The following is a 57,671-nucleotide window of genomic DNA, read 5'->3' as shown; positions in this document are numbered from 1 at the left end:
TCCTTACTAGTCACGTTCTCGTCCCCGCCATACGCTGTCAACACGGCGCGGTCTATATAATTGTAAAACTTGTCCACCGTATACACACAGATGTATATTCCTATTCCCGAATCTCCCATGGCCGTGACGCGCTTCGTTCCATTGCCCATTTCCCGGAATGATTTGGGGTAACCAGAAATAGGAAGCGGTTTTAAGGAATCATTTACGAACAGACGTTTCGTACCAAAAAAACTCAAATCCCCCTCGTGGTAGTGAATGTCATCCACAGAATATCTCCGAAGCTCGGGCTCTTTGAAGCTGGCTACAAACTCGGCCACCGTGATCGTGTCGATTTTGACAGGAACATCGGGGTTCGCAGGATTGTCCGGGAGAACCACGCTTGGCGGTGTTGAATCTTGGCTTGCTACCGGTTGATCCTCAAGGGGTACTGACTTTTCGGGAGACCTGCAGGAAGCTGCGCACAAGACAAAAAGCAGGAGTATCCTATACTTGATCATGGGCAGAGGGGATGAATTGGAAACTTAAGCAATATCCGTTCCCCAGGCCAGGCGCGCGACTAAAAAATAAAACGGGCAAATGATAATGACAATTCTATCTTTGCTGCTCGCCTATGCGAATGGTAGCTGTTTAAATGAACGTCACAACGGGAACGCTATGAGTTTCTTCCTATCGCTAAAAAATCGCTCTGTTCATCCTATTATTCTCCCCCTCGGCTGTTGCGCAAGATACATGCCGACGATCCGGAAGAGTCGGATTGTGCTCATGCTGGTGCCATTGATGATTTTGGCAGTCGCTACAGCCCAGGCACAAACCCAACGCGTTGCATTTTCTCCTGTCAGTCAATCCATTGCCGGTGCGTTGTATTGGACGTCCAGTCCGGTTAAGGTCGCCTATGTGCCGAGCTCTGATATGAGGAATAGGGGAGTGAGAATGGTGGCGTTTGGCGGAGCGCTGCAGGTTGCCGGAGTCATTTTAGTGGAGGTGGGCCGCAACGAGAGTAGGAACTATAACCAGCAAAACCCGGGAGTACGCCACCCCAACAACAATAGCGGTGATCTGAAGATGTTCGCGGGTGTCGCCCTGGTAGCCGCCGGAACCGGTGTCGCTATTCCTGGAATGGTCATTTGGATCAGGGGTGCCCAAAAAATGAAACGTGCTATGGAACTAGAGCAGAGCGTCCGACTCAACATCAGCCCGATGCCTTCATTGATCTATCGGTTTTAACGGGTTAACCGTCATCAAATTCCCGCTTTAACCCATTTTCTCGATCATTTTTTTGTTGCACGCATGCCTTCTTCGTTGGTTAGATATCCGGGGTTCCCATCATTGCATAATCCCGCCTTCATACTCGATGTCGACAACGCCTCTGAATTTTTGATTTTTTTTATGATGTCGACATTCGCACAAAGCTGATGGCCTTGGAGCTGCCAAAGAAGTTGGAGGAGAGAAGGAGCATTGGCCCGCGCAGCTCGCCGCATCGCTACAGTTTCGACAAACGAAAATAGGATAAAGCGTTGAAGGAAGGTCTGGCCTTGGGCTAAACCTTCCTCCTGCCAAAAATTATTCACTGCGCAACGAATTCACGGGATTCGATGCGGCGGCTTTTATGGATTGGTATCCCATGGTCAGCCAGGCAACCAGGAAAGCCGATACCCCCGCCAGCACATAAACCAACACACCCACCTCCGTTTTGTAAGTATAACTTTGCAGCCACCATTTCACGGCAAACCAGGAGATTGGTGCGGCAATAATAAAAGCGATGACAATGAGTTTGCCAAACTCCTTGGAGAGCAACAGCACGATGCTGGTCACGGTGGCGCCGAGAACTTTCCGGATGCCGATTTCTTTTGTGCGTTGCTCGGCCGTGAAAGCGCTCAACGCAAACAATCCCAGGCAGGCAATGATGATGGCGAGCCCGGCAAAGATGGCAAAGATCTTTCCAAGCCTTTGTTCCGTGGCATACATGCTGCTGAAGTCATCGTCCAGGAAAGTATATTCGAACGGTTGGGTCGGCGCCATCTGCTTCCATTTCTTTTCAAGGGCAGCGATCACGTCATTCACATTCTTCGACTCGAACCGGAAGGAGATAAGCCCGTTGCTCTTCGAGAGGAATATGCCCAGGGGTGTGATGTTGTCGCGCATGGATTCAAAATGAAAATCTTTGACAATGCCCACGACGGTGAAGACATCGCGCTTTTCTTTGTCGATCGAATTATTCTCCGTGGATTTGAACGTTTCTATTTTTTTGCCGATGGGATCGCCGTCGATGTTAAAGGCTTTGGCAGCTGCCTCATTGAGGATGATGCCGGTGGAATCCGAAACAAAGTCGTGCGAAAAGTCGCGGCCTTCCTTGATTTCCATCCCCAGGGTTTTGATATAGTCATAGTCGACATAGAACCCTTGCATACCGACCATATTGTCTTGGTCGGGTTGTTTTCCCTGTGGCCAGTAGGTGCTGTTGTTCCGGTCGGTTCCGGCCACGGGCAGTGACCCCGAAATGGTTGCACTCAGAATGTGGGTATTCTTCAACATTTCGTTCTTGAAGCTTTCCAGTTGATCGCCCATGGCATGCGCTTCCCGGATGACGATGACCTGGTCTTTGTTAAATCCGATTTTCTTCTCCTGGATGTAGGTGAGCTGCCGGTTGATGGTGATCGTGCCCACAATGAGGAATATGGAAATGGTGAACTGAAAAACCACCAGGCCGCTCCGGATCAAACCGCTTTTCATCCCCAACGCCAGCTTTCCCTTGAGCACATTGACAGGCTTGAAGGCCGATAAAAAAAAGGAAGGATAAACGCCGGCCAAAGCACCAACGAACAAGGACAGCCCCACAAACAGAACGAGAAAATTGGGATCGCCTACCGGAATATGCAAGCGCTTGCCCGAAAGCTCATTGAACGTGGGAAGGAACACGAAGGCCAACCCCAACGCCAGCAGAAACGCCATGACGCTGATGAGCACAGACTCCAGCAGGAATTGACGAACCAGGTGCGAGCGAAGCGATCCCAATACTTTTCTGACACCCACTTCCTTCGCACGATTGGCAGAACGGGCAGTAGACAAGTTCATGAAGTTGATACAGGCAATGACCAGTATAAAAAGAGCGATAGCTCCGAAAAGATAAATATAGACGATGTCACCGGCAGGCTCCACTTCGATCATGGTCTTGGCATGCAAATGCACGTCCGTTATCGGCATGAGCCAAAAGTCGAATTTACTGCCATCGGCGGCGAGTTTCTCGGGCGTGTTTTCCGCGCCCAGGAATTCCCGGATCTGGGGACCAACATATTTTTCTTTCATCCCGAGGAATTTCTTTTCCAGCGCTTTGGCATCGGTGCCTGGCTTCAGCAGGACATAGGTGTGAAAATTATTGTTTAGCCACACCGTGCCTTTGCTTTCCTCACTGTTCAGCATCGACACCAGTATTTCGAAGTGAAACTGACTGTTGTCGGGAAAATCTTCCATGACGCCGACGATCTTATTGTTCCAGTTGTTGAAGAACGTGAGCGTCTGCCCGATGGGATTTTCATTGGGGAAATATTTGTCGGCGATTTTGCGGCTAACGACGATGGTGTTGGGTTCGGTGAGCGCTTTGGAAGGATTGCCATGAAGAAACGGAATGGTGAAGACCTTGAAAAACGAGCTGTCGGCATAGGCGACATTCTTTTCCTTGAAATTTTCCTGGTCTCTTTTTACGAGATAATTTCCCTGGACACGGATCCGGGCGACGGCCTCCACTTCGGGGTAGTCCTGAAGCAAGGCCGGGGCAAGCGCGGGTGGTGTCACCGCCATGTCATAGTCCAGGTTGCCGAATTTGATGCGGAAATTCACCCGGTACAGGCGATCGCGGTTGACGTGCTGCGTGTCATAGCTCAACTCATTTAAAATAAAGAGCGAGATGATCAAACAGGAAGCAACACCCGTTGCCAGTCCCGCAATGTTGACCAGCGAGTAGAAACGATGTTTGGTGAGATTGCGCAAGGCAATCTTGAAATAATTCTTGAACATGAGCTTTGTGGTTTGAGTATCGGTGATGAGAACTTGTCGTTGTGTTTGTCGTAAACCGGTGGTATGGCCGAATCGCTTTAAGGCGTGGTGATAGGCATCGACGAATCTTTTGCCACCCTCCATTTCTTTTTCCACGAGAATGCAGAGGTGATCAAGAACTTCTTCCTGAAAACCCTCCAGGACAATGCCCCGGTGGCCAAGGTCCTTGACGATGTAATCCATATGTTCGCTCGTGAGCAATGACATACCTTAACCTACTTTTACCTGCAATACCGCAGACATGGTCCTAATAAAATCTACAAATTCGGCCACCCTGTCCTTGGCCAGGGCTTTCCCTTCCGAGGTCAACGTATAATATTTCCGGACGCGCTTGCCGATGTTTACGACCTCGGTTTTGACCAGCCCGTCGTTTTCCAGTTTATGCAGGGCCGGGTACAGTGCGCCTTCCGTGAGCAGGATCCGGTCTTGCGAAAGCTCACCCACCATTTGCGTGATCTCATAGCCATACATTTTGCCATTGTCTTTTAACACCTTTAAAATGATGGTTTGCAGGGTGCCTCTTAATAATTCGGTTGGATGCATAAACTGTTAATACATAGAGTTCTTATGCATTAGACGCTTATTTTGACGCGGGGTTACAATACGCCCGGAAATAATCTCAAATCCCTCCAATCCAAGCATTTTCGGCCTTTTTTCAAAAAAAGACGCTCGCTACGGCGCTGCCAGAATTGGAACAATACGGTATATTGAATAGCTTGACCGATTGTCTATTTTAATAAAGAAGCCCATGCTTAAATACTGTACGCTCACCTTATCTCTCCTGCTCGTTTCTATTTTTTGCGCTGGTCAGAATCCCCAGGCGGAAAAAGAATTGCAATCGGTGATCGACGACCTGGATGTGGTTGGCCTTTCCGTGGTGGTGGTCAACAAGGGTGATATCGTCTACAAACATCAATTCGGGATGCAGGATGTGGAAAAGAACATTCCGCTTAGCGACCGCACCCTTTTCCGGATCGCGTCCATATCCAAATCATTTTCCGCCGTCACCATCATGCAACTCATCGAAGCGGGGAAACTTAGCCTCGACGACGACGCCAGCAAGCTGGTGGGCTTCGCCGTAAGAAATCCAAAATTCCCCGACAAGGTCATCACGCTGAAAATGCTGCTCTCGCACACCTCCAGCATCAATGACAGCCAGGGCTATTTCTACCTGGACCTGATCGACCCGGCGAAGAATCCCAACTGGGCCAAGTGTTATGGCGACTATGCTCCCGGGGCAAAATACCTCTACTGTAATCTCAATTTTAATATGATCGGCGCCATCATCGAACGGCAAACCGGTGAGCGATTCGACCAGCGCATCAAGCATCGCATTCTCGACCCGCTGGGACTCTATGGAGGCTATTGTGTCGACTCACTGGATGCCTCGCGCTTTGCTACGTTGTATGATTATGATTCCCTGAACAAACGTTTTACCCCCATGCCACAAGCCTATGCACCCCGCACGGAAGATATCAGGAACTACACGATGGGATACTCCACGCCGGTATTTTCACCGACAGGAGGCATGAAGATCACCGCCGAAGACCTGGCGAAATACATGACCATGCACATGTATAACGGATCGTATAAAGGCGTGAAGATCATGTCGGCAAAAAGTGCTGAAAAGATGCGGGAAAAGATCTCCGAAGAAGAGGGCTATGGCATGGCCATGCGTACCGCCACGGAATTGATCCCTGGAAAAGTATTGAAGGGTCACACCGGCTCGGCCTACGGACTGTACAGCGCCATGTTTTTCGATCCCAAAGACAAATTCGGATTTGTAGTGATCACTAACGGATGCATTCCCGATAACCAAAGCGATATCCGGAATGTACTGAGCCGGTCCATTGCTATTCTATACAACAACATCATCAAAAAGTAATTCGGGAAAAGAATGAAATCGACATACAAAAAAGGCACCGATGCCGTATGGGCAGGCGAGGGCAACGTCAACACAAAAGGTGCGACGACAACACCGATCGTCAACAGCGTAACGTTCGCTTACGAGGACCTGGACGAATGGCACAAAGTGGCCACGGGGAAAGAACCCGGTTATATCTATAGCCGCAACACCAACCCAACGGTGGCGGCACTGGAGGAAAAGATCCGCGTGTTGGAAGGGGCGGAGGCAGCAACCTCGTTCTCCACAGGCATGGCCGCCATCAGCAACAGCCTGTTCACATTTTTAACCGCCGGCAAAAGAGTGGTCTCATTAAAAGATACCTATGGCGGCACCAGCAAAGTGTTTCTCGATTTTCTTCCCAACTATAAAGTAGATGTAAAACTTTGCGACACCACCGACCACGAGATGATCGAGGCCGAGGTGGCCAAAGGATGCGACCTGCTCTATCTCGAAACGCCGACCAACCCCACGCTGAAGATCGTTGACATCAAACGCCTGGCAGCAGCGGCAAAAAAAGTAGGAGCGATCACTATGGTGGACAACACTTTTGCCACCCCGATCAATCAGAATCCCCTGGAACTTGGCGCTGACCTGGTCGTGCACAGTGCGACAAAATTTTTGTGTGGCCATTCCGATGCTATGGGTGGATTGGTGGCAGGCAAAGAAGAATTCGTGAAGAAGATTTTTGGTTTCCGCGAGATCAACGGTGCGAGCCTGCAAGCCGATCCCGCCTACATGATTGCGCGTGGAATGAAAACGCTGGAGTTGAGAGTGGAGCGTCAAAATGCGTCGGCGTTGAAGATCGCAAAGTATCTCCACCAGCATCCCAAGATCAAAGACGTTTTCTACCCGGGCTTGGAAAGTCATCAAGGCCATGCCATCGCCAAATCACAGATGCGCGGCTTTGGAGGGATGATGAGTTTTTCATTGGATGGCGGCTGGGAGCTGGTCAAAAAATTTCTTCCGGCGTTAAAGCTTGTTCACCTGGGAGCAAGCCTGGGATCGGTCAGCACCCTGGCTGGCCCTCCGCGAACGACCAGTCACGTGGAGCTGACCGAGGAACAACGCCGGTTGCTCGGCATTCCGGAAAGTTTGGTGCGCTATTCTGTTGGCATCGAAAACGTAGACGATCTCCTGACAGATTTGGAGCACGCATTGAAGAAAATTTGATGGCTATGCGTTGATGAAAATTTTTTATGACGTAAGGTTATCGTCGAAAGCATCACATCGCGCAAGAAAAATTTAACAAGACGTTCTTTTGCTGACATCGGAGCGTTGTGTTATGAACTGGAAATGCAACTTGAACGTTAGCTAATAAAGGCGTAACCAGAGGGTAATATGGCCCTTTTCACTCCTTTTAGAGACAATAGGTTCGTAACTTAATTGGTCGTATCTTTACGCGTCAATTGCGGATTCTTTTAATTCACTGCCGAAATTTCGCCTCGGAATTGTAGTTTCTTAATCCTTTCCACAATTAATACGGAAACTTTTGTGTGAAAGCACATCTTTCACACGTGTGGTAGTGCCTGCAATGGGAGTGCATGGGTCCAATGGAGTCGTTCACCTCCGTTTTTAATTCTTATTTCATCCAGAATGCAACAACCGAAGTCATTAACTTTTGCGACGTCGAATCGCGATTTTTCAGTTACGCTCAATAAGCGCGTCAACGAGTACTTTAAAAATCATAACATCAATCGTCATGCAAACGGCGAAATGGTGGTGAAGACTGTCGTTATGTTTGCGGCTTACTTTGTTCCCTATAGTCTCATCCTGGCCAACGTCGTGACGGGTAACCTCGCCATGCTGGCATCGGTAATCGTGATGAGTCTGGGGTTAGCAGGGATCGGCCTGTCGGTCATGCACGATGCCAACCACGGCGCCTATGCCAAAGAGAAATGGATCAACGTGCTCATTGGATACTCCCTGAACCTGATTGGCGCCAACGCCTTCAACTGGAAGATGCAACACAACGTGCTGCACCACACCTACACCAACGTACACGAGGAAGACGAAGACATCAGCCCGCGGGGAGCGCTGCGCATGACGCCGCACACCGCCTGGAAAAAGGTACACAAGTACCAATTTATCTATGCATGGTTCCTGTATGGACTCATGACCATCGTTTGGCTTTTCTTCAAAGATTACGTCCGCATCGTTCGCTATCATCAAACCGGACTGGCCAAGAAACAAAATGCCAACATCACCACAGAGTGGATCATTCTGATTTTTAGCAAGCTTTTGTACATCACGTATATTTTTGTGTTGCCCGTGTTGTTCACCCCCTTGTTGTGGTGGCAGATCATCATCGGCATTGTGTTGATGCACTACATCGCCGGTTTTATCCTGGCCATCATCTTTCAGCCCGCACACGTCATTGAAGGCACCGAATTTCCGTTGCCCGACGACGCCAACATGCTGGAAAACAATTGGGCCGTACACCAACTCCTGACCACCACGAACTTTGGAAACAAAAGCCGTTGGTTCTCCTGGTATGTTGGCGGACTTAATTTTCAGATCGAACATCATTTGTTCCCCTCCATCTGTCACGTGCACTACCGGAAGATCTCCGGCATTGTAAAAGAAACCGCGACAGAGTTTGGATTGCCGTACAAAAGTACGCGCACCTTCTTCCAGGCGCTGGTTTTGCATGGACGGTTATTGAAGCAATTGGGCGCACGCCCGGTTTGAGGTTTGACGAAATCTTCAGGAAAATATTTTTTCGGTGTTTTGAGTAACAGGTTTAATCACCCGCAACATGAAGCAGCTTAAGATTACCAAGCAGATCACCAACCGCGAAATGCAATCGCTGGATAAGTATTTGCAGGAAATCGGCAAGGTGGATCTGATCTCAGCCGAAGCCGAAGTGGATTTGGCGCGACGGATCCGGCAGGGTGATGCGGCGGCGCTCGACAAAATGGTGAAAGCCAATTTGCGCTTCGTGGTTTCCGTGGCCAAGCAATATCAGAACAACGGTCTCGCCCTCGGCGACCTGATCAACGAAGGCAACCTGGGCCTGATCAAAGCCGCCATGCGTTTTGACGAGACGCGGGGTTTTAAATTTATTTCCTATGCCGTGTGGTGGATCCGCCAATCCGTGTTGCAGGCATTGGCCGAGCAGTCGCGCGTGGTGAGACTTCCGTTGAATCGCGTAGGGGCTCTCAACAAAATGCACAAGGAGTTCGCCGCGCTCGAACAAAAATTTCAGCGCGAACCTTCTCCGGCAGAGCTTGCCGAATCCATGAATGTTTCGTTGGAAGAAGTGGAATCCAGCATGCGCTTCACCGGGCGGCAGGTTTCAGTAGATGCACCTTTAAGCCAAGGCGAAGATGGCAGTTTGCTGGATGTATTGGCCAGCACCAGCACCGAAACACCGGACGCCAATCTCATGCTTCATTCCATGAAGGGCGAGATAAACCGCGTACTGGCAGCGTTGACGAACCGTGAGTCGGAGGTGATCTCCAGCTACTTTGGTCTCAACGGCAACCATCCCATGACACTCGATGAGATCGGCACCCGCTTCAACCTGACACGGGAGCGCGTGCGCCAAATAAAAGAAAAGGCCACCCGGCGTCTGCAAACCCTGAGCAAGGGCAGATCGCTGCGCGCCTACCTGGAATAAATCCCCTACAGCAAACCAATCCTTCAAATGGACATCTTGAATTCTATGACGCCAACCGTTTACCTTTCTTTGTGGAATAAGTATCGCCCCGTGATCGTGCACCTTATGCTGGCTGCCGGCGACGGCCCGCAGCAATACAAACTTTTTAGTCACGAGTTCAAAGCACTCGCGGCAAAGGAAAAAACGTTCTCTTTTGTGTTGCAAGCCTTCCGGGGCAAGTCGACCAATGGCATCCGGAAATCATTCGCCGCGCAAGACTTGCTGAGCATGCTCAACACGTCGCGCAAGGCCAGCGAGCAAATGGAGAAATATGGCTTCGAATTCAAGCTCGACAGTCAGTTTGTGCTGCATGTTACGCGCTTACAGCCTGCGGAGGAGCAAGCATAGCCTATTCGAACCCATTCCGACAACGGTGTAATTACCGGTTGCCGGAATAGGTTTACCCATAATAAAGGTTTACCTTTGTGACGTAGTTCAAGTGAATCGGAAACAAGACTGATACATCGTTGTCTTTTTTCCTTCTTTAATTTCCCAATCCCTCATTACACTTCGCCCTGTGAATTCCTCGGGCAAAATTTAATGTATCGTATCGGTGATTATCGGGCTGGCTGCAGCGTAAAACGATGCTTTTAATAAAACATTACAAAATGCAAGGAACAGTAAAATTTTTCAATGACGCCAAAGGTTTTGGTTTCATTAAGCCCTCGAACTCGAACGAACAAGACATCTTCGTTCACTCCTCCGGGCTGATCGACGAAATTCGTGAAAACGATGAAGTAGAATATGAAGTGGAAAAAGGCAAGAAAGGCTTGAACGCCGTGAAAGTGAAACTGGTTTAATTCCACTCTCTTCGATAAAAAGCAAAAGAGGCTGTCTCAAAAGGACGGCCTCTTTCTTTTTTAAGAGGTTTATTCGCGCTGGTACTAACGTTGCTAACGAGCAGAACAACTTTGACGATCCCTTCAGATACACATTTCGGATTTTAATAACCCCAGGCTTTAGCCTGGGGTTAGCATGACCGCTCGCAACTGCGCCACGCGCGCATTTTACTAGCAGCACGAACGTTCATGGCGCACCTTCACTACCTCTGGCTTCGAAGAGCAATCGGGCCACTCTGCCCAAAGGATACGTCCCGTTCGAAGAGAGTGGATCGGCGCGTTGCTCCCCGGGGCAGTGTGTACGGTCGGCGCCATGAAAAGTGAAGATCGATTCAGCTTTCCTATGGTGCCATTTTCAGTTCGTCCGCTAACCCCAGGCTAAACTTGGGGTTATAAATAAAAAGGCTGCCCTGTTTAGGCAGCCTTCTTTTGCGGTGAGGCAAAATCTATTTCAGTAATCTTACTTTTATAGCGTTCAATCCCTTGGGACCTTGTTCGGTCTCGAAAGTCACCATGTCGTTGTCTTTGATGGTGTTGAGCAACACGTTGCTGGAGACAAAAACGTTCCGGCCAGTTTCGTTGTCTTTGATAAAGCCAAATCCCTTGGCATAGTTAAAGAACATCACCTTTCCTTGCCGGGTCTTCACGTGAACGGTTTCGCCGGTGTTGCGCGATCCGGTAACAATGTCGGCAGTGTTGATAACGCTCTTCTTGGCGGTTACGTCGGGTGGTTTGTTGGTCAGGTTGCCGTTTTCGTCAACGTAGGCAACCATATTTTCCCAAGAGGTGTCTTTGGGGGCGGCTTTGCGTTCTTCTTTGCGCTGCTCTTTTTCTTTACGCTTCTGTAATTTTCTTTTTTCGAGGTCTTTTTTACTGAATGATTCTTGTGGTCGGGCCATGTAATGTGGGTTGGTGAAAACTTTGCGGAAAGGGGCCTTGGTGAATCGGGATGGCCTAGGAGGCTAAGTTTCTCTCAAAACAGGAAGGATGTGTAAAGATACGGTTTAAAATCCAAAACCGTGTGACCGGAATAAAAACTATTCTGCCTGTCAGGATTTTGCGCGTTTTGAAGTATTCTATGCGCAAAACCCCACGTCAATGCTAACGGATGCAGTCTACTTTTGAACTTCCTGGAAAGGCCGGCCGCAGCAAGAGCGATCTTTCTGCAAAACACACGGTGTTGGACGGCTTTGTCTGGGGTAGAAAATTTCTTAGTTTGGGTACAGGTAAGGGCCGGCTAGATGTTTGAAAAAGCATTCCGGCTCCTTCCTTTTTTGACAACGCTGATTATATGCGCTACATCTTCATCGCTTCCATTTTTATTTCTTCACTAACATCCTGTCACAAAACGCCACCCCAGTCCCAAGGTTCTGTGGCCGCCGTGATGGACACGGTGATCAGCCGGCTCTATGCCAACGTGCCGGAAGCGCAATTTGCCAAGATCGACGACGCCTTTATGCGTCAGTTTGTGACCGATGCGGAACGGCATGTGCTGGCGACGCGCTATCAGTATTTTACAGTGAACGTTCCGGTAACAGTCTCCATCATGCGCGACAAAGGTCAGCCCGTTGTTCCCTTTTGGCTGGAACCGGCAGGGTTCGCAAAAACAACGATGGAGGTGACGAACGAGGAGTATACCTACGAAGTATGGCAAAAAGATTTTCCGGCGGGCCAGGTCGAACTGGGGATCAATGGTTTTGACAAACACCGCCCGGTCTATTTTGTGAGCGTTGCACCACAGGACAAAACAGCGAAGCTTGTCCTTTCGGATGTCTATCCCGGCTACCCCGTTGACACATTGCGTGTGGGGGCGTTCACGTATCACGATTGGTCGGGCCTGGTGATCACAAAAGTTCCCGAAGCCTTGCAAGGCCAGGCGCTGTTCACCACCGTCCGGGGCCGGGCGCGCGAGGCACACGTCGTGGATGCCTTTCGGAAGACCCAGTTTCCTTCTCACGCCGAACCCGACCAGGTCCTGCTGACCTGGAGCGCCTCACCCCAAACCAGCATCGATGTGCAATGGCGGACCGCACCGGCTGTGACACAAGGTGAAGTGAAGTATTGGATCGAAGGCACCACCGACACGTTGACAACAAAAGCGTCGCGCAACCAAATCCAGGACCGCATGCTGTTCAATGACCGGTACGTCAACCGGTTCACCGCGCAGCTCACGAATTTGCGCGCCGGCACGCACTACGGCTACCGCGTGGGTGCAGGCTTGGGGTGGTCGACCGTGCGATCGTTCCAGACCGAGCCGGCGAAGACGAAGGATTTTACCTACGTATGGTTTGGCGACACGCATTGTTTTCCCGATTCGGGTAAGCTGGTGTCGTTGGCCGACAAGAACAATAAAGACGCAGCCTTCTACTCCATCGCTGGCGACATCGTGAGCACGGGCCTCAACCGCGACGACTGGGATCATTTGTTTGGCTATTCGCACGACGTGTTTTCATGCAAACCCCTGATGCCCGTACCCGGCAACCACGACCGGCAGGACGGTTTGGGCGCGCAACTCTACTACGACTTGTTTAGTTTACCCAAAAATGGGCCCCGCGGCGTTGACACGGAATCGAGCTATGCTTTCGAATATGGCAACGCGCTTTTTATCATGATCGACGCCACTTCCGAAGTCGATGCCCACACCCCCTGGATCGAAGAGAAACTGGCCAACACCAAGGCCACCTGGAAGTTTGTGATGTTTCATTTCCCGCCCTACAATTTTGAAGAACCTTATCTCGATATTCAACAGGCTTGGGTTCCTCTTTTCGACAAATATCATGTCGACATGGTTTTGGGTGGTCACATTCACTACTACATGCGCTCCAACCCGATGTTCGCCGGAAAAGTGGTGGACAACTTTGGCAAGGGCACGGTATATGCCATCTCGATCAGCATCCCCAGCCATCACGAGGCCATGACACCGGAGCCTTACGCCGTGAAGCAATACGACAGCGGATACTTTTATCAGCGCATGGAAATCCATGACAAATCGCTCACCTATACGGCGGTGGATAGCGAGGGCGCGGTAAAGGATACGTTCACCATTCGGAAATAGCGGACCTGAGCGCAAGGGTAGCCTCATGAACCAGTCGACGCCGGGTGGCCAGTAGCCGCAAAGATCCCGGATCGGTTCATCGTGCGTTAACATTCCAATGATATACGCAAAATCCTCCTTGAGCTTCGTTAAAAATTTGATATCCTTGCTTACGCGCAAAAGCTGTGCGACTCCCCTTTATGATGCAACGACTTTTTCTACTGTTGTCGTGCGCGCTCTGGTTTGCCTGCAAGCAGAACGCCCCGGCGCCTCCTAAACCCGCTGAGACGACCGTATTCCGTGACACCGTGTTTTGGCAGGAATATCACGAAGGTTATACCACTCCTGCGAGCATTGGCGAAGTGCGAAGTCTCGCGGTGGATGGCAAAGCCAACGTGTGGATCGCCACACCGGCGGGCGTCTTTGTGAAAAAGAACAGATCCATGACCTGGGAAGCCGCGCTGCCGACCGTTGAACAAGGCCCTGCATTTTCAGTAGTGATAGACAAGGACTCCGCGGTCTGGATGAGCACTTGGAGGGCCGTGTTTAGGATGAAGCATAACGTGGTGACCAAAATGGAAGGGGCCACGTCGCCGCTAAGCGTGTTGTGTGCCACAACAGAAGGAATGTATGCCGCAGGTCCCAGAGGCGTATGGCTCTTCAAAGAGGAAGGATGCGAGAAAAAGAACTACGTCGTTGCCCGTTCCATCCGCGACGTGATCTCTGATGGTGACGAAGGTTTGTGGCTCGCAACGGATGTAGGCTTATATCATGCCGGCCGCGACAGCACGCAACACCTCATGGATACGACCGATCTGTTGAGTGCCTACATTCGCGGGGTTGCCTTGGAGGATGGCGGGCAGGTTTGGGCTGGGGGACTTGGAGGGGTCACGGTATTGCAGAACGGGAAGAAAATGAGAACGCTTGGACCGGATGCAGGCATGCCGTCGATCCACGTGAACGCTGTACGCCGCTCGCCGGTCGGCGTGATGTGGATCGGCACCAATGTGGGTGTCGTGCGCTATGCAGGCGATCACTCACCTTCCCTGCGTTTCAGCCGGCGATGGTTGGTCGACGACAAAGTGAACGCCATTGCTTTTGATGCCGACGGAAATGCCTGGCTGGGCACACCCCAGGGTGTGAGCGCCATCAAACGAAAACGTATGACGCTGGCCTCCAAGGAACACTATTTTTATGATGTGCTGATGCGCCGTCACATGCGCGAACCGTGGATCGCCGGACAATGCAGGCTGCTGCAAGAAGGGGACACTACTCACTGGAAGGCGGAAGACGACGACAACGACGGCGAATTCACCAGCAACTACCTGGCGATGGAAAGCTTTCGCTATGCCACCACCAAAAGCGAAGACGCAAAAGAAAAAGCCCGTAAAGCTTTCCGGTTTTTGAAACTCCTGCAAGAGGTGACGGAAACCGATGGCTTCTTTGCCCGCACCATCGTGCCCACGGAATGGACGTTCTACCACGACGGCAATCGCTCCTACACCGACCGCGAACGGGCCGACGAAGAAGTGAAAGAACCCCGCTACAAACCCGTGGAGGTGCGCTGGCACAAATCGCGCGATGGCAAATGGTTGTGGAAAGGCGACACCAGCAGCGACGAGATCTGTGGACACATGTTCGGCTATTTTATTTACTACGATCTGGTAGCCGATGAAGCAGAGAAAAAGGAAATCCGCGCGCACGTCTCCAAGATCGTCAGCCACCTGATGGCCCATCAGTTCACGCTGACCGACATCGACGGACAACCCACGCGTTGGGGCGTTTGGTCACCCGACCGGCTGAACCGCGATCCCGAATGGACCCCCGACCGCAGCCTGAATTCGATGGAGGTGCTGTCGTTCCTCAAGTTTGCTCACTACATCACGGGCGAGGAAAAATTTCAGCAGGAATATCTCCGTCTCATCCAAACGGAACACTACCTCGACAACATGGCGAACGTCCCGCATCAAAATCCGGCGTGGTTTATCTATTTCGACGTGATCCTGGCGGCCTACCAATATCCCATCTTGTTGAAAACCGAAACCGACCCCAAGTTGAAGCAGTTTTACGAAAACCATATCGACCAATGGCTGGAGCGGCGCAAGGGCGATCACAACCCGTTGATCAATTTCATCTATGTGTATGCGCGGCAACAGAAAAAAGAACTGCAGCCCTCGGTAGAGTTTCTCACCGACACGCCGCTCGACCTGGTAGACTGGAGCATCGACCACACGAAACGGGAAGATGTGCACGTCGTGCATGCGCCCGTGTTAGACGACGTGCAAGTGGATGCGTTGCCACCGGCCAGCATCCGGTCGACGGTGCGTTGGGATAAAAATCCGTGGGGCATCAACCCTGGCGACCACTTTATGGAGCGCGAGCCGGTGTTTTGGTTGTTGCCGTATTGGATGGGACGATACCTGGGGATGATCGGGGAACCGGCGGAGTGACGATCGGTGAAGATAAACTGGCCGTTGCGCAAATGCATCCTTCATAAACGTAAAATCCCACAAGCGCCTGGTGATTTTTTGATATTCTTGTCCATCCTAAACCGAAACGCCCTTTCCATGAAATATGCGCCGTGGACCTTCGTCCTGCTCACGATCTTCTTTCAAGCCTGTAAACAAGATGGCCCTGCCAAATTACCGACCCAGCCGGTCCACACGGACGTTGCATTTGTCCAGGACTACAGTATCAAATATGGTCTTGCCGGGGAAGGGATCACGTTGAAGAATGTGGTGAGCGATCGCAATGGCGTGATCCAGGTTTTTTCGTCGGCAGGTTTGCTGAAGCCTTTCGCAGGAAGTTTTCTCTATCCCGGGACATTGGTGGTGGACCGTACCTATCGACCGCTGGCGGATAAAAAGATAAAGGCGTTGGAGGTCTGTGAACACCAATTTGTCTATGTCGACGACAAGGCCGTGCTCAGCAACGCCTGGGCTGGTGAATTGTACATGCCCCACACGCTCCCCACGGTGACGCGCTTCAAGGGGAACCGCGAAGGCTTTCTGCTTTCGGATGGACAGCAACTGGAATACGTGAAAAACGGAAAGTCTTTGTGGAAAGAAAAGCACGCCGAAAACATATTGGACATGGCCTTCGATGAGACCACCGCTACATTTTGGTTGCTGACCGCCAATTCCCTGCAATCATTCTCCACAAAAGACCAAACCCTGAAGACCGTTTTCTTAGGAAAGGATCTGACCAGCTTTGCCCTGACCGGAAAAGGAAAAGAGGCCGTGATCGGAACGCGCGAAGGCTATGTAGTGATCGACCTCACCTCGGCCACCCAAAAAGGCGAACGCCAGACCAAACTTCCCTGGACGGAGATCACCTGCGTGAGAACGATCGGCGACGACCTGTGGTTTGGGACCACACGCGGCGCTTTCAAAATACGTCACGACGGAAAGTTTGATCACTACGCCTCCAAACGCTGGCTCCCCAGCGACCTCGTGGTCGATATCGCCGAAGGTCCGGAGGGATCCATCCTGATCCTGACCGATCAGGGGCTGGGACAAATCGTATTAAAAAAAATGACTTTGCATGAGAAGGCCGACTATTTCGAGCGCCAGGTTCGCGCACGTCACATCCGGCACGGCTTCAATGCCACACTGGGTTATATGAAAGACGGCAGCCTGGCCACCGGCTCGTTGGAAGACTCTGACAACGACGGCTTGTGGACGTCCATGTACCTCGGCGCAGAAGTGTTTCGCTATGCGGTGACCAAGTCGGACGATGCGCTGCAAAATATTCGCGAGGCCACCGAGGCCATGGAGCGGTTGTATTCTATCAATGACTTGAAAGGATTCCCATCGCGCTCATTCGAGCGGAGGGGGTATAAGTATGACGACAAACCCTGGCGCCGTGCGGGCGATCCGGAGTGGGATTGGAAATCGACCACGAGCAGCGACGAAGCCATCGGTCACATCTTTGCCTTTGGCGTGATGGCCGAGTTGCTGGACGATCAGGACCTGAAACACCGTGCCGTCACCCTCATCGACTCGCTGATGCAACATGTGCTCGACAACAACCTCTACCTCGTGGATTGGGATGGCAAGCCCACGGTGTGGGGCAAATGGAATCCTGACTATGTGAACCAAAGACCGTTTGGTGTCGGCGACCGGAAGATCAATTCTTCCAACATCATCGCCATGTTGCAAACTGCCTATCATTTCACAAAGAAGGAAGCCTACAAAACAAAGGCCTTCGAACTCCTGGACAAACATGGCTACTTCAAGAACCTGATGTATCCCATGAGCAAGATCGGCATGGCCGCGCCGGATGCCGACGACTGGAGCAAGATGCTGTCGGAGGCGTGGAATCATTCGGATGATGAGATGTATTTTGTGGGCTATTGGGGTTTGTATCGCTATGCCTTCAACGACACACTGAAGACGCGTTACAAAGAATCGATCATCGACCACTGGCAGGCAGAGCGGCCCGAGAAAGAAGGGGCGTGGAATATTTTTACCGCACTCACGGGCACACCCGATTTCGATTTGAACGAAGCCGTTTGGTATCTGCAAGAATATCCGCTGGACCTGATCCACTGGAAAGTGTCGAACGAACACCGCCGCGACATCGAGCGCATCGAACCCAACTTCCGCAAGCAAACCATTCGCGATGTGCTGCCTCCTGACGAACTACCCATCAACCGCCACAACGCCAACCGCTTTGACCTGGATGGCGGCGATGACGGCGCATCGGAATACAGCGCGGGCGACATTTGGTTGTTGCCGTACTGGATGGGACGTTATCTGGGTGTGATCAGCGCACCCGTTGAAAAGTGATGTAGTGGAAGAAGATAGCTTTATCATCGGGACGCCCTGCGTCTCAACGGGAGCCCTGGGCAGACCGGATTTAAAAAAGCTGAAAACTGCGTAAACCGATACCTATGAACGAATCGCTCCCCTCCACCCCGGCCACGCGTCTCACCTCGCTGGACGCCATGCGCGGGTTTACCATCGCCGCAATGATCCTGGTGAACTATCCCGGTAACGGCGAATTTATTTTTGAACCGTTGGAACACGCCGCGTGGAACGGGCTGACACCAACCGATCTCATCTTTCCATTTTTTCTGTTTATCGTCGGCGTATCGATAGTGCTGGCGTTCACGCGGGCATTGGAGCAAGGGGTGGCGAAGGGGGTGTTGTACAACAAGGTCGCGTTGCGGGCGCTCAAGATTTTTGCTGTCGGAATTTTCCTGACCCTGTTGCCGTATTTTCATTTTTCAGAATTGCGCGTCACGGGTGTGTTGCAGCGCATCGCCATCGTGTTCCTGGTGTGTTCTTTTCTTTTTCTGAACGCCTCGTTTCGAACGTTGGTTTGGGTTGGGGTGGTGACGCTCGTGGCATATTGGCTGGCCATGGTACTCATTCCAACACCGGGACAGGGACGCGTTGTGCTGGACCCTGGCAACAACCTGGCGGCTTGGGTGGATAGTAAATTGTTGCCGGGCCGCATGTGGCAGGGCACGTGGGACCCCGAGGGGATACTCAGCACATTTCCCTCGATTGTCACCGGGATAGGAGGGATGCTGGCCGGCAGGTTGCTGCTGAGTTCGCGAACGCCACACGAAAAAACAATCCTATTATTGATCGCTGGCTTTTTAGCGGTCGTGTTGGGATACCTCTGGCACTTGACTTTCCCGGTAAATAAAAATCTGTGGACCAGTTCCTTTGTGTTGATCACCGGCGGACTGGCTGCCCTGGTGTTGGGTACGGCCTACTACGTTGTGGACATCTGCCACTACGTCAAGGGAACGCTGCCGGGAATTATTTTTGGGGCCAATGCGATTGCGGTTTATTTTATTTCTGAGGTGATCTCCTACCTGTTCTACCTTGTGCCCTTTGGAGGCGCACCACTCAACGAGCAATGGTTTGCGGCCCTGACGCACTTCGGAGTGGCGCCGAAAATAGCGAGTGTGCTCTATGCGATGCTCTTCGTGGGCATCAATTTTATTCCGGCGTATGTTTTGTATCGTAAGAAGATCTTCATAAAATTATAATAACCCGTCGCGGCCGGTTGTATGAACGCTACAAAGAGACACCACCTCATTTGCCTTGTCTTTCTCCTGCTGACGGGCATGGCCTGTCAGCAAAAAAAGAACCCGCTGGAAACCGCCGGCAAGATCGCCGTGCGATGGGAGTTGGTCACCAATTTCACCGATGAGAAGGACGTGTTCGATGCCCGCTTCCAACTGACCAATCACAGTGATCTGGAATTGGATGACAAAAATTGGGCGCTCTTTTTCAACCTGGCACCCCGGCGAATCCTCGAGAACAAGACCGAACAGTTCGCGCGCCTTCATCACATCAATGGCGACTGGTATGCGCTACGGCCAGACAAAGGCTTCACGCTGCTGCCGGGAAAGTCGGTAGATATTTCTTACCGCGGCGTGGAAGCAGTGATCAAGGAAACCGACCGCCCCCTGGGTTTATATTTTGTTTTTTATGATGACGAGGGCAAGGAAAAGAAAATTGTGAACGTCGTCGAATACACCTGGAAGCCTTTTGTCAGTCCGGACCAGGTTAACCGAAATGAAAAAGATGAGGAGCCAATCCCTACGGCAGCGCTGGCATACCAGAACAGCCTTGACTTAACGGATATTTCTCCAAGCGCCGTTACCCCCATTGTGCCTTCGCCGGTTTCGTTGGTGATGGATAAAGATTCCGTCGAGATGGATCATACATGGAGTATTTATTTCGAGAAGGGTTTGGCTGGAGAGTCGGCTTACCTGGCTGCGGCCTTGAAAGAGGCCACAGGACTGGATCTAAAAATACTGCCAGACCCTCCGCAGGGGAAAGCCATCCGACTCCGGCAAGCGCCGCTCACCGTGAACGGCGTCACGCATGAAGCTTACACGTTAAACATCGCCGGCAACGGCATTGATATTTCAGGAAGCGATGCCGCCGGCGTATTCTATGGCATTCAGAGTTTGCGCGCATGCATACCGTTAAAATCCTATGCAAACAAATCTGGTACGTTACGGTTGCCGAACCTGCGTGTGAAGGATGCCCCACGCTTTGCATTCCGGGGGTTGCACCTGGACGTGAGCCGGAATTTCCAGACCAAGGAAACCATCTTGCGGACCCTTGATCTTTTATCGTTCTACAAGATCAACCGCTTTCTTTTCTATACCACAGAGGACGAAGGATGGCGCCTGGAAATTAAAGACCTGCCCGAGTTGACCGAAGTGGGTGCACAACGACAACATACATCAGGCAAAGAAGCGCCGGCGCTGCACCCGGCCTATGGTTCGGGCCCTTTTTCAAAAGAGGAAGGTCGCTATGGGCATGGCTACTATTCACGGGAAGATTTTATCGGGATATTGAAATACGCCACGGCGCGTCACATCAAGGTCATTCCGGAGGTGAACTTTCCGGGTCATGCGCGGGCGGCCATCAAAGCCATGGAAGCGCGCTATGAGCGATTGATGGGGGAGGGCAAGGAAGTTGAAGCGAATGAATTCCGTCTCATCGATCCCGACGACCGATCGGTTTACGAATCGGCGCAAGGCTACCGGGACAATGTGGTGTGCGTGGCGCGCGAATCGGTCTTTCATTTTTATGAGAAAGTGACCGACGAAATTGCTGCGCTCTACAAGGAAGCAGGGTTGACCTTGGATGAGTTTCACACAGGCGGTGACGAAGTGCCCGAAGGCGCGTGGACAAAATCGCCCATGGCCCTGGAATTGATGCGCCTGCACCCCGAAATAAAGGATCCCAAAAATCTGCAAACCTATTTCCTGAGCGAGTTGGTGAAGCGGCTAAAGTCGCGGAACCTTCAACTCGATGGATGGGAGGAAGTGGCGCTGGCGAAAAAGGGCGATGGGAAATACGAACCCAACGCCGAGTTTGTCGACGCCAATGTAGTGCCCTTTATCTGGAACAACATTTTCGACTATCCCGACCTGGGCTATCGATTGGCCAACGCGGGCTACAAGGTGGTGTTGTGTAACGTGTCCAACTTCTATTTTGATTTGGCCTATAGCAAAGATCCCCAGGAGCCCGGTCTGTATTGGGCCGGATTTGTCGATACCCGGCACAGCTGGACCTTTGCCCCTTACGATATGTTCAAGACGACGAAGAAAAATTCATTGGGTCAAAAACTCGACCTGGAAGCGGTGAACGTATATGAAAAGAACAAGATCATCGTAGAACATCTGAAACCTCAAGCCCGCAAAAATATCCTCGGCCTGGAAGCCCAGGTGTGGTGCGAAACCGTGAAGGGCCGCGACATGCTGGAATACTACATGCTTCCCAAACTGGTGGGCTTTGCCGAAAGCGCCTGGGCAGCCGAACGCCCGTGGGAAACCGTAGCCGACAAAACGCAACGCGAAAAGCTGATCCGCGACGGATGGAATGTTTTTGCCAACCGCCTGGGCAAACGGGAACTGCCGCGTCTTCATTATTTGAATAGCGGCTACAACTATCGCGTTCCACCGCCGGGTGCCATCATTGACAATGGTGAGTTGAGGGCAAACGTAGAATATCCCGGACTGACCATACATTATACGACAGACGGAACCGAACCCACCCTAGCCTCACCCCACTACACAAAACCTGTTGTTGTAAAGGGGCCGGTGGCCTTGAAAAGCTTTGATGACGCTGGTAAAGCCAGTCACCGGGTGAACGTGTCGCTTGAATGATGAGATTTTGTACCTCCCTCGCCACATCCCGCCATCGCCTTTCCGGGCGCAGTGGCCTGATAGATCAACATCCGATTGAATGAACCGTTGGAGGCTGCTTTCAGCCCATCGCTGCACGGGACGAAGGAGCATTTTGCGTAATCGTTGAGGCTATTGTAAAGATTTGAAAATCATTATATTAAGAGCGTATTAAATATCGCACTCTTGCGCAAACCCCACCTCGGTTGACGCAAAATGCGAGCACACTGCACACAATTAATGACCAGCTTTAGATAAGCATCCTGCAGTTGCCGGAATTGGAGCAGAAAGGGAGGGTTGCCAAAACGGAAGATCAGTTGAAAAAAATTGCCCTTTTTTCAATGCCAACAAGAACAATACGATCTCGAAACGCAAAAACTAACTCTGAATATTAACCCCCATCTCCCCATGAATGAGAAATTTTACAGTCTACAGAAAAAATGCAGGAGCTACCTATTCTCCTGTTGCATGATGCTGCTGGCCGGCAGTGCCTTCGCCAGCGCACCCGTTGACGTGACGGTGACTGGCAAAGTCACTTCTGCCGACGATGGAAGCTCGCTCCCCGGCGTGAACATTTACCTGAAAGGAACGCAGGTGGGTACGATCACCGATGCGGATGGAAAATATTCCATCACCGCCTCCGACAACAACGCGGTGATCGTGTTTTCCTACATCGGCTATACCACCCAGGAAGTATCGATCGGCGATCGAACCACCATCGACGTCGTGTTGCAACCCAACACCGAGTCGCTCGATGAAGTGGTGGTGACGGCATTGGGTATCAAACGCGATGAACGCTCCCTGGGCTACTCGGTGGGTCGCGTGAATGGGAACGATCTGAACCGCATTCCGCAGGAAAACGTGCTCAACAGTTTGGCGGGCCGTGTTCCCGGCGTGACCATTTCTTCTACGGGCGGTCCTGGCTCGTCGGTGAACATGGTGATCCGTGGTGCCAAATCGCTCACCAACAACCAACCGTTGTTTGTCGTGGACGGCGTGCCACTGAACAACTCAATCCAAAACGTGAGCGCTATCGGTTCGGATAACCGCGTCGATTATGGCAACGCCATTGCCGACTTGAACCCCGACAACATCGAATCGGTCTCCGTGTTGAAAGGTGGTGCCGCCGCAGCGTTGTATGGTTCGCGCGCAGGAAACGGTGTGGTCATGATCACGACGAAGACGGGCGCGAAGGCCAAGAAACTAACGGTGAACGTTTCCACCAACAATACCTTCGATGTCCCTTACAAGTTCCTGGACTTCCACGATAAATATGCCGTGGGTGTGCGGCCCTATACGCCGGATGCCAATCCGTCGGGAACACTCACGATCGATGAAGGAACCGTGGCCGGTGTCGGTCCGCGACTCGACCAGGGCTACAAGGCCATTCAATGGAACAGCCCTGTGGACGCCGATGGAAACAAGATCCCAACCTTGCTGACCTCGCATCCAAACAACGTGAAGAATTTTGTGCGCACGGGCATCACTTCTACGAACACGGTGTCGGTGTCCAACAGCAGCGACCTGCTCACGTATCGCTTGTCCTACACCAACATGAGCAACCGCGGCATCGTGCCCAACTCGGATTTGTTTAGAAATACGCTGGACTTCAATACGGCGGTAAAGATCTCAAACAAAGTTCGCTTCAGCACCAACATCGACTTCACCCGGAGCAATTCCAACAACCGGCCCGCCGGGAACCGGGGGACCAATCCGATCCAATGGGCCTATTATGTTTCACCTCACATCGACATTCGCGACATGAAGAATTATTGGGTGAAAGGAAAAGAAGGTTTGCAACAACTCACTCAAGACGATGGTGCAGGAGAATACAACAACCCTTACTTTTTAGCGAACGAAGTGAACAACAGTTTTGTGCGCGACCGTGTTTACGGAAACGTGAAACTCGACTGGGAGATCACGAAGGACATCACGGTGTTTGGTCGTTATTCACTCGACACCTATAAAGAGCAACGTGAAACGAAGATCGCCAACAGCTACACCGGCGAACCGCGTGGCGCGTATGGTATCATCGACCTGGATCGCCTGGAACGCAACGCCGATTTCCTGGCGACTTATAAAAAAGACATCGGCCAGTTTCATCTCAGCGTGTCGGCAGGGGGTAATGCCATGCATCAAGACTACGGCGGCGTGTCCAATGCGAGCAAAGCAGGTACGGGCTTGGTCATACCGGGTTTGTACACTATTCAGAATATCGCTACAGACAATCTTGAGTATAGTAGCAATCGCAATAAGAAATCCATCTATAGTGTCTATGGTACCTCCACGCTCGGATACAAGGATATGATTTATTTGGATGTGACGGCGCGTAACGACTGGTCGAGCACCCTCCCGCCGGAAAGCCGCTCGTATTTTTATCCCTCTGCGTCTTTAAGTGCGTTGGTGAACGAGATGGTTCACATTTCCGACGAACTCAGCATGTTGAAGGTTCGGGCTGCAATTTCAAAGGTGGGTAACGATACTAATCCTTATCAACTGTATAACATACTGGATCCCTATACGGCGTGGAATGGCATCCCCCGGAGTGGTAAATCACCGAACCTACTGACTTCAAACTTGAAGCCTGAGATGCTCACCACGTCTGAATTTGGCCTGGAAGCCGGCCTTTTCAACAACCGACTACGCTTTGAGGGAACTTATTACAAAATGGACAGCCGCAACCAGATCTTCCCGACTGCGTTGGCGCCGTCCAGTGGATTTGAAACACGCAAGGTCAATTCAGGCCTTTTGGTCAGCAAAGGGATTGAGTTAAGCGTTGGTGCTACTGTTGTGGAGAATGGCAATTGGCGATGGGATGTCAACCTGAACTATAGCCGTAATCGCACCAAGCTGATGGAGCTGTCGGGTGGTGATAAATTTTACACTTTCTGGACGGACGGAAAAGGTGGGTCTTGGACGTATGTAGGTGAAACGATCGGCGACCTCTACGATTCAAAACTGGTAACTGTAGAAGACAAAAATTCGCCTTACTATGGCTACCCGTTGCTGGATGACGAAGGATCGTGGCAGAGTGTGAGTGCCGGCGACACCAAGAACAAGATTGGAAACTACAACCCAGACTTTTTGATGGGTATGCAATCGACGTTGTCGTACAAGGCGTTCACGCTAAACCTTTCGTTCGATTGGCGCCAAGGCGGTCAGTTCATTTCGCAAACCTATCGCTACGCCGAATCGGATCTTAAAACACAGCGCTGGCTCGACCAACTGATCAACCCGGGCAGCATGACAGGCGATGCGCTGCGCGACTATCTGGTGGCCAATGCTGACAAATACATCACCAATGGTTTTCACATCGTGGGCGGACCCGGCCCGGAATATGGTGGACATCCCCTGGGTGACCTTGGAGATAATGTGACTCTTAACGATGGCGTGTTCAATCCTGGCGTCATCGCGCAATACGATGCGAATGGAAACATCACGGGCTACACGGAGAACCTCGGTGGCCCAGACACCAAATACATTCCCTTTTCCGACAACTATCCTTGGGGCTTTATGAAACCCGCCACTTTCGATGCATCATTCATCAAACTGCGCGAAATATCCCTGGGATATCAATTGCCAAAGACTTTTGTAAATGCACTTGGACTTCAAAATGCCAGCTTCTCGCTGTATGCACGCAACCTAATGCTGTGGACCAAAGCCAAGATCGGCGTGGATCCGGAGCTGGCCTTTCAGCCGGAGGGAAATCAACAGGGAAATAACTCGCCGTTCAAGCAAGGCATCGAGCGCTACAACGTGAACCCCTGGACCGTTTCCACAGGATTTAAATTGAGTCTCACATTTTAAGGCATAACCACGAACGTATTATGAAAACAAGATTGATAGCATGCCTGGTTGTATTCGCACTCTTTTCCTGCGAAGATTTGACCGAAGTAAATAAGAACCCCAACGGTATCGAGGCCACCGACGTGAACCCCGACCTGATCCTGCCCACGGTGCTCACGGAAGGTGCCAAAGCTTATACCAACCTCGGCTTTGGCGACATCGCCGGTGTGATGCAACATACGCAGTACGACGCATGGGCCGACAGTCACAACGACTACAACTGGTACGATCAGAGCTGGTCGACCTATTATGGCGTGCTCAGAAACAACAAGCTGGTCTATGACCGTGGTGTGGAGCTGGAATCGAAATTTCACCAAGGCGTGGCATTGACGATGAAGTCGTTCATGTTTGGATTGATCACCGACCTGTGGGGCGACGCACCCTACTCGGCAGCGCTGAACGGCGAAACACCGGGCATCGAAAATTCACAAGCTAAGTTTGACAATCAGGAAGATATCTACAAAGGCATCATCGCCGACCTGAAAACGGCCAACCAACTCCTGGCCGACTTCGACGCTGCGAACCCCGGCTACAAAAATGACGTCGACGTGTACTTCGACGGCAATGCCTTAGCTTGGCGCAAGATGGCCAACTCCCTCATGTTGCGCTACTACCTGCGCATCTCCTCCAAGCTGCCGTCCGATGCTAAGACAGGCATTGATCAGATCGTTAGTGATCCTGCTCAATTTCCCATCATCACAGACCCTGGCGACGATGCAGTCATGGATTATGCGGGACACAATGCTGATGATTCGTGGCCTTCCAACTCGGTCTATGATGCCAGTGGCAGCAACTTCCGCCGGATAAAAATGTGCGCCACCTTCGTGGATAAGCTTCAATCCCTGAACGATCCCCGGCTTGACCTCTGGGCAAAGAAGGTCGAGATCCCGCTTTTTATCGATGACACGATGCTCCCTGGAGGAGACGAGATCATTGACGGAGTGCGTCACCTGGCGCCTGATGTAGTAGAAGATGTGATCATCGATACCGATCCCGACTATGTGGGCATACCTCCAAGTTTCTCGGCATTGCCTTCTGCCTACAACATGAACCCCACGCCAGGTCAACTGTCATACAATCCGCATGTGTCTTTCCTGAGCGATATGTACCAGGAAGCAAATGGCGACTTGTTAAAGGCTCGCCTGATCTCCGCCGCCGAAGTGCACTTCATTTTGGCCGAAGCCGCCCTGATGGATGGCGACAAAGACGAGGCCGCCGACCGCTACAATGCCGCGATTGCTGCGTCCCTCCAAACGTGGGGACTGGCCGATGCCTACGACGACTACATTGCACAACCTGCGGTGGAGTTCGATAAAACTGCGTCGCTCGAGAAATTGCAACAATTGATCATCGAACAAAAATGGATCGCCAGTTGGACCGTAGCCACCGAGTCATGGTTCGACTACCGCCGCACGGGCTTTCCCGATCTGGCAACCGGCATTTCCGCCAAGCGTGATAAAATGCCCCTACGTTTCTACTACATGCAAGCCGAGATCCGACTCAACGCCGACAACACGTCGAGCGCCATCGACAGGCTCGAAGTCACCGGCTTCTCTCAAGCCGACGGCAAGAATAGCGCATGGTCCAAACCTTGGCTAATTCAGGGCACCGGTAAACCCTGGAACTAAATAGCACCTGTAATTTTGAAAATAGCGGAGGAGCCATCTCCGCTATTTTTCTTTTACCTCTTTCGCGGGCTTCGCCCGCCGAAGCTTAGCGAAGGCGGGCAGCAGCCTCAACAAACAAAGTAGGACCACAATCCAAATCATCCTTAAAATTCAACCCATCAAAATCATCGTTTCATGAAACACCTCCTCCCCAACACCCTCCTCACACTCCTCCTGTTTTGCATGGGCACAAACGCCTTGCAAGCCCAACTCACACCTTCCACAGCCCTGCAAGGCTACCTGAACAATGGCGACAAAACCTACCGCTGGGAAGTAAAAGATACCTACACACTAGGCGATGTAAAAACGTATAGCCTTCTCCTGGTCTCCCAACAATGGCACGAATTTGTCTGGAGTCATCAGCTTACGATCCTGGTGCCGGCAGAGAACAAATACGATGGCGCGCTCCTCTTCATCACTGGTGGAAGCAACAACAAAGGTTTGCCCAACATGAAAGGCCGCGACGATGGCTTCAATAAATCGATGGCCGACATCGCCACCAAGAACAAGGCCATCGTGGCCGTGTTGCGTCAGACACCCAACCAACCCCTCTTCAACGACCTCGAAGAAGATGCGCTGATCTCTTTCACGCTCCACAATTTTAAAGAAGACGGCGACTATTCCTGGCCGCTGCTTTTCCCCATGGTGAAGAGCGCCGTCAGGGCGATGGACGCCGTGCAGGAGTTTTCTAAAACTACCTTGCAACATGACGTGAATCGTTTTTTGGTGTCGGGTGCTTCGAAGCGTGGCTGGACCACGTGGCTCACGGGTGCCAGCGATCCGCGGGTGGCCGCCATGGCGCCGATGGTGATCGATGTGCTCAACATGCCGGTCAACCTCGACTACCAGATCAAAATGTGGAAGGCCTATAGCGAGCAGATCGAAGACTATGTGAAGCTGGGCATTCCACAAACGGCGCGTTCCGAAAAGGGCGAGGCCATCAACACCATGGTCGATCCATATTCCTACCGCAAGAAACTGACCATGCCCAAGATGCTCTTCATGGGAACGAACGACGAGTACTGGACCGTAGACGCCATCAAGCACTACATCGACAGCATCCCAGGCCAGAACTTTGTGCACTACGTTCCCAACGTGGGGCATGACCTTGGCGACAAGAAACAAGCCCTCACCGCCTTGAGCGCCTTTTTTGGAGAGACCCTGATGCATACACCCTACCCGTTGTGCACACCCACGTTAACGTATTCCAAGAAAGGCATCACCCTCAGCGTGAAAGCAACCCCCGATCAATTGATCGACGCCATCCTGTGGACCACCGAATCGCCCGACACGGATTTTCGCAACGACAAGTGGACGGGCAAAAGCCTGATGCTGAAAAAGAAGACACCTGTGATCACGTCAACCCAACCCTTCCCACCGTCGGGCTACAGGGCATTCTATCTGGATCTGAAATACAAAGACCCCAACGGCGGAGAATACACAGAAAGCACCCGCATGTATGTGGCCGACAACGATGAAGTGTTTGTAAAATAGGTGATCATGCAAAAACGTTTCGCGCTTTTCTTTTTTTTCCTTTGGATCTGTGGAGCAGGCTATGCGCAGCAAAATGCGGACGCCATTCGCCATACCCTGCTCGATCCGTCGGGTAGTGTATTGGTAGCGGCCCACCGTGCAGAACATCACCGCTACCCGGAAAATTCGTTAAAGGCCATTCAGGCCGCCATCGACCTGGGGGTCGATATTGTGGAGATAGATGTAAAGGTTTCCAAGGACGGTGTCCCCTTTCTCATGCACGACAAAACCGTAGACCGCACGACGAACGGAAAGGGAGATCCCGAGGCCATGACCTGGAGCGAGCTGCAACAACTTTTCCTGGTGGATAAAGGAAAGCGAACGTCATTAAAAATTCCGTCACTCGAAGAGGCGTTGAACGTGGCGTCGGGAAAAATATTGGTGGACCTGGACCTTAAAACCGATCGCATCGACAACGTCCTCCGGATCGTTCGCAAAACGGAAACCAAGGACATCGTTTTCTTTTTCGACAGTGACTACACATTGCTCTCTGCCATTCGCGCCGCCGACACCAATTTCATGATCATGCCACGGGCCTATCGCTACACGCAAGCCGACTCGGCCATCGCGTTGTTCGATCCGCCGGTGGTTCATATCGACGACTCGTTCTACACACCGGATTGTATTCAAATGATCAAAGGCAGCTATGCCCGCGCCTGGATCAACGCGCTCGGTGAGCCGGATGAAGAGATCCGGAATGGAAAAGAAAAACATGCGTTGAAGAAATTGTTGAAGCATGGGGCCAGCATCATTCAAACGGACGAACCTCAGAAAGTGATCCAGGCTTTGAAAGCGGGCGGCTGGCGTTAAGGGTAGCATAATGACGGTCATAAAAAAAATAAGCTGGTGGAGACTTGGGGTGATCGCCGTTGCAGGCACGATGCTGCTTTCTTTCACGATGAGAACAAAATCAGAAAACCACCTTCTTCTGGTTTCGGCGCACCGGGGTGCATCGCGTCAAGCACCCGAAAACACATTGGCCGCGTTCCGGCTGGCCATGGAGATGAAAGCTGATTTTATCGAAGTCGACGTCCGCACAACTTCCGACGGCACACAGGTTTGCCTCCACGACTGTTCACTGAAACGGACAACAGGCATCGATAAGTCCGTGAAAGACGTGGCGATCGGCGAGCTTCAAAAACTCTCGGCCGGCCAATGGTTTGATAGAAAATTCGAAAACGAAAAAGTGCCGGTCTTGGATGAGGTATGCGCCCTCGTCGTCCAAAATAACAAGGTGTCGTCTCACTATTGCCGGCTCTATGTGGATTGCAAAGACATTGTCGCGGGCACGGTGGTGAAGACCCTCCGCCGCTATGCGTTGTTGAATTCTGCTGTTTTCTATGGCGACGAAGCGACGTTGATAAAGATCCGCCAGGAGTATGCTGCTGCCCGTCTCATGCCATCGTATCCGGGTGCTGACAAAGTGCGCGCGACAACGCAGTCGCTCAAGCCCTATGCTTTCGATGTGGCCTGGCGTGAGATAACGCCGGACCTGGTGACTCAATGTCATGCCGCCGGCATTCGCGTGTTCACCGATCTGCTGGGTGAACACGATACCTTGCCCAACTATGAGAAAGCCATTGACCTGAACGTCGATCTCATACAAACCGACGACGTGGCGGCGGTGCGTGAGGCGATGTCGCAAAAACGAAAACAATGATGATGACGTATCTGAAGAAAGCGACCCTGCCGTTCCTTATTTTGTTGGTGAGCAACGGTTGTCAGCCCCCAAGTGAAAAGCCCCCCGGACAATCGTTGCGAACCAACCTCATTTTTCCATTGCAGGACGAACACGTCCATGGATCGACGCTCGTGGAGCTGCCCAATGGCGATTTGTTGTCGGCATGGTTTCAAGGGTCGGGCGAACGATGGGCCGACGATGTGCGGATCATGGGTTCGCGATTGATTAAAGGAGACACCGCATGGTCAACACCTTTCGTGATGGCGGATGCACCCGGTTTTCCCGACATCAATCCCATCCTGTTCATGGACAAGCAGCAACGGCTTTGGCTGATGTGGTACACCGTGCTGGCCAACCAATGGGAAACGTCGTTGTTAATGTATGCGCGAAGCGAAAACTATGCTCAACCCGGCGTACCCGAATGGAAAACACAAAATATTTTGTTGGTAAAGGCCGGCGATAAAACCGAACGCGGCATCCAACCCAACGATAAGTTCGTGGTGCAAGTAGGTGACCAGTTGCGTCAATACGAAGACTACATGAAATCCACGTTACTGCCGCAGGCTCCCGATAGTCTCAAGCATGTAATGATGGCCGATTGGAAGGCTTATCGCTATAAAATGGACAGTCTCTCAAAGGGCCGCAACATGCTGCGCAACGGCCGGATCACCGACGATGCACACGACACCCCGGCAGAACTGGGGTATCCGCTCACGCGCAGGCTCGGCTGGCAAACCAAGAACAAAGCTGTTTATGTCGGCAACCGCCTGATCCTCCCGCTGTATAGCGACGGATTCGACGGGTCTCTTTTTGCGATCTCTGATGACGATGGAGAGCATTGGCAATTCAGCAACCCCGTGTTAGGCGGCGCCGGCATTCAACCCACGGTCGCTATAAAAAAGGACAGCACGCTGGCGGCCTACCTTCGCGACAACGGCCCGCCACCCCAACGCATGCAACGTACGACTTCAGACGACAGAGGCATGACCTGGAGCATCGCCAAAGACGATATACTTCCCAACCCCGGTGCCGGCTTCGACATGGTGACACTTCCCGATGGCGAATGGCTCATGGTGTTCAACGACACCGAAGCAGGGCGCTTCAATCTTTCCGTTGCCATCTCCGATGATGAAGGCAAAACCTGGCGCTGGAAACGCAGTCTCGAAAATGACACCCGCACCAAAGACGCCACGTCAAGCCACTACCCTTCGGTGATCGCGGGCGCTGATGGCACCATACAGGTGGTGTACAGTTATCATCGCGACGATGTCAAGCCGGGAAAGACGATCAAGTATGCTTCCTTTCCGGTGGGCTGGGTTAAAGAGAAACCATAACACTTTAAAGCGATCCGGGTTGGATCAGGTTGGTGTAGCCCGGAATGATCGGGGTTTGGGTGACTTTTGTGCGCAGGGTGAGGATTACACGGGCTGCTTGGTCACCATATACTTTTTGCGATACTCGACGGGTGTCAATCCTTTTATCTGTTTGAATTGCCGGGCGATGTTTTTGCTATCCGTAAGCCCGAGATCGAGTGCAATCTCGAAGATGGTCATGTCGGTCTCCAATAATTTCTGGGTGAATTTTTCGATGCGTTGGTTGTAGATGTATTCGTAGACGGGGTAACCGGTGGTTTGCATAAACCGTTTCTCCAGCGAACGACGGGAGAGGGGAACCTCGCGCAGCACCTGGTCTACTTTCAGATTTTTGTCCAGGTTTTCGTGAATGTATTTCAGCGCGTTCACGATGTATTTATCCTTGCTGGCAAAGATGTCGGTGGATTGCCGGGTGATCACGTGCGTGGCCTTCACCACGATGTCGCGGGCGGTGCAGGTTTTTTGGGCGATCATTTTCTCCATGAGCCGCGCGGCTTCATAGCCACATTTTTCGGCATCGAGGTTGATGCTGGAGAGGGGAGGATCGGAGAGGTTGCACAGCATTTCGTCGTTGTCCACCCCGAGCACGGCCACTTCGTCGGGCATGCGGATGTTGGCGTGACTTGCCGCTTCGGTGATGTGATGTCCCTGGTTGTCGTCGCACGTCATCAGGGCAACGGGCTTGGGCAGCGACTGGAGCCAGCGGCTGAGTTCGGAGGGTTTATAGTACCAAAGGTCGCGGCTCCGCTGTTCTTTGTGTTCATAGTAGTGCACGGTATAGCCCGCTTCTCTCACGCGCTCTTCAAAACCTTCGGCCCGTTCGCGCGACCATACAATGTTGTTGAATCCGTAGAAAGCAAAATTTTTGAATCCTTTTTTGAGGAAGTATTCCGCGCCTAGCCGCCCCGTGTCATGATAGGCGCCGGTGATGTTGGGAATGCTGGTGAACCGTTCTTTGAAGTCCTGGGCAATGACCGGGATCTTTGCTGCGGTGAATTTATTCACTTCCTCATCGTTATAGAATTGCCCGATGATGCCATCGGCGCCCCATTCATGAACCCACTCCAGGATGCCGTCGATGCCGATGGTCTCGCGGTAGTACGGGGGCATCCGGCAAAACGTCCAGGGGCCGTGATCTTTCGAGTACCGCGTAATGCCACGCAACAGGTTCTTATAATATTCTTCGGAAAAATCACTGAGTAAAATAATTCTGATCATAACCGTATCCTTAGCGTGAATGCACAATCTTTTTTCTACGTATTACTGAATAACCCCCGGGCTGGGCAACGCGAGGGCAAGTCCCTCTAAACTCGGAATTTTCCACATCACTTCCTTGTAAAACGTGCGAACGTTTTTTAGAAATAAATTCAATCGTCACCAATCATGGCTGGCATCGGCTGGATGTTCACTGAAGGAATTTGCCATCGATGCCGCGCGAGACTACCTATTCCCTCGTGCAGACAACAATGGTCGAGAGAACTTTTTGAAGAGTCTTCCCTGTATAGTTAAAAGCAAACTTTGATTTAACCGTCCTGTTCCTTCCTGCTCCCGTCTTGGTTATGGTTGATGTCGCGAAGAACGACATTTGAGCATTTGTAGTTTTACGATGGTGTGAAGTATGTGTTATAAAATAAATGGGATGGATCCAGCAAAGAAGAGGAAGACTTTCTGATGCGTTAATGATCGTTTCCGGACAAAGATGAGTCAGGCAAAATGCGCCAATATATTTCAATCGATGGATCCGCCGCACCCGGTTATTTTGATCTGCTCGCGATGGATCAGGCATCCCAACTCACGCGTATACCGGTCGAGTTCATCAAGGCAGGTTCTGAAGTCGACGATCGCCTGCTCGTGTTCATGTTCTTTCAGGAGGTCAAGCCGGATCAGCTCGAGCAGTCCCAGCATGGTGGCGATGGGTCTTCGAAACCGGTGCGATATCGAGAAGGCCAGGTGATTCAAAGCTTTTTGATAATCTTCATTTTGAGAGGGGTTCAACATACGTTGGCGCCAAAGCGCTTTTTAAATGTTCGGCATGGAAAGAAATATTAAAAATGAATGACATGATAATAACCCGACGTGCATCACACGATCGGGTCAAAATGCCGGGGCGATCCCCAGCCGCTAGTTGGTAGCGCCTCCGTTGACCAAAAGGTGCTGGCCGTTCACAAACGAGGAAAGGTCACTGGCAAAGAACTCCGCCACATTGGCGACATCCTCCACTTCGGCAAGCCTTCCCATCGGGCAACTGTCCAGCAATTGTTTGCGCAACGCCGGATAACTATCGGCCTCCGCGAAAATTCCCGAATGATCCACCGCAAAAGGAATGATCGAGTTCACCGTCACCCCCCGGTGTCCGATCTCTTTGGACAAAATGTCCACCAGGTATCGAGGTGTGGTTTTGCTTCCACCATAGACAGCCATGCCGGGAACAGGAAAAGAGGTCGTGCTGGAAGCGATGTAAATGATGCGCCCATTGTCCTCAATGTTACGCGCCGCTTGTTGCAGCGTGAAATACGAACCCTTGGTGTTGATCGAAAAAACGCGATCAAACTGAGCCTCCGTAAACTCCGTCACCGGCGTCTCCACCAACTCGATCCCCGCATTGGCCACCACAATATCGACCCTACCAAAAGCTTTCTTAGCCTCAGCAAAGAGTCGCTCAATGTCAGCCACTTTACTCACATCCGCCTGCACCGCGATCACCCGCGCCCCCATCGCCTTGATGTTACTCACCACCTCATCGGCCGAAGCTTTGTCCTTGGAATAATTGATCACCAAATCCGCCCCCAACGCAGCATACCGTTCAGCAATAGCTTTACCAAGCCCCCTTGCAGATCCTGTAACAATGGCGACTTTATTTTTTAAACTGTTCATAAACAAATGGATTTAAAGTTTTTAAAGTTTTCTGATTTGATTAAAAAAACTAATGACTACTAAAGATTAATACTAATTACTAATTACTGACTACTGACTACTGACTACCGACTACTGGCTCCTGGCTTCTGGCTCCTGACTATCAAGCCATCCCCCCATTAAGCCCAATATTCTGCGCCGAGATCCACTTCGCATCATCGCTCGCCAAAAAGCTCACCACCTTAGCAATATCATCCGGCTGTCCAATGCGATTGAAAGCCGACAAAGAAGCAAGCCGCGCAATGGTCTCGTCTGTTTTTCCCTTGGTGAACAACTCGGTGTTCGTGGGTCCCGGCGAAACCGAGTTCACATTAATGCCCCGGCCGCCGACCTCTTTTGCAAACACGCGCGTCAATTGTTCGACGGCCGCTTTCGTGGCCACATACGTGGAGTAGGTCGGCAACATGATACGGTTCACGGAAGTGGAGAAGTTGATGATCGTGCCATGGTCGGCCAAACGGGTGGCCGCTTCACGCAGGGTGTTGAACACGCCTCTTACATTGATGTCGAACTGGCGGGTGAAATCTTCATCGGTGGTGTCCTTCAATAATTTGGTGATCATCACGCCGGCGTTGTTCACCAGCACGTCGATCCGGCCAAAGTGCGCCAGGGCGGTGTCGAACATTTGTTTTACTTCGGCGGGCTTGCTCACGTCGGCTTGCACGGCGATGGCGTTGGTGCCTTTTGCTTTTAGTTCGGCCACCAGCGTGTCGGCACCGGCTTTGTCGCCGGCATAGTTCACGATGAGGCTGGCACCATCGGCGGCCAGTTGACGGGCAACGGCTGCGCCAATTCCTTTGGAGGCGCCGGTTACCAGGATTACTTTTTCTTGCAGGGTTCTCATACGATTTTGTGTTTTGTTGATGACACAAAGGTGGGCTACAGACCGGCCCTGGAACGTATGAGAATTACAGAATTGCTTATGAAATCTAAAGATCGGCCTTTGTCGACTCCTTGCGGTACAGGGCCGGCGTGGTGCCCGTGTTCTTTTTGAAATAGTTGCTCAGGTGGGTGGCCTCCGTGAAACCCAGTAGGTAGGCAATTTCCTTGATGGAAAGCGAAGAGTTTTGCAACAGCGATTTTGCCTCTGTAATGGTCTTCTCCATGATCCAGGTGCTCACCGTCTTCCCGGTCTTGCTTTTGATGACGTTGCTCAGGTAGTTGGGGTGCAGCCCTTGCAATGAAGCGTATTCCTGCACGCGATAGACCTTGTTGGTCTTGCCCTGTACCAACTGGCGGTAGTGCGCCTCCAGGTTTCTGCGAAAAGTTTTCACGATCTGTGAGCTGCGGTTGCCTTCATAGATGGGATTGTAGTCGCTCCAGAAATATTCCTTGATCTTCAGCAGCAGGATCACAAAAAAATTGCCGATGATCTTCTGCTTGTACTGCGACGTCCCGCGAAACGCCTCATCGATCTGCTGGTAGAGCAATTCGAATTCAGCAAAGGCCTCCGGCTCCAGCACGCGGGGTGAAACTGTTTCCGACAACAGGAAGGGGAACTCCTGGAACACATCGCGGTGCACATTTTCCTTCAGGAAGTCTTCCGTAAACGTAATCAGCGTCACGTCCTCGAGGGTGTTCCAGACAAAGGATTTGAAATGGCCTGGGTTGGTGAAGTAGATGGTGCCGGGCTGCGTTTTGAATGTGGAGTCGTCGGTGGTGTATTGACCCGTGGCGTTCTTTACAAAAAGAAAAGAGAAATAGCCAGGCCGGTAGCCCACGGAGGAGAAGGGCAATTGGGGGTGGAGCGTCTTCAGGTTGTTGATGGTGAAGTCGCCCGCCGTGGGTATGCCGTCGACGGGCAGCCCCATGGCTTTGTAGGTATCGAATAGGTTGTTGAACGAGACGATCTTTTTATCCATTTTTCCGGAGTTCCTGTAAATTTATTTAGAAATTATAGCAATTGCGATTTTTGCCCATCCTGGAGATCAAAACAGGTCATTACCATACAAGCGGTTGTTCAATCCCGTATTCCGTTCAAATTTTTTTTCAATAAACGACAACCCCTGACTGCCAGAGATCGTTTTTCAGCCATATTGCCCAATCATCAGATGATATGATGACTATGCCAGACACGCTCAGCCGAAAATCACTTTCCGACGAAGTCGCCTCCCGCCTGCAGGAGAAGATCTCCCTGGGGCAATACAAGCCCGGCGACAAGCTGCCCATCGAACCGGAGCTGATGAAGCTCTTTGGTGTGGGCCGGTCCACCATTCGCGAAGCCATCCGGATCCTGGTCAACGCCGGGTTCCTGAATGTCCGCCAGGGACTGGGAACGTTTGTGGAAAGTGCGGCGGCCAGCAACGAACCGTTCGATCAGCGGCTCAAACGCGCGCGCATCCAGGAAGTGGACGACGTGCGCGAACTGCTGGAATTAAAGATCGCGGAAAAAGCCGCCCGCAACCGAACGGAAAAAGATATTCGCACCATGGAAAAACACCTTGCCAACCGCAAGAAAGCCGCGGCCGAAGGAAGGTTGGAAGACTGTGTGGAAGCCGATATCCATTTCCACGTTTCAGTGGCCGAGGCCACCAAGAACCAGATCCTGGCGGACCTGTACCGCGTGATCTCGGTGCACCTGAAAAAAGGATTCCTTCGCCTCTATAAAGATACCGAAGCGTTCAAGGGAAGTCATTCCCTCCACGAGAAACTCTTCAAAGCCATCGTAGCGCAAAATGCCGCCCAGGCCGGCGACACCGCCGAGAAGATCATCGGCTACAAGTATGGCCACAACCCAAAATGAATTCATAATCACAGCATATTATTTCAAGATGAAAGCAGCGTCAGAGATGTCCCTCGCGGTCGAGCCGGCCGCCGTTCAGAAAACGGTTTATCCCATATTGTTCACCATCGCGTTTACGCATTTGCTCAACGACATGATGCAGTCCGTCATTCCGGCGGTGTATCCATTGATCAAAGAACAGTTTAGTCTTTCCTTCACCGAAATCGGATTGACCACGCTCACGTTTCAATTAACCGCTTCATTGCTTCAACCGGTGGTTGGATTTTATACGGACAAAAAGCCGTTGCCCATGTCGCTGGCCATTGGCATGAGCTTTACGTTGGTGGGACTTATTTTACTTTCGATGGCCAATAGTTTTGGAATGTTGCTGGTCTCGGTGGCCCTGGTGGGCATGGGGTCGTCGGTGTTTCACCCGGAATCGTCACGCGTGGCGCAGCTGGCTTCGGGTGGACGGAAAGGACTCGCGCAATCGATCTTCCAGGTGGGTGGCAATGCCGGCAGTGCACTCGGTCCTTTGCTCGCGGCGTTGATCGTCATGCCCTACGGTATGCACAGTGTGAGTTGGATCTCGGTGGCGGCTGTACTGGGCATCACGCTGTTGTGGCAGGTGGGAAAATGGTATCAGAAACATTTGTACCTGAAGAAATCGAAAGCCGTTGTCCACGACGCGCGACCGGCTTTGCCGAAAGGAAAGATCGTTGCCGCGATCGGCATTCTTTTGTTGCTGATCTTCTCCAAGTATTTCTACATGGCCAGCATGACCAGCTATTTCACATTTTTCCTCATCGATAAATTCCACATCGACGCGCAACAGTCGCAGCTGTATTTGTTTGCCTTCCTGGCTGCGGTAGCCGTGGGCACCATCGCCGGCGGCCCGCTCGGCGATCGCTTTGGCAGAAAGGTGGTCATCTGGTTTTCCATCTTAGGGGTGGCACCGTTCACGTTGTTGCTGCCGTATGTGAGTTTGTTCTGGACCGTCGTGCTCGCCGTCATTGTCGGCGCCATCATTGCGTCGGCATTCTCGGCCATACTGGTGTATGCGACCGACCTGGTACCCGGCAAAGTGGGGACCATCGCGGGTCTTTTCTTCGGCCTGGCCTTTGGCATGGGGGGACTCGGTTCCGCTGTCTTAGGCAACCTGGCCGATCATACCAGCATCGGTTTTGTTTTTAAACTTTGCGCGTTCCTGCCGCTGATCGGCATTGTCACCGGTTTGCTCCCGAATGTTGAGCACAAGAAGCTCTGACCGGGCTTTTTGGTTTGGGATGGACGGCTTTATCCCCCAGCCCAAACCAATTCGCTTTTTTGGAGACCTGAATTTTTCTTTCAATATTAGGTGAACACAGAAGGGAATGGGGGGTTAACGCCTTTCGCAACAGCTGTGCAACGTCGCCATGGAAAATCCTGCTTTTTTAGAAAACATGAACAGGTTGGTCTCTCCCACAGGGGAGCTGCTCTTCTGCCTTCACCCGGTGCACGACGAGACCATGGCGGTGCCGGGACAACACTCCCTCTATACCGTTCTCTTTCTCGAAGAAGGAGAGGGAACGTACCACGCCGATTTTGGTGTCTTTCCTTTTAAGGGGCCCATGTTGCTGTTCTCCACACCGCTGCAGGTGATCTACATGCAAGAGTGTCATGGCCTGAAGGGGACCATGATCCAATTTCACGGCGACTTCTATTGCATCGAATACCACAAAACCCAAGTAGGCTGCAATGGATTGTTGTTTAACAATATTTATATCGAGCCGTCTATCGCGCTCACAACCCCCGAAGTGAAAGGTTTCAAAAAGATCGTCACCGACATGGAGGAGGAATTTGCTGCGCAGGTTCCCGATGAAATGGTTTTGCAATCCTACCTGCAACTCTTCCTGGCCCGGTCGAGCAGCGCGAAACTCCACGCCCTTTCCGCGAGCGACCCGAAAGAAAGAGACGAACAAATGGAGCAGTTCATGCAACTGCTGGAAAAAAACTTTCTCACGCTTCACAAGCCGAACGACTACGCCAGTTTGCTGGCCATGACGCCCAACACGTTCAGCAAACGGTGTGTCCGTTATTTTAAAAAAACGCCGTCCACCCTCATCCAGGAACGCCTGATCCTGGAGGCCAAAAAGAAGCTGCACCTGACCCGGCAAAGCATCAAGGAAATCGCACATGCTTTGAATTTTGAGGACGAATCCTATTTCAGCCGCTTCTTCAAGAAGTTCACCCACGTCTCACCCCAAACCTTCCGCGACAAAACAGGGATCTCCGTGATGGCCGACGTCGCCCCGTAACGCAATCGTTTGTCAGGATTCGGCTGGTCGACCCCTGTCGAATTTGTCCGGTACTCTTCCTGTTTTGTCCATGCTATGGTGTGGACGCCCACACTACTTTTGACGTATAACTCACTGCGACGGAGAAGCAATTCATCTACGAGCGTCGCTTTCAAACCATACTTATGAAAACCATTACCGTTCCCTCAGCAGACCAGGTCAGCGATGAGTCGCGCGTGCTATTTGATCAATTGAAAAAACGCCTGGGCAAAGTGCCCAACCTGTATGCCACGATGGGCTATTCGTCCCACGCATTAAAAGGATTTCTGGATTTTGAAGCCGGCCTCAACGGCGGGCAATTTTCTGCAAAGGAAAGAGAAGCCATTGCCCTGGTTGTATCGGAAGTGAACCAATGTGCCTATTGCCTGGCATCCCACACGAGGCTGGCCATCTTGAGGGGTTTCTCAAACGCGGAGACGCTGGATGTCCGGCGGGGCCACGTGAGCGATGTGAAACTGAATGCCATCGTGCAACTGGCAAAGTCCATCGCCGAAAACAAAGGGCACGCAGACGAGCGTTCGCTGAACAACTTTTATGAACAAGGCTACACCGAAGCGGCGTTGATGGAGCTGACCGGTCTGGTGGCTGTGCGGGTGTATACGAACTATGTCTACGCACTCACAGCGATCCCCGTTGATTTTCCTGCCGCAGAATCTTTGCAATAAAAAACCATATGAAAAAACCTACGCTCACCATGCATGCCATGGTCCTTGAAAAGTACAACGAAGAACTGGAGTTCCGGGTGATGTCGCGCCCCACGCCCGGCAAAGGCCAGGTCCTGGTAAAAGTAATGGCCAGTGGTCTGAATCCACTCGATCTGAAGGTCATGGCCGGCAAGGCCGCACACGCCCGCGTTACGCTGCCGGCCATACTCGGCATCGATGGAGCCGGCATTGTTGAAGAAGTGGGAGAGGGTGTCACCGACTTCAAGCCGCTCGATGAAGTGTATGGCATGATGGGCGGCATTGGAGGACACCCGGGAACGCTCGCCGAATACGTCGTGGCCGATGCCGACCTGTTGGCGCGCAAGCCGCAAAACCTTTCCATGAAAGAAGCCGCAGCCTTGCCACTGGTTTTTATAACGGCATGGGAAGGCTTAGTGGACCGCGCAAAAGTTCGCGCCGGACAGAAGGTGCTCATTCACGGCGGTTCGGGTGGCGTAGGGCATATTGCTGTTCAGATCGCCAAAGCTTTTGGCGCCGAAGTGTTCGCGACCGGTTCTGCCAAAGGACTGAGCTACCTCGCCACGCTGAACGCCGAGGGGATCGACTACACCACGAAGACACCCGAAGAATACTTGAAACAATATACCGACTCTGAAGGATTTGATATCGTCTTCGATACCATCGGTGGTGAAACGCTGGACAACTCCTTCAAGTCTATCCGGCCTTATCACGGTCACGTGGTGAGCGCGTTGGGTTGGGGTACGCACAGCATAGCTCCCTTGTCTTTCCGGGGTGCCACGTATTCAGGTATTTTTACTTTGCTTCCTTTGCTCACCGGTAAAGGCCGGCAGCATCATGGCAAGATCCTCCAGGAAGCAACGAAACTTGTTGAGGCGGGAAAGATAAAACCATTGATACACCCCGAGAAGTTTTCGTTGGTAGATGCCAATCGTGCCTATCGTGTTATGGAGAGTCGCAAGAGTTTGGGAAAAGTGGTTGTGGGAATTCGGGAATCCATCCTGTGATTTTTTCGCAGACAAAAATTTTGCAGGTTTAGGGTGATACACGTGTGAACATCGAATTTGTTCGTGCAGAAAAGCTCTTGAAAATCTCGGATAAATTGTTATTTTCGATAGACAAGTCGTTGGCAGGAAACCGTTTTCGTTAGCCATCATCTCAAGGTATTCCGGTACACGTTTTGTCATCGAACCTAACCTGGATCCTATGACTTTCGCTTGGTACAAAAGTTATCCGGCCGGCATTCCGCATGAAATCGGTGCCGTTGAACACTACTCCATGATCGACTACTTCGATCACTACAGCCTGGTGTATACCGACGCGATCGCAGCCGACAACATGGGTGTCACCATGACCTTTACCGACGTGCATCGCCAGGCCACCTACTTTGCGGCATACCTGCAACACATCGGTCTGCGCAAAGGAGATCACATCGCCCTGCAACTGCCCAACCTATTGCAATTCCCGATTGCATACTTCGGCGCCATCAAAGCCGGATTGGTGGTGGTGCCGACGAATCCTTTATATACAGCGCGTGAAATGGAATTTCAATTCCTCGATGCGCAGGTAAAAGCCGTGGTCATACTCTCCACCGTAGGGAAAAGTCTGGAGTCTATTCTGTCACGCACGGGCATCAAACATGTGATTGTTACACGCATGGGCGACCGGCTTGGGATGATCAAGGGTACGCTCGTCGATCTCGTGGTGAAGTATGGCAAGAAGCTCGAGCCGGCCTACTCCATCGCAGGTGCCGTCCGGTTCAATGATGCTCTGAAGATCGGCAGCCGCTCGCCGTATCAAAAGCCGACTGTTCATATCAACGACCTGGTAGTGTTGCAATATACCGGTGGCACGACCGGCACGCCGAAGGGTGCGATGCTTTCGCATCGGAACCTGTTGGCGCAAGCGCGACAACTCAGGGATTGGCTTTTTCCGGCGATGAAGGGCAAGGGGGAAGATGTGGTCATCACAGCATTGCCCCTTTACCATGTCTATTCCCTCATGGTGAATTTGCTGGTCGGCTATTGTTGTGGAAGCAAAAACGTGTTGATCACCAATCCGCGCGACATTCCCGGGTTCGTGCGCGAGTTGAAAAAACATAAATTTACGGTGATCAGTGGCGTCAACTCATTGTATAATGCCTTGCTGAGTCATCCCGATTTTGCCTCCGTTGATTTTTCAGAACTGCGCATTGCGGGGGCAGGGGCCATGGCCTTGCAAGAGGTGGTTGCCAGCCGATGGAAAGAAGTGACCGGCAACACGATCATTCAAGGCTACGGACTCAGCGAAAACTCCGGCGCGCTCTGCGCCAACCCCATTACCGGCCATATAAAAAACGATTCTGTAGGGTTACCGTTGCCCAGCACCGAATTAGGCATATTCGACGAGGCGGGTCAACAGCTCCCCCAGGGCGAAACAGGAGAGATCTGCGCCCGCGGCCCCCAGCTGATGAGCGGCTATTGGAATCACGACAACGACGGCGTTTTTTTTGAAGGCAATTGGTTTAGGACGGGCGATGTGGGGGTGATGGACGAAGACGGCTACTTCCGGATCGTCGATCGCAAAAAAGACATGATCAGCGTGTCGGGCTTAAAAGTTTTTCCCAACGAAGTCGAAAATGTGATTGCGTCGCATCCTAAGGTGCTGGAAGTGGGCGTCATTGGCGTGCCCGATGCGCAATGTGGAGAAGCGGTAAAAGTATTCATCGTAAAACGCGACACCTCTCTCACCAACGACGAGATCATCGCCCATTGCCGGCAAAACCTGGCGCCCTATAAAATTCCCAAGCATGTGGCTTTCGTAACCGCCCTCCCCAAAACAGCCGTTGGCAAGATCTTGCGACGTGAACTGCGGGAAGTAGCCGTAGTTTAATTTACTAGCCATACCGTTGATAAAATTTCTAAGGAATTCTCACCTACTTAAATTGTTTTTTCGATTTTTGCGTGTCATTCATGTGCGCTAACCTATATTTTTTTCGAATCCGCAAATCAAATCACAACAAACAATTTTAACTATGGGAAAGTTAATCGTAACCGTTTTAATGATCTTAGGAGGAGTTGGCTTCGTGGTGACGCGTCTGATCTCCGGTGCGTTAAGCAGACAGTCCACAAAAGCCGCCATCAATGCCATCAAAAAAAATCCTTCAAAGGCACAGGCCATAGCCGCATCGTTGGATATTCCTTATGTGAACAAGAAAGATTTTTCAAAGGATCAATTTGAAAAACTAAAAGCGGATGTATTGTCGTCGGCCAATAAAGGTGACTATAAAATACTCCATGTTGCTCCCTATAGCGAAGATCATCTCCTCGTTTTCACCCTGATATTGTTCGTCGACTACGATATAAACATTTCCGGAAAAGCGTCCGATACGCAGAAAGTGGCCTATCACAACTTTGTGGTGAGGCTTGACCCCGAGGAGGGGCTGCAGGTGTTGTCTACTATTTATTCGGATGTGACGGAGAAATTCCAGAAGGAGGGTTTTGTCACGGCGCTTGGCTTATAGACCTTTGTGGCTATCGCTTCCGCAAAGACGAAGCCCGCACAATCAACTGTGTCTTCAGGATTTCCGTCTGCGGCAGGATAGTGTCGTCTTCCATCTCATTTAACAGAAACTGAACGGTGGTCTTGCCGATCTCATCCAAGGGCTGTGCCAGCGTGGTGAGTCCCGGCTCGATCAGTGCCGACGTGGGTTCGTTGCTAAAACCGACAATAGCCAGGTCGTTGGGAATGGAGATGCCTTTGCTCTTGGCAATGAGAATGGTTTGAATGGCCGCCGGGTCGTTCACGCCAAAGATGCTGTCGGGTGGGGTAGGGAGGTCCAGTAATTGCCGGGCTGCGGCTTGGGCGCTGCTTTTGGTCAGGTTGCAGTACACGATCAATTCGTCGTATACCGGCAAATTATAATCACGGAGGGCGTCAAGGTATCCGCGGAGCCGTTGCTTTCCCACCTGCAGATTTTGTGGTCCGGCCAAGTGCGCGATGCGTGTGCAACCTTGCTGGATCAGGTGCTCCACGCCACGGTAGGCCCCGTCGTAATCGTCGACCAAAACCTTCGACACATCCAATCCGTCGCAGATGCGATTGAACATCACCAGCGGGATGCCGGCGCGCTGGAACTTTTGAAAATGATCCAGGCTTTTTGTCTCCGCCGTCACCGACGCCACCACGCCGTCGACGCGGCTCGCCATGAGCACGTTGGTGTTGGCAATCTCGGTTTCCAGCGATTCGTTGGATTGACAAATGATCACGTGATATCCCGCCGGGTTGGCCACTTGTTGTGCGCCAATAATGATATAGGGAAAAAAGCTGTTGATAAATTCGGGTACGATGATGCCGATGGTATAGCTGCGGCTCTTGGCCAGCCCCAGCGCCAACAGGTTGGGTTGGTAATCCAGTTGGTGCGCCATGTCCAGCACGGCCTTGCGGGTGTTTTCGTTGATGTCGGAATGTCCTTGCAAAGCGCGCGATACGGTTGATTTGGAGATCTGCAACGCGCTGGCGATGTCCATGATGGTGGTCTGGTGACGGCGGTGATGATGCGTCTCCGGGGTGAGCAAGGAAGGTTGTGTAAAATAATACTCACACCGCTTGCAATGATATCGCTGTTTTCCCCGCACGATGCCCGATTTGGCAATGGCATCGACCTCCCCGCATTTGTTGCATTTGATCATAGTGGTCCTCCCGACGAACGGCCCTGACGTGGCTTCGCCATCTGAAAAATAGTAAAAAAAAGTCGCCTGGAAAATGGTGGCAACGATTGAAAAAAGACCAGGGATGAACGGCCCGCACCTATCGAGAGCGGTTGCGAAAGCGTTCCCGGTACATCTTGAAACGTGATTTCAATCGTTTTCAAGAATTTTTCCCGGAACACGAATTACATTTCTGCCCATAATTTCAAACCTCTATGAGAAAAAGCTTTACTACAACACGTGCTTTCCTGCTGCTGGGATGCATGCTTTATCTGCTGGGCAGCCCGTCGTTTGCGTTTGCGCAAGACGGATCGGTGAAGGGAAAGGTCGTCTCCGATGTGGGAGAAGTGCTGCCGGGGGTGAACGTGCTGATCAAGGGATCGTCGCGCGGCACGACGACCGATGCGGATGGACAGTTTGTACTGGGTAATGTGACGCCGGCCGATGTGCTGGTGTTCTCCTTCATCGGCTATACGACACAGGAATTGACCGTGGGGAACCAAACGACGCTCAACATCACCCTCACGACCGACATGGAAACCCTTGGCGAAGTGGTGGTCGTGGGTTACGGTACGCAGCGCAAAATTGAAACCACCGGCTCCATCGCCTCCGTGAAATCCTCCGACCTCGTGCAGACCCCCGTATCCAACGTGGTCCAGGGTCTCCAGGGACGGGTGGCCGGCGTGCAGATCACGCAAAACTCCGGTGCTCCCGGCGGTAACGTCAGTGTTCGCGTTCGTGGAACAAACTCCATCAACGGTACATCGGAACCTTTATACGTCATCGATGGCATCCAGATCGCCAACAGCGGCAACATCACCGATGTGAGCCCGCTCTCCACCATCAACCCCAGCGACATCGAGTCGGTAGAAGTGTTGAAGGATGCATCGGCTACGGCCATCTATGGCGCACGGGGCTCCAACGGCGTAGTGCTCATCACCACCAAACGCGGTAAAAGCGGGACCACCCGTGTTTCGTATGAAGGGTATTACGGCGTACAGCAAGTGCGCAAGGAACTCGACATGCTCAACGCCGCGCAATTTGCACAACTGGAAAACGACGTTTTCAAATCGCAGGTATATGCCGATCCCGCAGCCGAAGGGCAGGGTGTGAACTGGCAGGACCTCATCTTCCGCACAGCGCCCATCCAAAACCATCAGTTGTCCGTGAACGGCGGAACAGATAAGACGCAGCTGGCTTTGTCGCTCAACTACTTCAACCAGGACGGTATCATCATCAACTCCAATTTCAAGCGCTATTCGCTGCGGCTGAACCTCGATCACAAGATCAGTGATCGCGTGAAGGTGGGCACGAGCATCATGGGCAGCTACAATATCAACTCGGGTATTCCCACGGGGTCGCAAACGGTTGGCGACGCCGATGTGGTAACGGGTAGCATCGTCGGCGCCGCGCTGGGAGCGCCGCCCACGTTGCGGCCTTATCGCGATGATGGCACGCTCTATCCCTTTGGCGAACAACGCGACGGCCGCTACCGCGAAGTGACCAACCCGTTGGGGCTGGCCTCCGTCAAGAACCAAACGGACATCCGCCGCGTGATGGCGAATATATATGGAGAAGCCACGTTGGTGAAGGGGCTGACCTACCGCGCATCGTTCAACGCCGATGTGCAGGAAAATCTGAATAACTATTATTCGCCATTGTACATCATCGCCACGAAAGACATCAATGCCAATTCGGGCTCGGCAAAAAAAGACAATCGCAACAACCTCGTGTTGCTGCATGAAAGCATCCTCACCTATGCGAAGACGTTGGCCGATGTTCATTCGCTGAAGTTCACCGGCGTGTTTGCCACGCAGTCGGTGCAATTCAACCAGAACACCATTAACGCCAATGGCTTTCCGAACGATGCGACCACCAATGAATCGCTACAGATCGCAAACACCGTGTCGACCAGCAGCTTGCGCACCAAGGAACGGCTCGATTCGTATATGGGGCGCGTGAACTACGGTTACAAGGATAAATATTTCTTTGACATCACGGCACGGGTAGACGGTTCGTCCAAGTTTGGCGCGAACCACAAGTATGGTTTCTTTCCCGCAGCGTCTGCAGCGTGGCGCATCAATGAAGAAGCGTTCATGCAAGATGTGGACGTCATCAGCGACTTGAAACTCCGGGCCAGTTTCGGCCGTACGGGGAATGCCGGTGCGATCGATCCGTACAAATCGCTGTCACTGCAAACTACTTCGAGTCTCACCTCTCCGGGCGGAGGCGACTATCAATTCAATCACGCGTACACGAAAGGCATTAGCCCGTCAGGCATTGCCAACCCTGATCTTCGCTGGGAGAAATCCACGCAGCTGGACATCGGTCTGGATGTGAGCTTCCTGGACGATCGCATCGGCTTTACCGTGGACGTGTACAAGAAAGACACCAAAGACCTTTTGTATGAAAAAACATTGCCACTGTCGTCGGGCTATCCTTCTATTATTACGAACCTCGGAGGTATTCAGAACAAGGGGGTTGAATTGGCGGTCAACGCACGGGTGATCGATCACGGAGATTTTAAATGGAACCTCAGCGCCAACTTCACGGCCAACCGTAACAAGGTGACCGACATCGACGGCGGGGTGACCAACGAACGGTTCATTACCACCTACACCCTCCTGAAGGTTGGCCAGCCCCTGGGTCTTTTCAAAACCTATTTGTTCGACGGCATCTATCAAACCGGTGAGACCATCATCCCGGGTTCGGATGGACGCATCGGTGGAACAAAAGTGAAGGACTACAACGGCGACGGCGTCATCACGTCGGCCGACCAGGTGATCACGGGAAATCCTAACCCGAAATTCATCTATGGCCTCTCGACCAATCTTTCCTACAAGAATTTTGATCTCAGCGTATTTGTGTCCGGAACGTATGGCAACGACATCTACAACGTGAGCCGCGCGTCCTTCGAAAACCCGTTGGGGCAACGCAACCTGTTGGCCGGTGTGGCCAACCATTGGACCGCCGACAATCCGAACAACGAATACGCCAGCCCGCTCCAGGGCGGACGCCTTCCCATCACGGATCGCTTTGTGGAGAACGGCTCTTACCTGCGGTGCAAGAACATCACGCTGGGGTATCGCCTGCCGGCCATCAAGGGCATCAACAGCGCGCGGATCTATGTGAGCACGAACAACCTGTTCACCATCACGAAGTATACGGGCTATGATCCCGAGGTGAACACCTACGCCGGATCAAACACCGCCATCGGTGTAGACAACCTGGTGTATCCGGCTGCGCGCTCGGTGCTCGGTGGTATTCAGGTAACTTTTTAACGGTCGCGAATCTATAACAAGCATAATCTTATGAAACGCTTAACGACATACATGACTTCCGTTTGCCTGACGCTGCTGATGCTTGCATCGTGCCAGCTGGATGAGCAGGTGTATTCTTCCATCTACACGGCAAACTTTTACAAGACCGGCGCCGATGCGCAGGCTGCCATCACCGCGGCATACGATCCCATCGCCGACCTCTACAGCGGTCCTGCGGCGGTGTTGGTATCCGATTTCAGCGGCGACCAAACCTATCCGCGTGTCGCCGTGTCCAGAAATACGCTGACCTTGTTCACTTACGATGTCAACTACACGGCCCAACGCACAGCGGGACGTCTTTTTGAATCGCCACAACAGATCTGGATATCTTGTTACGATGGTATCGAAAAGGCAAATTGGGTTATCGAAAAAGTGCCCGGCGCCAATATGGATGCCGCCCGCAAAAAAGAGATCATCGGTGAGGCGTTTTTCCTGCGCGCATTCTATCATTGGATGGCCACGAAAAACTTCGGCGAAGTGATCGTTAAAACAAAATCCAGTGATGTGCAGGCCAATGCCTACGTGCCGAAGAGCGCCATCGCCGATGTGTACAAGCAGATCTATCAGGACCTCGACTCGGCGGTTGCCAAGTTGCCCACGCACACGGCCTCCCTGGTGAAAGGTCGTCCTTCAAAAGAAGCTGCGCTGGCCTTGTATGCCAAGGCAGCACTCTATAATCAGGATTGGGCCACATCGTTGTCGAAGGCCCAGGCGGTGATGACCAATCCCTACCTGATGCTGATGCCCAACGTGAAGGATATCTACGATGTAACGAAAGAAGATGTGGCACGCGTGGAAAATATCTTTGCGTTCGAATCCGAGTCCAACGCCTCCGTTTCCGGCTCCACTTCGTCGAGAAGCCACCAGATGGTAGGCCTTTGTGGTCCTGCCGGTAGCAACGGTCCTGCGTATGGACTGACCACGTTCGGATCGTTCTTCGCCTATCAGTCGTTCTTCAATTCTTTTGATCCCGACGATAAACGCCGCACCTTACTGGATACCACCTACATCGATAAAACGGGCAAGACGGTTTCGCAAAAAAGTATCACACCCATCACCAAGAGTGGGGTGTTGGTAAAAAAATACATGGACCCCATTTCGACAACGGGCTGCACCAACAACATTCCGATCCTCCGCATGGCCGACGTATACCTCATTGCCGCGGAAGCCGAAGCGCACCTCAACGGACCAACCACGGCGGCCTATGACTACGCCGACGCGGTTCGTAATCGTGCAGGCCTGGGTGACCTAACGGCAGGATTGAGTCAACAGGATTTTATCGATGCCGTGTTGCAAGAGCGCTCGTGGGAATTTTTTGCCGAGGGCGACCGCTGGTATGACCTCACGCGCACCGATAAATTCATGACGGTTATTCCGTTGGCGGTGAGCGACTACTATCCCGTGCGCACACCACAGCCAAAGAATAAATATTTTCCCATCCCCCAGGATGAGCTCAACGCCAACACGTTGCTGACACAAAACGATCCTTGGAAATAATAGTAAGTGATGATGATTTGGGTAGAGGGTGGCAGCGCGAACAGGGGAGTTTTTCGGTCTAACCGGAGGGCTTCACTGTTCGCCTGTTGCCTTTTTGTGAGCAGCCTCTTGATGAACGCAAAAACTTTAGCGCAGGAAAAAACGCTCTGGCTCATCGCAGGCCAGAGCAACGCCGTGGGGCAGGGCGACAGCACGTTGTCGCCGAAATGCGAGGAGGACACGGCGTGGGAGTATGCGTTCTCCTCCGACGCATTGCGCCCACTCGCCGATCCTGTTGGAGTAAAAGAATTGAGTTTTGAACGAGCCAACAGCGGAAGTCTCGCACCGGCTTTTGCGTCGGGTATGGTGGCGCGACAAGGCTCTTCTTCTATTGTCATCGTTTCGGCAGCGCGGGGAGGAGCTTCCTGTCATCAAAAGGCGGAGTTGAATAACTATGGGACGTGGGATACGCGCGGCAACCTGCTGTTGTTCGATGATGCCATAACAAAAGTGAAGGCTGCCGAAAAGAAAACGGCCCTCACGCTCTCGGGGATACTTTGGCTCCAGGGCGAGCGTGATGCCAACGCGATCAACGATGGAAAATTGACACCGCATGAATATGAAGCAGCGTTGACGAACCTGATCGCCCGATTCCGGAAAGCCCTCGGAAGCAAGGTCCCTTTTTACATTGTTCAAACCGGCTACTTCAAAGATCATCCACACGAAGGCTTCGACGCCGTGCGCCGCGCACAGCAGAATGTTGCCGATAAAGACAAATTCACCAGCGTGGTCTACACGGAAACCAATCTGTTTGAAGCGAAAGGTTGGATGAAAGACCAAATTCACTATAATCAAATCGGTTTAAACCATATTGGCGCGGTAGTGGCCGACGCCCTTTCAAACTTTAAATGATCCATGAAATTGAAATACATCGTCCTCCTCATTCTTTTTTATCCGCTCACGTTGCTGGGCCAGGCATCGAAGACAACCCTGCACGGCGAATGGGCCTTTGCCCTCGATCCGGTCAACATCGGCGAGTATAATGCATGGCATACGCCAACCTTTCCCGTGCAGGGCTGGGACAAAGTGACGGTGCCGCATTGTTTTTCGGTTGATCCGCGCTATCAACTCTACACGGGCTCGGCATGGTATGTAAGGAAATTTAATCAGGCTCCCGTTCCGCAAGGTCATCGTGCATTTCTCCGGTTTGAAGCCGTGTTTTATAAATCGGCGGTGTGGGTGAACGGTAAGAAATTGGGCGAGCACGAAGGTGGTTACACACCCTTTGAAGTGGATATCACCGATGCGTTGTCGGCAGAGAACACCCTTGCGCTCCGGGTGAACAACTCCTGGGACACCACCACCATCCCCGGTGCCAAGACGCGTGTGAACTATGAGAAGGAAAACAACGCGCAAGTTTTTCCGTGGATCAACTACGGCGGCATCAATCGCGAAGTGTATCTCATTATCCGTCCAGCCACATACATTCAACATGTGAAGATCGTGGCAGATCCCGACCTGCTGAAGAAGACAGCTTCGGTACAGGTGCGTGTGGATATTGTCAATGCTGATCCGGCAAAGAAGATTGTGCCGGTACTCACGCTTTACCGAAATAAGATCAAGGTCCCGTTCAAAGGAAAACTGAGGCCTGACGGCGGAACGCCCAACAGCCTGTGGATAGACGGCACGTTGGCCGCGAAAGATGTGGCGCTTTGGTATACAGACGAGCCTACCTTGTACGAAGCCGAAGTGATCGCCGGCACGGATACGGTGCGCACACGGTTTGGCATCCGGAAAGTAGAGGTAAAAGGAACCCGTCTGCTGCTTAACGGCGAGCCCATCCGCATGGGTGGCTGCAACCGGCCGTTGGACTATCCACATTTCGGGTCAATGGACCCTCAGGACGTTTTAGAGAAAGACCTCACCCTCATCAAATCGGGTGGCATGGAATTGTCGCGCATCAGCCACTACCCGGTCTCCACGCACCTCTTGGACTGGGCCGACGAGCACGGGTTGCTCATCATTGCCGAAGCGGGCAACTGGCAGCTCACACCAAAACAAATGGCGGACCCGGTGATGCGCAAGAAATTTCAATCGCAGTTTAGCGAAATGATCGAACGCGATTGGAATCACCCTTCGGTGTTTGCCTGGAGTGTGGGCAATGAATACCCATCCCAAACCGACGAGGGCAAGTCCTGGACAAAAGACATGTATGCCTACGCCAAGTCACTCGACCCTTCGCGACTGGTCACGTTTGCCAGCATGTTCGTGGCGCGCGACATCATCAAGAAACCCGAAGATGAAGCTTCACAGTACGTCGACTTCATCAGCTCCAACATGTATGGGAACTATCTCAATAACCTGAAACACATTCACGAGGTCTACCCCGACAAAGCGGTTTACGTGAGTGAATTCGGTATTCGCACCGACGGTGTGAAGACGGAGCAAGGGCGGGTGGACCATCTTGCCAAGGCGATGCAGGACTTTCGTCAATGCGATTTCCTCATTGGTGCATCAGTATGGACTTTCAACGACTATCAGAGTCGTTTCCCCGGCACCAATCCCAACGGCTATCGTCCCTGGGGACTGGTGTCGCCCGAGCGGGAACTGCGTGGCATGTACTATGCTTTCCAGGAGGAATTTTCGCCGGCTACCCTGGCTTTCCAAAACGAAGGCAGTAAACTGAATATTACGGTGACCGCGCGGAAAGATTTTCCAAGCTACACCTTGCGCCACTATTCGATCGCCTGCGGAAGTCAAACCTTCGACATCGCGCAACTCAAGCCCGGCGAAAGCAAGTCCTTCACCTATGAAGGTCCAGCGGTAAAAGAAATATCGCTGGTAAAACCCGGCGGGTTCACCGTTTTGAAAAAATCAATTCAGCATTAAAAACGATTGTTAACGGCCATACAATATGATCATTGAAGAGCAAATGAAGTCCAGATCGTTTCAGCAAAAAATAATCGCGTCCGACCTGGTGGTAGTGGGTGGCGGACTGGCCGGCACCTGCTGTGCCATCACGGCTGCTCGCGAAGGAATAAAAGTGACGTTGGTACAAGACAGACCGGTGTTGGGTGGTAATGCTTCCAGCGAGGTGCGTCTGTGGGTTCTGGGTGCCACGTCGCACATGGGGAATAACAATCGCTGGTCCCGCGAAGGGGGTGTGATCGATGAGATCCTGGTGGAAAATCTTTACCGGAATCCCGAGGGCAACGCCGTCATTTTTGATACGGTGGTGCTGGATAAAGTCGTGAGTGAACCGAACATCACGCTGTTGTTGAACACGGCCGCATTCGAAGTAGAGAAGCGGTCGGACGATACCATCGCGAGTGTGAAGGCTTTTTGCAGCCAGAACTCGGTGGAGTATGTCTTGAAAGCGCCTTTATTTTGTGATGCCTCCGGCGACGGCGTGCTGGGATTTTTATCCGGCGCCGCCTTTCGGATGGGCGCTGAATCGCGGGACGAGCTGGGCGAGAAATTCGCACCCACCAAAGACTACGGTGAACTGCTTGGACATTCCCTCTATTTCTACAGCAAGGACACCGGCAAGCCTGTGAACTTCGTGCCACCCTCGTATGCCCTGAAAGACATCACGGCCATTCCCCGCTACCGGAAGTTCAATACAAAAGAATACGGATGTAATCTATGGTGGATCGAATACGGCGGAAGACTGGATACCGTACATGAAACAGAAGCCATCAAATGGGAATTGTGGCGCGTGGTCTATGGGGTGTGGAATCACATTAAGAACTCTGGCGAATTTCCCGAGGCGAAGAACCTGACGTTGGAATGGGTGGGCACCATCCCGGGCAAGCGCGAAAGCCGCCGCTTTGAGGGCGACTACATGTTGCGCCAACAGGACATTGTTGAGCAACGTGAGTATAGCGACGCCGTTGCCTACGGCGGATGGTCCATCGACCTGCACCCGGCCGATGGCGTGTTCAGCGAAAAGCCGGGCTGTAACCAGTGGCATGGCAAGGGCATTTATCACATTCCCTATCGCAGTTTTTATAGTAAGAATGTTCCGAACCTGTTCTTCGCAGGAAGGATTATCAGTGTAAGTCACGTAGCGTTCGGCTCTGCGCGTGTCATGGGCACGAGCGCCTATGGCGGACAGTCGGTGGGCATGGCGGCTGTGCTCTGCCGCGAGCTCGGTGTGTTGCCGGCGGCCTTGGGCGAAACACAACGCATGAAGGCCCTCCAGCAACGACTGATCCGCTCCGGACAATACATTCCCGGATTTGTGTTGGATGACAAAAAAGATCTTGTGCTCGAGGCATCCTTGTCTGCGTCCAGTGAACTTCGCTTGAACGAATTGCCCGAAGATAGTTTATTAAAAACACTGGACCCAGCGGTGGCGCAGATGCTGCCCGCTGCCCATGGCGAACTTCCCATCTTCACGGTGCACGCCCAAGCGACCGAGGTAACGGCGATGCAGGTGGAGCTGCGCACCAGTGGCAAGATCGGAAGTTTCACCCCCGATGTGTTGCTCGAACAAAAAACCATCGATCTCGCGGAGGGAAGGAACTGCGTGAAGCTGGCCTTTAAGACAAAACTTGCTGCCGCTCAATACGTGTTCATTGTGTTCCGAAAAAATCCCGCGATAAAGCTGCACTTTTCGCCCAGGCGGATCACGGGCGTGCTGTCGGTGTTCAATCACATAAACGAAGCCGTATCCAACTATGGCAAACAAACACCACCCGACGACATTGGTATCGACGCCTTTGAATTCTGGTGCCCGCAGCGCCGGCCGCAGGGAGAAAATCTGGCCATCAAGATGAGCACACCGCTGGAGGATTTTGGGGTGGACAATATCCGGAACGGCGTGGCGCGGCCCACAGACCGTCCCAATGCATGGGTGGCCGCATATGCCGATCCTAAACCAGCGCTGCAAATCTCCTGGAGCGAACCGAAAACCATTCGTACCATTGTGCTGAAGTTCGATACCGACTTTGATCATCCCATGGAATCGGTGCTCATGGGACACCCTGAAAATGTCATACCCTTCTGCGTGCGCAACTATGTGCTGCGCGACGACCAGGGCAAGGTGGTCTATCAAAAGACTGGAAATTACCAGACGATGAACACCATCCGGTTGCACGAGCCCTTGCAGACAAAACGATTGACCCTGGAAGTGGAACATCCGTCGGCACAAGTTCCTGCGGCGGTATTTGAAGTATTGTGCTATGAAAATTGAGAAAGAAATGATGAAACGATTTGTTTTTGCGATAGCGCTGGCGCTGGTTTGGGCTGGTTGCCGGAAGGAAGATGTACAATTGGCCAACGCGGAACTGAAACTTAGCTGGGAGAAAAGCGGCGAGGGATGGAAAGTGAAAGATCTGCAGTTGCAGGCAGGAGGGGCGTGGAAGAACGTCGGCGTTCCCTCGGGCCAGTACACGTTGCTGTTCAGCGAAGGCAAGCCCGACAGCACGGCCACGATCTTTAAGGCCAACACCGGCGTTCAGTTTCCCGAAAAAGTATATCACTATCAACAGGACATTTGGGAAGCGGCCACCGAACCGGTGTCGCTGAACACCGCGGGGAAAGCCATTGCTTTTTTCCCTCAAGAAGCAAAGACAGCGGGCAACGTAATCACTTTTACCTCCGACAATGACCAAGCCACGGTAACCGCCGAATGGAAGTTGGACGAAAAATATCCCACCGACATCGTAGTAAAGCAAACGGCCGTAGTAAAAAAGGCCGGCTACTATTCGCTAAGCTCACCCACGCTGGTAACGGTCGACGAAAAAGATATGGCCTGGGCCACGGTGCCCGGCTATTTTCAAGGCGACGCGATCCAGAAAGATTTTGTTTTGGCGTATGCTTACGGGCAGGGCGTCCCTGAGCTTCCAGTGATCTACCGCGAGCGTTGTGTCAGCACGATGGCGGCTATTGTCGATACAAAAGAACAGGTATCGCTGGCGGTGATTCCCGCACCGGGATTGGGTCGTGATCCCTGGGAGGAAGACCACAACACCCACGAGGAATGGCACATTGGAATTTCGCACAAGAACCGCGATGCGGCCCTGGCGCCGTCGTTGTATTTCCCGGTGTTGGGTGAAAAGCCATCGTTGTTAAAGGCCGGCGACACGATCGCATTTGAGTTCCGCTACAGCATTCAAAACGGGAACTGGTATAAAAATGTGAACCATGCCGCCAACGACATCTATCAATTCAAAAAAACGCTGGCGTTGCGCACAAACCGGCAATCATTGACCAGCCGGATCGAGGCTATGCATCATTACCTCATCGATCCCAAAACATCGCTTTGGAATATTGAATCCTACCAAGGACTAAAGATTGGAGGACAATCCTACCTGGGCGGTGTGGTCGGCTCGCAGAAGGACGCCATGAAGAATTCTGACTACGGCGCCATGTGGATGCTGGCACACGCCACCGGCGATCCGTTGCTGAAGAAAAATGTGTTGCCCTATGCGCTGAACTTCAAACTGGTGCAGCAACAAACGAAACCCGGATTTTTTCAAGGCGCTGCCATCGGGCAGTACTACCTGGCGAAGCGCAAAATGTTTGTGGAGGAGTGGGGAGAATTTGTTGAACCCGTGAGCCTCACCTACTACACGATGCTCGACGTGGGAAATATCCTGCTCTTCGAACCCGACAACAAAGCGTTGCTTGAACGGCTTCGCCTGGGTGCAGACCTGTTGCTGAAATGGCAGAAGGAAGACGGCAGCTGGGAAGTGGCCTACGACCAACAAACCCAAAAGCCATTGTTCACCGACATCAAAGATCTCCGTCCCACTTTCTATGGACTGATCGTTGCATACCGGATCCTGAAAGACGAAAAATATCTCCAGGCGGCAGAGAAAGGTGCGGACTGGCTCGTAAAGAACGGCGTCGACAAAGGACAGTTCCTCGGTGTTTGTGGTGATGCGCGTTACGCTCCCGATTTTGCTACGGCCCAAACCGCGCAAGCGTTGCTGGACTTGTATGACATTACCAAAAAACAAGTTTACCAGGACGCCGCCATCGCTACGGCGCGAATCTACACCACTTCGATCTACACGCACCCCATCCCAACCCAGCAAGAAAAATTGGTGAACGGCCAGAAGCGGCAGGATTGGGAGATCACGCAGGCGGGACTCGGTTTCGAGCACGGCGGCATTATGGGTTCGGCCCAACGCAACGGACCCATTCAGTTGGCGAGCCATGCCGGCCTGTTCGTCCGTATTTTTAAACTGACGGGCGACTCGCTGCTCATCGACATGGCGCGCGCCGGCGCCCTCGGCCGCGATGCCTTTGTGGACTCGGCCACGAGTG

At 52.2% G+C, this 57,671-nt stretch carries 41 protein-coding genes (2 of these 41 cut by a window edge); 31 read left to right on the top strand and 10 right to left on the bottom strand.

All coding sequences use genetic code 11. From position 1 onward, the window contains the following. Window positions 1–497, bottom strand: the 5' portion of a protein-coding gene (locus tag BUB30_RS10055) for a hypothetical protein (RefSeq protein WP_073133277.1). 154 nt of this gene lie to the left of the window's left edge; the window shows 497 of its 651 coding nt (coding positions 1–497); the start codon lies at window positions 495–497; its stop codon lies off the left edge, out of view. Window positions 498–582: 85 nt separating this feature from the next. On the opposite strand from BUB30_RS10055, the gene BUB30_RS10050 reads away from it, so the two are divergent. Further along, window positions 583–1,224, top strand: coding sequence for a hypothetical protein (locus BUB30_RS10050; RefSeq protein ID WP_143164844.1), 642 nt, complete (start codon window positions 583–585; stop codon window positions 1,222–1,224). Between the two features lie 336 nt (window positions 1,225–1,560). Here BUB30_RS10050 and BUB30_RS10040 read toward each other — a convergent pair whose 3' ends face one another. Together BUB30_RS10040 and BUB30_RS10035 are read right to left on the bottom strand one after the other, a co-directional pair. Next, the gene (locus BUB30_RS10040) at window positions 1,561–4,257 is read right to left on the bottom strand and encodes an ABC transporter permease (protein ID WP_245804058.1); all 2,697 of its coding nucleotides are present in this window, start codon (window positions 4,255–4,257) and stop codon (window positions 1,561–1,563) included. A 3-nt stretch (window positions 4,258–4,260) separates the two neighbouring features. Then, window positions 4,261–4,593 (bottom strand): PadR family transcriptional regulator, encoded by a 333-nt coding sequence (locus BUB30_RS10035; protein WP_073133271.1) that lies wholly within the window; start codon window positions 4,591–4,593, stop codon window positions 4,261–4,263. A gap of 205 nt (window positions 4,594–4,798) precedes the next feature. On the opposite strand from BUB30_RS10035, the gene BUB30_RS10030 reads away from it, so the two are divergent. From BUB30_RS10030 to BUB30_RS10005, 6 genes are all read left to right on the top strand, one after another. Next, complete coding sequence (locus BUB30_RS10030) at window positions 4,799–5,935, top strand: serine hydrolase domain-containing protein (protein ID WP_073133269.1); 1,137 nt, start codon at window positions 4,799–4,801, stop codon at window positions 5,933–5,935. 12 nt (window positions 5,936–5,947) lie between these two features. Then, the gene (locus BUB30_RS10025; protein ID WP_073133267.1) at window positions 5,948–7,126 is read left to right on the top strand and encodes a cystathionine gamma-synthase family protein; all 1,179 of its coding nucleotides are present in this window, start codon (window positions 5,948–5,950) and stop codon (window positions 7,124–7,126) included. Between the two features lie 423 nt (window positions 7,127–7,549). Then, entirely contained in the window at window positions 7,550–8,644 is a 1,095-nt protein-coding gene (locus BUB30_RS10020) for a fatty acid desaturase family protein (RefSeq protein ID WP_073133265.1), read from the top strand. A gap of 67 nt (window positions 8,645–8,711) precedes the next feature. Then, window positions 8,712–9,575 (top strand): sigma-70 family RNA polymerase sigma factor, encoded by an 864-nt coding sequence (locus tag BUB30_RS10015; protein WP_073133263.1) that lies wholly within the window; start codon window positions 8,712–8,714, stop codon window positions 9,573–9,575. 27 nt (window positions 9,576–9,602) lie between these two features. Continuing rightward, entirely contained in the window at window positions 9,603–9,962 is a 360-nt protein-coding gene (locus tag BUB30_RS10010) for a hypothetical protein (RefSeq protein WP_073133261.1), read from the top strand. 260 nt (window positions 9,963–10,222) lie between these two features. Beyond that, window positions 10,223–10,414, top strand: a complete 192-nt coding sequence (locus BUB30_RS10005) for a cold-shock protein (RefSeq protein WP_073133259.1) — start codon at window positions 10,223–10,225, stop codon at window positions 10,412–10,414. A gap of 485 nt (window positions 10,415–10,899) precedes the next feature. On the opposite strand, the gene BUB30_RS10000 is transcribed toward BUB30_RS10005, so the two are convergent. After that, window positions 10,900–11,352: a cold-shock protein gene (locus tag BUB30_RS10000; protein WP_073133257.1), complete on the bottom strand. Its 453-nt coding sequence runs from the start codon at window positions 11,350–11,352 to the stop codon at window positions 10,900–10,902. Window positions 11,353–11,744: 392 nt separating this feature from the next. Between BUB30_RS10000 and BUB30_RS09995 the strand changes: the two genes are divergently transcribed. The 11 genes from BUB30_RS09995 to BUB30_RS09945 all read left to right on the top strand — a co-directional run bounded on the left by BUB30_RS09995 (window position 11,745) and on the right by BUB30_RS09945 (window position 32,216). Continuing rightward, the gene (locus BUB30_RS09995; protein ID WP_073133254.1) at window positions 11,745–13,508 is read left to right on the top strand and encodes a purple acid phosphatase family protein; all 1,764 of its coding nucleotides are present in this window, start codon (window positions 11,745–11,747) and stop codon (window positions 13,506–13,508) included. Window positions 13,509–13,687: 179 nt separating this feature from the next. Next, a complete protein-coding gene (locus BUB30_RS09990; RefSeq protein ID WP_073133252.1) occupies window positions 13,688–15,937 on the top strand; it encodes a ligand-binding sensor domain-containing protein in 2,250 nt (749 codons plus the stop codon). 117 nt (window positions 15,938–16,054) lie between these two features. Further along, a complete protein-coding gene (locus BUB30_RS09985) occupies window positions 16,055–18,277 on the top strand; it encodes a ligand-binding sensor domain-containing protein (protein WP_073135036.1) in 2,223 nt (740 codons plus the stop codon). Window positions 18,278–18,381: 104 nt separating this feature from the next. After that, the gene (locus tag BUB30_RS09980) at window positions 18,382–19,494 is read left to right on the top strand and encodes an acyltransferase family protein (protein WP_073133250.1); all 1,113 of its coding nucleotides are present in this window, start codon (window positions 18,382–18,384) and stop codon (window positions 19,492–19,494) included. A gap of 21 nt (window positions 19,495–19,515) precedes the next feature. Beyond that, a complete protein-coding gene (locus BUB30_RS09975) occupies window positions 19,516–22,137 on the top strand; it encodes a family 20 glycosylhydrolase (RefSeq protein ID WP_073133247.1) in 2,622 nt (873 codons plus the stop codon). Window positions 22,138–22,563: 426 nt separating this feature from the next. Continuing rightward, window positions 22,564–25,962: a SusC/RagA family TonB-linked outer membrane protein gene (locus tag BUB30_RS09970; RefSeq protein ID WP_084138002.1), complete on the top strand. Its 3,399-nt coding sequence runs from the start codon at window positions 22,564–22,566 to the stop codon at window positions 25,960–25,962. A 20-nt stretch (window positions 25,963–25,982) separates the two neighbouring features. After that, window positions 25,983–27,629: a SusD/RagB family nutrient-binding outer membrane lipoprotein gene (locus BUB30_RS09965; protein ID WP_073133243.1), complete on the top strand. Its 1,647-nt coding sequence runs from the start codon at window positions 25,983–25,985 to the stop codon at window positions 27,627–27,629. 174 nt (window positions 27,630–27,803) lie between these two features. Continuing rightward, window positions 27,804–29,162, top strand: coding sequence for a PhoPQ-activated pathogenicity-related family protein (locus BUB30_RS09960; RefSeq protein ID WP_073133241.1), 1,359 nt, complete (start codon window positions 27,804–27,806; stop codon window positions 29,160–29,162). Window positions 29,163–29,168: 6 nt separating this feature from the next. Continuing rightward, the gene (locus tag BUB30_RS09955) at window positions 29,169–30,011 is read left to right on the top strand and encodes a glycerophosphodiester phosphodiesterase family protein (RefSeq protein WP_073135034.1); all 843 of its coding nucleotides are present in this window, start codon (window positions 29,169–29,171) and stop codon (window positions 30,009–30,011) included. A gap of 10 nt (window positions 30,012–30,021) precedes the next feature. Then, window positions 30,022–30,861, top strand: a complete 840-nt coding sequence (locus BUB30_RS09950; RefSeq protein ID WP_073133239.1) for a glycerophosphodiester phosphodiesterase — start codon at window positions 30,022–30,024, stop codon at window positions 30,859–30,861. Next, on the top strand, window positions 30,858–32,216 hold the full coding sequence (locus BUB30_RS09945; RefSeq protein WP_084138000.1) for a sialidase family protein: 1,359 nt from the start codon (window positions 30,858–30,860) through the stop codon (window positions 32,214–32,216). The genes BUB30_RS09950 and BUB30_RS09945 overlap by 4 nt, the downstream gene beginning before the upstream one ends. An 84-nt stretch (window positions 32,217–32,300) precedes the next feature. On the opposite strand, the gene BUB30_RS09940 is transcribed toward BUB30_RS09945, so the two are convergent. The 5 genes from BUB30_RS09940 to BUB30_RS09920 form a co-directional block, all read right to left on the bottom strand. Further along, a complete protein-coding gene (locus BUB30_RS09940; protein ID WP_073133237.1) occupies window positions 32,301–33,473 on the bottom strand; it encodes an AraC family transcriptional regulator in 1,173 nt (390 codons plus the stop codon). A gap of 510 nt (window positions 33,474–33,983) precedes the next feature. Beyond that, a complete protein-coding gene (locus tag BUB30_RS09935) occupies window positions 33,984–34,253 on the bottom strand; it encodes a hypothetical protein (RefSeq protein ID WP_073133234.1) in 270 nt (89 codons plus the stop codon). Between the two features lie 123 nt (window positions 34,254–34,376). Continuing rightward, entirely contained in the window at window positions 34,377–35,129 is a 753-nt protein-coding gene (locus BUB30_RS09930; protein ID WP_073133231.1) for an SDR family oxidoreductase, read from the bottom strand. 142 nt (window positions 35,130–35,271) lie between these two features. Then, a complete protein-coding gene (locus tag BUB30_RS09925; protein ID WP_073133229.1) occupies window positions 35,272–36,012 on the bottom strand; it encodes an SDR family oxidoreductase in 741 nt (246 codons plus the stop codon). Window positions 36,013–36,097: 85 nt separating this feature from the next. Continuing rightward, window positions 36,098–37,030: a helix-turn-helix domain-containing protein gene (locus BUB30_RS09920; protein WP_073133226.1), complete on the bottom strand. Its 933-nt coding sequence runs from the start codon at window positions 37,028–37,030 to the stop codon at window positions 36,098–36,100. A gap of 194 nt (window positions 37,031–37,224) precedes the next feature. On the opposite strand from BUB30_RS09920, the gene BUB30_RS09915 reads away from it, so the two are divergent. From BUB30_RS09915 to BUB30_RS09885, 7 genes are all read left to right on the top strand, one after another. Beyond that, window positions 37,225–37,911 (top strand): FadR/GntR family transcriptional regulator, encoded by a 687-nt coding sequence (locus BUB30_RS09915; protein ID WP_221408687.1) that lies wholly within the window; start codon window positions 37,225–37,227, stop codon window positions 37,909–37,911. Window positions 37,912–37,939: 28 nt separating this feature from the next. Further along, complete coding sequence (locus tag BUB30_RS09910) at window positions 37,940–39,157, top strand: MFS transporter (protein ID WP_073133224.1); 1,218 nt, start codon at window positions 37,940–37,942, stop codon at window positions 39,155–39,157. Between the two features lie 175 nt (window positions 39,158–39,332). Further along, a complete protein-coding gene (locus tag BUB30_RS09905; RefSeq protein ID WP_084138107.1) occupies window positions 39,333–40,187 on the top strand; it encodes a helix-turn-helix domain-containing protein in 855 nt (284 codons plus the stop codon). 164 nt (window positions 40,188–40,351) lie between these two features. After that, entirely contained in the window at window positions 40,352–40,891 is a 540-nt protein-coding gene (locus BUB30_RS09900; RefSeq protein WP_073133221.1) for a carboxymuconolactone decarboxylase family protein, read from the top strand. Between the two features lie 8 nt (window positions 40,892–40,899). After that, window positions 40,900–41,916 (top strand): zinc-dependent alcohol dehydrogenase family protein, encoded by a 1,017-nt coding sequence (locus tag BUB30_RS09895; RefSeq protein WP_073133218.1) that lies wholly within the window; start codon window positions 40,900–40,902, stop codon window positions 41,914–41,916. Window positions 41,917–42,115: 199 nt separating this feature from the next. Continuing rightward, window positions 42,116–43,780 carry an AMP-binding protein gene (locus tag BUB30_RS09890; RefSeq protein WP_073133216.1) on the top strand — a complete coding sequence of 555 codons (1,665 nt, stop codon included), beginning with the start codon at window positions 42,116–42,118 and terminating at the stop codon, window positions 43,778–43,780. 142 nt (window positions 43,781–43,922) lie between these two features. Then, entirely contained in the window at window positions 43,923–44,411 is a 489-nt protein-coding gene (locus BUB30_RS09885) for a hypothetical protein (RefSeq protein WP_143164843.1), read from the top strand. 10 nt (window positions 44,412–44,421) lie between these two features. Here BUB30_RS09885 and BUB30_RS09880 read toward each other — a convergent pair whose 3' ends face one another. Then, complete coding sequence (locus tag BUB30_RS09880) at window positions 44,422–45,579, bottom strand: LacI family DNA-binding transcriptional regulator (RefSeq protein WP_073133210.1); 1,158 nt, start codon at window positions 45,577–45,579, stop codon at window positions 44,422–44,424. 233 nt (window positions 45,580–45,812) lie between these two features. Between BUB30_RS09880 and BUB30_RS09875 the strand changes: the two genes are divergently transcribed. From BUB30_RS09875 to BUB30_RS09850, 6 genes are all read left to right on the top strand, one after another. After that, a complete protein-coding gene (locus tag BUB30_RS09875; protein ID WP_073133208.1) occupies window positions 45,813–48,878 on the top strand; it encodes a SusC/RagA family TonB-linked outer membrane protein in 3,066 nt (1,021 codons plus the stop codon). A 30-nt stretch (window positions 48,879–48,908) separates the two neighbouring features. Then, window positions 48,909–50,414, top strand: coding sequence for a RagB/SusD family nutrient uptake outer membrane protein (locus BUB30_RS09870; RefSeq protein ID WP_073133206.1), 1,506 nt, complete (start codon window positions 48,909–48,911; stop codon window positions 50,412–50,414). A 111-nt stretch (window positions 50,415–50,525) separates the two neighbouring features. Continuing rightward, on the top strand, window positions 50,526–51,305 hold the full coding sequence (locus tag BUB30_RS09865; protein ID WP_073133204.1) for a sialate O-acetylesterase: 780 nt from the start codon (window positions 50,526–50,528) through the stop codon (window positions 51,303–51,305). Between the two features lie 3 nt (window positions 51,306–51,308). Continuing rightward, the gene (locus tag BUB30_RS09860; protein WP_073133202.1) at window positions 51,309–53,282 is read left to right on the top strand and encodes a glycoside hydrolase family 2 protein; all 1,974 of its coding nucleotides are present in this window, start codon (window positions 51,309–51,311) and stop codon (window positions 53,280–53,282) included. Between the two features lie 25 nt (window positions 53,283–53,307). Then, window positions 53,308–55,590 carry an FAD-dependent oxidoreductase gene (locus BUB30_RS09855; RefSeq protein WP_073133200.1) on the top strand — a complete coding sequence of 761 codons (2,283 nt, stop codon included), beginning with the start codon at window positions 53,308–53,310 and terminating at the stop codon, window positions 55,588–55,590. After that, a protein-coding gene (locus tag BUB30_RS09850) for a glycoside hydrolase family protein (protein WP_221408686.1) crosses the window boundary here: on the top strand, window positions 55,580–57,671 show its 5' portion. Its footprint extends 494 nt past the window's final position; the window shows 2,092 of its 2,586 coding nt (coding positions 1–2,092); its start codon is at window positions 55,580–55,582; its stop codon lies beyond the right edge, outside the window. The genes BUB30_RS09855 and BUB30_RS09850 overlap by 11 nt, the downstream gene beginning before the upstream one ends.

This window comes from Chryseolinea serpens, from assembly GCF_900129725.1.
Classification (GTDB): Bacteria; Bacteroidota; Bacteroidia; order Cytophagales; family Cyclobacteriaceae; genus Chryseolinea; species Chryseolinea serpens.
This window is presented reverse-complemented; position numbering and strand designations above follow the sequence as displayed.

Bases quoted from the DNA above. Each gene is read 5' to 3' on its own strand.
- BUB30_RS10040 (WP_245804058.1), bottom strand. From the start codon at position 4,257: ATGTCATTGCTCACGAGCGAACATATGGATTACATCGTCAAGGACCTT.
- BUB30_RS09955 (WP_073135034.1), top strand. From the start codon at position 29,169: ATGCAAAAACGTTTCGCGCTTTTCTTTTTTTTCCTTTGGATCTGTGGA.
- BUB30_RS09880 (WP_073133210.1), bottom strand. From the start codon at position 45,579: ATGATCAAATGCAACAAATGCGGGGAGGTCGATGCCATTGCCAAATCG.
- BUB30_RS09910 (WP_073133224.1), top strand. From the start codon at position 37,940: ATGAAAGCAGCGTCAGAGATGTCCCTCGCGGTCGAGCCGGCCGCCGTT.
- BUB30_RS09935 (WP_073133234.1), bottom strand. From the start codon at position 34,253: ATGTTGAACCCCTCTCAAAATGAAGATTATCAAAAAGCTTTGAATCAC.
- BUB30_RS09980 (WP_073133250.1), top strand. From the start codon at position 18,382: ATGAACGAATCGCTCCCCTCCACCCCGGCCACGCGTCTCACCTCGCTG.
- BUB30_RS09865 (WP_073133204.1), top strand. From the start codon at position 50,526: ATGAACGCAAAAACTTTAGCGCAGGAAAAAACGCTCTGGCTCATCGCA.
- BUB30_RS09860 (WP_073133202.1), top strand. From the start codon at position 51,309: ATGAAATTGAAATACATCGTCCTCCTCATTCTTTTTTATCCGCTCACG.
- BUB30_RS09925 (WP_073133229.1), bottom strand. From the start codon at position 36,012: ATGAGAACCCTGCAAGAAAAAGTAATCCTGGTAACCGGCGCCTCCAAA.
- BUB30_RS09870 (WP_073133206.1), top strand. From the start codon at position 48,909: ATGAAACGCTTAACGACATACATGACTTCCGTTTGCCTGACGCTGCTG.
- BUB30_RS09920 (WP_073133226.1), bottom strand. From the start codon at position 37,030: ATGGATAAAAAGATCGTCTCGTTCAACAACCTATTCGATACCTACAAA.
- BUB30_RS09985 (WP_073135036.1), top strand. From the start codon at position 16,055: ATGAAATATGCGCCGTGGACCTTCGTCCTGCTCACGATCTTCTTTCAA.
- BUB30_RS09990 (WP_073133252.1), top strand. From the start codon at position 13,688: ATGATGCAACGACTTTTTCTACTGTTGTCGTGCGCGCTCTGGTTTGCC.
- BUB30_RS10020 (WP_073133265.1), top strand. From the start codon at position 7,550: ATGCAACAACCGAAGTCATTAACTTTTGCGACGTCGAATCGCGATTTT.
- BUB30_RS09885 (WP_143164843.1), top strand. From the start codon at position 43,923: ATGGGAAAGTTAATCGTAACCGTTTTAATGATCTTAGGAGGAGTTGGC.
- BUB30_RS09945 (WP_084138000.1), top strand. From the start codon at position 30,858: ATGATGATGACGTATCTGAAGAAAGCGACCCTGCCGTTCCTTATTTTG.
- BUB30_RS10050 (WP_143164844.1), top strand. From the start codon at position 583: ATGACAATTCTATCTTTGCTGCTCGCCTATGCGAATGGTAGCTGTTTA.
- BUB30_RS09975 (WP_073133247.1), top strand. From the start codon at position 19,516: ATGAACGCTACAAAGAGACACCACCTCATTTGCCTTGTCTTTCTCCTG.
- BUB30_RS10005 (WP_073133259.1), top strand. From the start codon at position 10,223: ATGCAAGGAACAGTAAAATTTTTCAATGACGCCAAAGGTTTTGGTTTC.
- BUB30_RS09930 (WP_073133231.1), bottom strand. From the start codon at position 35,129: ATGAACAGTTTAAAAAATAAAGTCGCCATTGTTACAGGATCTGCAAGG.
- BUB30_RS09995 (WP_073133254.1), top strand. From the start codon at position 11,745: ATGCGCTACATCTTCATCGCTTCCATTTTTATTTCTTCACTAACATCC.
- BUB30_RS10015 (WP_073133263.1), top strand. From the start codon at position 8,712: ATGAAGCAGCTTAAGATTACCAAGCAGATCACCAACCGCGAAATGCAA.
- BUB30_RS10025 (WP_073133267.1), top strand. From the start codon at position 5,948: ATGAAATCGACATACAAAAAAGGCACCGATGCCGTATGGGCAGGCGAG.
- BUB30_RS10030 (WP_073133269.1), top strand. From the start codon at position 4,799: ATGCTTAAATACTGTACGCTCACCTTATCTCTCCTGCTCGTTTCTATT.
- BUB30_RS09940 (WP_073133237.1), bottom strand. From the start codon at position 33,473: ATGATCAGAATTATTTTACTCAGTGATTTTTCCGAAGAATATTATAAG.
- BUB30_RS09905 (WP_084138107.1), top strand. From the start codon at position 39,333: ATGAACAGGTTGGTCTCTCCCACAGGGGAGCTGCTCTTCTGCCTTCAC.
- BUB30_RS09855 (WP_073133200.1), top strand. From the start codon at position 53,308: ATGATCATTGAAGAGCAAATGAAGTCCAGATCGTTTCAGCAAAAAATA.
- BUB30_RS09965 (WP_073133243.1), top strand. From the start codon at position 25,983: ATGAAAACAAGATTGATAGCATGCCTGGTTGTATTCGCACTCTTTTCC.
- BUB30_RS09915 (WP_221408687.1), top strand. From the start codon at position 37,225: ATGATGACTATGCCAGACACGCTCAGCCGAAAATCACTTTCCGACGAA.
- BUB30_RS09895 (WP_073133218.1), top strand. From the start codon at position 40,900: ATGAAAAAACCTACGCTCACCATGCATGCCATGGTCCTTGAAAAGTAC.
- BUB30_RS09890 (WP_073133216.1), top strand. From the start codon at position 42,116: ATGACTTTCGCTTGGTACAAAAGTTATCCGGCCGGCATTCCGCATGAA.
- BUB30_RS09900 (WP_073133221.1), top strand. From the start codon at position 40,352: ATGAAAACCATTACCGTTCCCTCAGCAGACCAGGTCAGCGATGAGTCG.
- BUB30_RS10035 (WP_073133271.1), bottom strand. From the start codon at position 4,593: ATGCATCCAACCGAATTATTAAGAGGCACCCTGCAAACCATCATTTTA.
- BUB30_RS09950 (WP_073133239.1), top strand. From the start codon at position 30,022: ATGACGGTCATAAAAAAAATAAGCTGGTGGAGACTTGGGGTGATCGCC.
- BUB30_RS09960 (WP_073133241.1), top strand. From the start codon at position 27,804: ATGAAACACCTCCTCCCCAACACCCTCCTCACACTCCTCCTGTTTTGC.
- BUB30_RS10010 (WP_073133261.1), top strand. From the start codon at position 9,603: ATGGACATCTTGAATTCTATGACGCCAACCGTTTACCTTTCTTTGTGG.
- BUB30_RS09970 (WP_084138002.1), top strand. From the start codon at position 22,564: ATGAATGAGAAATTTTACAGTCTACAGAAAAAATGCAGGAGCTACCTA.
- BUB30_RS10000 (WP_073133257.1), bottom strand. From the start codon at position 11,352: ATGGCCCGACCACAAGAATCATTCAGTAAAAAAGACCTCGAAAAAAGA.
- BUB30_RS09875 (WP_073133208.1), top strand. From the start codon at position 45,813: ATGAGAAAAAGCTTTACTACAACACGTGCTTTCCTGCTGCTGGGATGC.